The 54,486-nt window shown below is 71.1% G+C and carries 56 protein-coding genes and 2 pseudogenes (1 of these 58 only partly in view); 29 read left to right on the top strand and 29 right to left on the bottom strand.

Annotation, left to right across the window (positions count from 1 at the left end):
- The 5 genes from ACFYXB_RS17090 to ACFYXB_RS17070 all read right to left on the bottom strand — a co-directional run.
- On the bottom strand, positions 1-369 hold the 5' portion of the coding sequence (locus ACFYXB_RS17090; RefSeq protein ID WP_389582737.1) for an FAD-dependent oxidoreductase. It extends 1,404 nt beyond the left edge of the window; 369 of the gene's 1,773 nt are visible here — the first part of the coding sequence; it begins with the start codon at positions 367-369; its stop codon lies beyond the left edge, outside the window.
- Positions 366-2,315: a maleylacetate reductase and hydroxyquinol 1,2-dioxygenase domain-containing protein gene (locus ACFYXB_RS17085; RefSeq protein ID WP_351358853.1), complete on the bottom strand. Its 1,950-nt coding sequence runs from the start codon at positions 2,313-2,315 to the stop codon at positions 366-368. The genes ACFYXB_RS17090 and ACFYXB_RS17085 overlap by 4 nt, the downstream gene beginning before the upstream one ends.
- Positions 2,316-2,484: 169 nt before the next feature.
- Complete coding sequence (locus ACFYXB_RS17080) at positions 2,485-4,125, bottom strand: thiamine pyrophosphate-binding protein (protein ID WP_389582734.1); 1,641 nt, start codon at positions 4,123-4,125, stop codon at positions 2,485-2,487.
- The gene (locus tag ACFYXB_RS17075) at positions 4,122-4,907 is read right to left on the bottom strand and encodes a cyclase family protein (protein WP_389582732.1); all 786 of its coding nucleotides are present in this window, start codon (positions 4,905-4,907) and stop codon (positions 4,122-4,124) included. The genes ACFYXB_RS17080 and ACFYXB_RS17075 overlap by 4 nt, the downstream gene beginning before the upstream one ends.
- Positions 4,908-4,990: 83 nt before the next feature.
- Positions 4,991-5,491 (bottom strand): PaaI family thioesterase, encoded by a 501-nt coding sequence (locus ACFYXB_RS17070; RefSeq protein WP_389582730.1) that lies wholly within the window; start codon positions 5,489-5,491, stop codon positions 4,991-4,993.
- 112 nt (positions 5,492-5,603) lie between these two features.
- On the opposite strand from ACFYXB_RS17070, the gene ACFYXB_RS17065 reads away from it, so the two are divergent.
- The 4 genes from ACFYXB_RS17065 to ACFYXB_RS17050 all read left to right on the top strand — a co-directional run bounded on the left by ACFYXB_RS17065 (position 5,604) and on the right by ACFYXB_RS17050 (position 9,758).
- On the top strand, positions 5,604-6,071 hold the full coding sequence (locus ACFYXB_RS17065; RefSeq protein ID WP_388506850.1) for a winged helix-turn-helix transcriptional regulator: 468 nt from the start codon (positions 5,604-5,606) through the stop codon (positions 6,069-6,071).
- Between the two features lie 116 nt (positions 6,072-6,187).
- On the top strand, positions 6,188-7,354 hold the full coding sequence (locus tag ACFYXB_RS17060) for an MFS transporter (RefSeq protein WP_389582727.1): 1,167 nt from the start codon (positions 6,188-6,190) through the stop codon (positions 7,352-7,354).
- Positions 7,355-7,775: 421 nt separating this feature from the next.
- Positions 7,776-8,975, top strand: a complete 1,200-nt coding sequence (locus tag ACFYXB_RS17055) for an arginine deiminase (protein ID WP_389583173.1) — start codon at positions 7,776-7,778, stop codon at positions 8,973-8,975.
- A 36-nt stretch (positions 8,976-9,011) separates the two neighbouring features.
- Positions 9,012-9,758, top strand: coding sequence for a maleylpyruvate isomerase family mycothiol-dependent enzyme (locus tag ACFYXB_RS17050; protein ID WP_388501899.1), 747 nt, complete (start codon positions 9,012-9,014; stop codon positions 9,756-9,758).
- A gap of 10 nt (positions 9,759-9,768) precedes the next feature.
- Here the strand turns inward: ACFYXB_RS17050 and ACFYXB_RS17045 are convergent, their stop codons facing one another.
- Positions 9,769-10,161, bottom strand: coding sequence for a MarR family winged helix-turn-helix transcriptional regulator (locus ACFYXB_RS17045; protein ID WP_389582724.1), 393 nt, complete (start codon positions 10,159-10,161; stop codon positions 9,769-9,771).
- 85 nt (positions 10,162-10,246) lie between these two features.
- Here ACFYXB_RS17045 and ACFYXB_RS17040 point away from each other — a divergent pair, with 85 nt between their 5' ends.
- Positions 10,247-11,728: an MFS transporter gene (locus ACFYXB_RS17040; protein ID WP_389582722.1), complete on the top strand. Its 1,482-nt coding sequence runs from the start codon at positions 10,247-10,249 to the stop codon at positions 11,726-11,728.
- A gap of 140 nt (positions 11,729-11,868) precedes the next feature.
- On the opposite strand, the gene ACFYXB_RS17035 is transcribed toward ACFYXB_RS17040, so the two are convergent.
- From ACFYXB_RS17035 to ACFYXB_RS17025, 3 genes are all read right to left on the bottom strand, one after another.
- Positions 11,869-12,534: a response regulator gene (locus tag ACFYXB_RS17035; protein ID WP_389582719.1), complete on the bottom strand. Its 666-nt coding sequence runs from the start codon at positions 12,532-12,534 to the stop codon at positions 11,869-11,871.
- Positions 12,531-13,775, bottom strand: a complete 1,245-nt coding sequence (locus ACFYXB_RS17030) for a sensor histidine kinase (RefSeq protein WP_389582717.1) — start codon at positions 13,773-13,775, stop codon at positions 12,531-12,533. The genes ACFYXB_RS17035 and ACFYXB_RS17030 overlap by 4 nt, the downstream gene beginning before the upstream one ends.
- A 79-nt stretch (positions 13,776-13,854) precedes the next feature.
- A complete protein-coding gene (locus ACFYXB_RS17025) occupies positions 13,855-14,541 on the bottom strand; it encodes a TetR/AcrR family transcriptional regulator (RefSeq protein WP_351358814.1) in 687 nt (228 codons plus the stop codon).
- Positions 14,542-14,675: 134 nt separating this feature from the next.
- Here ACFYXB_RS17025 and ACFYXB_RS17020 point away from each other — a divergent pair, with 134 nt between their 5' ends.
- A complete protein-coding gene (locus ACFYXB_RS17020) occupies positions 14,676-15,125 on the top strand; it encodes a nitroreductase family deazaflavin-dependent oxidoreductase (protein WP_389582714.1) in 450 nt (149 codons plus the stop codon).
- On the opposite strand, the gene ACFYXB_RS17015 is transcribed toward ACFYXB_RS17020, so the two are convergent.
- Positions 15,115-16,383 (bottom strand): geranylgeranyl reductase family protein, encoded by a 1,269-nt coding sequence (locus ACFYXB_RS17015; protein ID WP_351358809.1) that lies wholly within the window; start codon positions 16,381-16,383, stop codon positions 15,115-15,117. The two genes, ACFYXB_RS17020 and ACFYXB_RS17015, sit on opposite strands and share 11 nt — an antisense overlap.
- A 132-nt stretch (positions 16,384-16,515) precedes the next feature.
- Between ACFYXB_RS17015 and ACFYXB_RS17010 the strand changes: the two genes are divergently transcribed.
- From ACFYXB_RS17010 to ACFYXB_RS17000, 3 genes are all read left to right on the top strand, one after another.
- Entirely contained in the window at positions 16,516-17,871 is a 1,356-nt protein-coding gene (locus tag ACFYXB_RS17010) for a dipeptidase (protein ID WP_389582711.1), read from the top strand.
- A 62-nt stretch (positions 17,872-17,933) separates the two neighbouring features.
- Positions 17,934-18,650, top strand: a complete 717-nt coding sequence (locus ACFYXB_RS17005) for an MBL fold metallo-hydrolase (protein ID WP_389582708.1) — start codon at positions 17,934-17,936, stop codon at positions 18,648-18,650.
- Between the two features lie 10 nt (positions 18,651-18,660).
- Entirely contained in the window at positions 18,661-19,701 is a 1,041-nt protein-coding gene (locus tag ACFYXB_RS17000) for a protein kinase family protein (protein ID WP_389582707.1), read from the top strand.
- 8 nt (positions 19,702-19,709) lie between these two features.
- Here ACFYXB_RS17000 and ACFYXB_RS16995 read toward each other — a convergent pair whose 3' ends face one another.
- Entirely contained in the window at positions 19,710-20,750 is a 1,041-nt protein-coding gene (locus ACFYXB_RS16995) for an NUDIX domain-containing protein (RefSeq protein ID WP_389582704.1), read from the bottom strand.
- A gap of 137 nt (positions 20,751-20,887) precedes the next feature.
- Positions 20,888-21,082: a hypothetical protein gene (locus tag ACFYXB_RS16990; RefSeq protein ID WP_389582702.1), complete on the bottom strand. Its 195-nt coding sequence runs from the start codon at positions 21,080-21,082 to the stop codon at positions 20,888-20,890.
- A gap of 48 nt (positions 21,083-21,130) precedes the next feature.
- Here ACFYXB_RS16990 and ACFYXB_RS16985 point away from each other — a divergent pair.
- Together ACFYXB_RS16985 and ACFYXB_RS16980 are read left to right on the top strand one after the other, a co-directional pair.
- Positions 21,131-21,352: pseudogene (locus ACFYXB_RS16985) on the top strand (hypothetical protein); the annotation flags it as partial.
- Between the two features lie 134 nt (positions 21,353-21,486).
- Positions 21,487-23,517: an NPCBM/NEW2 domain-containing protein gene (locus ACFYXB_RS16980; RefSeq protein ID WP_389582699.1), complete on the top strand. Its 2,031-nt coding sequence runs from the start codon at positions 21,487-21,489 to the stop codon at positions 23,515-23,517.
- A 36-nt stretch (positions 23,518-23,553) separates the two neighbouring features.
- Here the strand turns inward: ACFYXB_RS16980 and ACFYXB_RS16975 are convergent, their stop codons facing one another.
- Positions 23,554-24,504 (bottom strand): ROK family protein, encoded by a 951-nt coding sequence (locus tag ACFYXB_RS16975; RefSeq protein WP_351357545.1) that lies wholly within the window; start codon positions 24,502-24,504, stop codon positions 23,554-23,556.
- A gap of 157 nt (positions 24,505-24,661) precedes the next feature.
- On the opposite strand from ACFYXB_RS16975, the gene ACFYXB_RS16970 reads away from it, so the two are divergent.
- Both ACFYXB_RS16970 and ACFYXB_RS16965 read left to right on the top strand, forming a co-directional pair.
- Complete coding sequence (locus tag ACFYXB_RS16970) at positions 24,662-25,768, top strand: LacI family DNA-binding transcriptional regulator (protein ID WP_389582696.1); 1,107 nt, start codon at positions 24,662-24,664, stop codon at positions 25,766-25,768.
- A gap of 7 nt (positions 25,769-25,775) precedes the next feature.
- Positions 25,776-26,543, top strand: a complete 768-nt coding sequence (locus ACFYXB_RS16965) for a hypothetical protein (RefSeq protein ID WP_389582693.1) — start codon at positions 25,776-25,778, stop codon at positions 26,541-26,543.
- A 4-nt stretch (positions 26,544-26,547) separates the two neighbouring features.
- Here ACFYXB_RS16965 and ACFYXB_RS16960 read toward each other — a convergent pair whose 3' ends face one another.
- Positions 26,548-27,861 (bottom strand): DUF6986 family protein, encoded by a 1,314-nt coding sequence (locus tag ACFYXB_RS16960; RefSeq protein WP_389582690.1) that lies wholly within the window; start codon positions 27,859-27,861, stop codon positions 26,548-26,550.
- Between the two features lie 188 nt (positions 27,862-28,049).
- Here ACFYXB_RS16960 and ACFYXB_RS16955 point away from each other — a divergent pair, with 188 nt between their 5' ends.
- Positions 28,050-28,943, top strand: coding sequence for an endonuclease/exonuclease/phosphatase family protein (locus ACFYXB_RS16955; protein ID WP_389582688.1), 894 nt, complete (start codon positions 28,050-28,052; stop codon positions 28,941-28,943).
- 57 nt (positions 28,944-29,000) lie between these two features.
- Here ACFYXB_RS16955 and ACFYXB_RS16950 read toward each other — a convergent pair whose 3' ends face one another.
- From ACFYXB_RS16950 to ACFYXB_RS16935, 4 genes are all read right to left on the bottom strand, one after another.
- Positions 29,001-29,963, bottom strand: coding sequence for an electron transfer flavoprotein subunit alpha/FixB family protein (locus tag ACFYXB_RS16950; RefSeq protein WP_351357531.1), 963 nt, complete (start codon positions 29,961-29,963; stop codon positions 29,001-29,003).
- A 53-nt stretch (positions 29,964-30,016) separates the two neighbouring features.
- Positions 30,017-30,802 carry an electron transfer flavoprotein subunit beta/FixA family protein gene (locus ACFYXB_RS16945; protein WP_351357528.1) on the bottom strand — a complete coding sequence of 262 codons (786 nt, stop codon included), beginning with the start codon at positions 30,800-30,802 and terminating at the stop codon, positions 30,017-30,019.
- A 219-nt stretch (positions 30,803-31,021) separates the two neighbouring features.
- The gene (locus ACFYXB_RS16940; RefSeq protein ID WP_389582686.1) at positions 31,022-31,531 is read right to left on the bottom strand and encodes a flavin reductase family protein; all 510 of its coding nucleotides are present in this window, start codon (positions 31,529-31,531) and stop codon (positions 31,022-31,024) included.
- 208 nt (positions 31,532-31,739) lie between these two features.
- Positions 31,740-32,153, bottom strand: coding sequence for a thioredoxin family protein (locus ACFYXB_RS16935; RefSeq protein WP_351357553.1), 414 nt, complete (start codon positions 32,151-32,153; stop codon positions 31,740-31,742).
- 75 nt (positions 32,154-32,228) lie between these two features.
- Here ACFYXB_RS16935 and ACFYXB_RS16930 point away from each other — a divergent pair, with 75 nt between their 5' ends.
- Complete coding sequence (locus ACFYXB_RS16930; protein ID WP_389582683.1) at positions 32,229-32,645, top strand: DUF4395 domain-containing protein; 417 nt, start codon at positions 32,229-32,231, stop codon at positions 32,643-32,645.
- A gap of 187 nt (positions 32,646-32,832) precedes the next feature.
- Positions 32,833-33,561 (top strand): lysophospholipid acyltransferase family protein, encoded by a 729-nt coding sequence (locus tag ACFYXB_RS16925; protein WP_351357519.1) that lies wholly within the window; start codon positions 32,833-32,835, stop codon positions 33,559-33,561.
- A gap of 7 nt (positions 33,562-33,568) precedes the next feature.
- Here ACFYXB_RS16925 and ACFYXB_RS16920 read toward each other — a convergent pair whose 3' ends face one another.
- From ACFYXB_RS16920 to ACFYXB_RS16900, 5 genes are all read right to left on the bottom strand, one after another.
- Positions 33,569-34,285, bottom strand: a complete 717-nt coding sequence (locus ACFYXB_RS16920; protein ID WP_389582680.1) for a B3/4 domain-containing protein — start codon at positions 34,283-34,285, stop codon at positions 33,569-33,571.
- A 10-nt stretch (positions 34,286-34,295) separates the two neighbouring features.
- Positions 34,296-34,889, bottom strand: coding sequence for a transglutaminase domain-containing protein (locus ACFYXB_RS16915; RefSeq protein ID WP_389582677.1), 594 nt, complete (start codon positions 34,887-34,889; stop codon positions 34,296-34,298).
- Positions 34,890-34,962: 73 nt separating this feature from the next.
- Positions 34,963-36,033 (bottom strand): threonine aldolase family protein, encoded by a 1,071-nt coding sequence (locus tag ACFYXB_RS16910; protein ID WP_389582675.1) that lies wholly within the window; start codon positions 36,031-36,033, stop codon positions 34,963-34,965.
- A complete protein-coding gene (locus ACFYXB_RS16905; RefSeq protein WP_389582673.1) occupies positions 36,030-36,785 on the bottom strand; it encodes an SDR family NAD(P)-dependent oxidoreductase in 756 nt (251 codons plus the stop codon). Before ACFYXB_RS16905 ends, ACFYXB_RS16910 begins: the two co-directional genes overlap by 4 nt.
- A 38-nt stretch (positions 36,786-36,823) precedes the next feature.
- Complete coding sequence (locus tag ACFYXB_RS16900) at positions 36,824-38,221, bottom strand: DUF6421 family protein (protein WP_389582671.1); 1,398 nt, start codon at positions 38,219-38,221, stop codon at positions 36,824-36,826.
- Between the two features lie 405 nt (positions 38,222-38,626).
- On the opposite strand from ACFYXB_RS16900, the gene ACFYXB_RS16895 reads away from it, so the two are divergent.
- On the top strand, positions 38,627-39,310 hold the full coding sequence (locus ACFYXB_RS16895) for a glycerophosphodiester phosphodiesterase family protein (RefSeq protein ID WP_351357501.1): 684 nt from the start codon (positions 38,627-38,629) through the stop codon (positions 39,308-39,310).
- Between the two features lie 3 nt (positions 39,311-39,313).
- On the opposite strand, the gene ACFYXB_RS16890 is transcribed toward ACFYXB_RS16895, so the two are convergent.
- Positions 39,314-39,853 (bottom strand): GNAT family N-acetyltransferase, encoded by a 540-nt coding sequence (locus ACFYXB_RS16890; RefSeq protein ID WP_351357498.1) that lies wholly within the window; start codon positions 39,851-39,853, stop codon positions 39,314-39,316.
- 197 nt (positions 39,854-40,050) lie between these two features.
- On the opposite strand from ACFYXB_RS16890, the gene ACFYXB_RS16885 reads away from it, so the two are divergent.
- Positions 40,051-40,443, top strand: coding sequence for a VOC family protein (locus tag ACFYXB_RS16885; RefSeq protein ID WP_351357495.1), 393 nt, complete (start codon positions 40,051-40,053; stop codon positions 40,441-40,443).
- 17 nt (positions 40,444-40,460) lie between these two features.
- On the opposite strand, the gene ACFYXB_RS16880 is transcribed toward ACFYXB_RS16885, so the two are convergent.
- Together ACFYXB_RS16880 and ACFYXB_RS16875 are read right to left on the bottom strand one after the other, a co-directional pair.
- Positions 40,461-41,009 (bottom strand): MarR family winged helix-turn-helix transcriptional regulator, encoded by a 549-nt coding sequence (locus tag ACFYXB_RS16880; RefSeq protein ID WP_389582667.1) that lies wholly within the window; start codon positions 41,007-41,009, stop codon positions 40,461-40,463.
- Positions 41,006-42,676 (bottom strand): FUSC family protein, encoded by a 1,671-nt coding sequence (locus tag ACFYXB_RS16875; protein WP_389582665.1) that lies wholly within the window; start codon positions 42,674-42,676, stop codon positions 41,006-41,008. The genes ACFYXB_RS16880 and ACFYXB_RS16875 overlap by 4 nt, the downstream gene beginning before the upstream one ends.
- Before the next feature lie 181 nt (positions 42,677-42,857).
- Between ACFYXB_RS16875 and ACFYXB_RS16870 the strand changes: the two genes are divergently transcribed.
- From ACFYXB_RS16870 to ACFYXB_RS16855, 4 genes are all read left to right on the top strand, one after another.
- On the top strand, positions 42,858-43,406 hold the full coding sequence (locus tag ACFYXB_RS16870) for a DUF5134 domain-containing protein (protein ID WP_389582662.1): 549 nt from the start codon (positions 42,858-42,860) through the stop codon (positions 43,404-43,406).
- Between the two features lie 108 nt (positions 43,407-43,514).
- The gene (locus tag ACFYXB_RS16865) at positions 43,515-44,450 is read left to right on the top strand and encodes a M56 family metallopeptidase (protein WP_389582660.1); all 936 of its coding nucleotides are present in this window, start codon (positions 43,515-43,517) and stop codon (positions 44,448-44,450) included.
- A gap of 49 nt (positions 44,451-44,499) precedes the next feature.
- The gene (locus ACFYXB_RS16860) at positions 44,500-45,210 is read left to right on the top strand and encodes a phosphatase PAP2 family protein (protein ID WP_389582657.1); all 711 of its coding nucleotides are present in this window, start codon (positions 44,500-44,502) and stop codon (positions 45,208-45,210) included.
- A 41-nt stretch (positions 45,211-45,251) separates the two neighbouring features.
- Positions 45,252-45,941, top strand: coding sequence for an HAD family hydrolase (locus ACFYXB_RS16855; RefSeq protein WP_389582655.1), 690 nt, complete (start codon positions 45,252-45,254; stop codon positions 45,939-45,941).
- Between the two features lie 12 nt (positions 45,942-45,953).
- Here the strand turns inward: ACFYXB_RS16855 and ACFYXB_RS16850 are convergent, their stop codons facing one another.
- The gene (locus tag ACFYXB_RS16850) at positions 45,954-46,202 is read right to left on the bottom strand and encodes a DUF2630 family protein (protein WP_389582653.1); all 249 of its coding nucleotides are present in this window, start codon (positions 46,200-46,202) and stop codon (positions 45,954-45,956) included.
- A 217-nt stretch (positions 46,203-46,419) separates the two neighbouring features.
- On the opposite strand from ACFYXB_RS16850, the gene ACFYXB_RS16845 reads away from it, so the two are divergent.
- Positions 46,420-47,082 (top strand): TetR/AcrR family transcriptional regulator, encoded by a 663-nt coding sequence (locus ACFYXB_RS16845; RefSeq protein WP_389582650.1) that lies wholly within the window; start codon positions 46,420-46,422, stop codon positions 47,080-47,082.
- Between the two features lie 31 nt (positions 47,083-47,113).
- Here the strand turns inward: ACFYXB_RS16845 and ACFYXB_RS16840 are convergent, their stop codons facing one another.
- Positions 47,114-47,743 (bottom strand): DUF6214 family protein, encoded by a 630-nt coding sequence (locus tag ACFYXB_RS16840; protein ID WP_389582647.1) that lies wholly within the window; start codon positions 47,741-47,743, stop codon positions 47,114-47,116.
- Positions 47,744-47,889: 146 nt separating this feature from the next.
- Here ACFYXB_RS16840 and ACFYXB_RS16835 point away from each other — a divergent pair, with 146 nt between their 5' ends.
- Both ACFYXB_RS16835 and ACFYXB_RS16830 read left to right on the top strand, forming a co-directional pair.
- Complete coding sequence (locus ACFYXB_RS16835; protein WP_389582644.1) at positions 47,890-49,236, top strand: FAD-dependent oxidoreductase; 1,347 nt, start codon at positions 47,890-47,892, stop codon at positions 49,234-49,236.
- Positions 49,237-49,362: 126 nt separating this feature from the next.
- Positions 49,363-50,138, top strand: a pseudogene (locus ACFYXB_RS16830) (IS5 family transposase).
- An 8-nt stretch (positions 50,139-50,146) separates the two neighbouring features.
- On the opposite strand, the gene ACFYXB_RS16825 reads toward ACFYXB_RS16830, so the two are convergent.
- Entirely contained in the window at positions 50,147-50,614 is a 468-nt protein-coding gene (locus ACFYXB_RS16825; RefSeq protein ID WP_389582642.1) for a MarR family winged helix-turn-helix transcriptional regulator, read from the bottom strand.
- Between the two features lie 310 nt (positions 50,615-50,924).
- Between ACFYXB_RS16825 and ACFYXB_RS16820 the strand changes: the two genes are divergently transcribed.
- From ACFYXB_RS16820 to ACFYXB_RS16805, 4 genes are all read left to right on the top strand, one after another.
- The gene (locus ACFYXB_RS16820) at positions 50,925-51,992 is read left to right on the top strand and encodes an alkene reductase (protein ID WP_389582640.1); all 1,068 of its coding nucleotides are present in this window, start codon (positions 50,925-50,927) and stop codon (positions 51,990-51,992) included.
- Positions 51,993-52,135: 143 nt separating this feature from the next.
- Positions 52,136-52,384 (top strand): zinc-binding dehydrogenase, encoded by a 249-nt coding sequence (locus ACFYXB_RS16815; RefSeq protein WP_389582637.1) that lies wholly within the window; start codon positions 52,136-52,138, stop codon positions 52,382-52,384.
- Positions 52,385-52,397: 13 nt separating this feature from the next.
- Positions 52,398-53,870 (top strand): MFS transporter, encoded by a 1,473-nt coding sequence (locus ACFYXB_RS16810; RefSeq protein WP_389582635.1) that lies wholly within the window; start codon positions 52,398-52,400, stop codon positions 53,868-53,870.
- Positions 53,871-53,889: 19 nt separating this feature from the next.
- Entirely contained in the window at positions 53,890-54,327 is a 438-nt protein-coding gene (locus ACFYXB_RS16805; protein WP_389582632.1) for a hypothetical protein, read from the top strand.
- The last annotated feature ends 159 nt before the right edge of the window (positions 54,328-54,486 follow it).

The raw sequence follows: 54,486 nt of genomic DNA, 5'->3' as shown, positions 1-54,486 counted from the left end.
CAGGTCGATCATCTGGCTGGGACTCTTCGACGCGTACTCGGTGGCGGACCCGGGACCCGTGCCCCAGCTGCGGATACGGCCGATCTCCTGCCCGGTCAGCGCGGTGCACAGCACGGTGTCGCCCATCAGGTGGGAGGGGCTGCCGTGGGCCAGTGCCTCGGACTCGACGCCGAGGTCGCGCAGGACCTCCATGGTGCGCTGGTTGGTGATGTGGGCGCGCGGGGTGTTGGCCAGCCAGCCGTACTTGGTCACCAGCAGGGTGCGGATGCCGTAGGTGGCCAGGGCGAGAGCGGCCGAGCCGCCGGCGGGGCCGCTGCCGACGACGAGAACGTCGGTGTCGTACGCGGCGGATGCCTGGGGGGTGGTCATGAGCGGGCGCTCCTCGGTCGGTCGGCCAGGGGGGCGATACGGAAGGTGTAGTCGAGCCGGCGCCACTCCCCGTCGAGGGGACGGCCGTCGGGGGTGGGGCCGGTGTGCGGCGTGAAGTCGACGACGAGTTCGTCCTTGACGCCGAAGACGGTGTCGCTGTCCAGGTAGTCGCCGCCCGACACGAACAGCTGGGTGACGAGCTTGCGGTGGCCGGGCGCGTCGATCATGAAGTGGAGGTGGGGTGCCCGATAGGGATGGCGGCCGACCGCGGAGAGCATGTGCCCGACCGGTCCGTCCTCGGGGATCGGGTAGGCCGCGGGCAGGATCGACCAGAAGGTGAGCCGTCCCCCGGAGTCGGTACGCAGCCTGGCGCGCAGCACCGGGCCGTCCAGATCGGGGAGTTGGACGTCGTAGAAGCCGTCCTCGTTGGACTGCCAGACGTCGACGACCGCGTCCTTGAGCGGTTCGCCGTCGGTGTCCGTGATCCGTACGTCCACCCACAGCGGGGTGCCGTGCAGTCCACCGGAGATGTCGCTGCCGTGCTCGGCCTCGGGCGGGCCCGGCGTGTAGAAGGGGCCGAGCACGGCGGACGGAGTGGTGGTGGGCGTACGGGAGTTGGTGAGCAGGTCCACGGCGCTGGAGACGCCGAGGGTGTCGGAGAGGAGCACGAACTCCTGGCGGGTCGGTCCGCAGGTCTGGCCGGTGCTGGTGAGGTAGTCGATGGCGTACTGCCATTCGGCGTCGGTGACGTCGTTGTCGGCCACGAAGGTGTGCAGATGCCGGACGAGGTCGCTCAGCAGGGTGCGGACGCGGGTGTCCGGGGCCCCGGCGAAGCTGGCCACCACCTGTTCGGTGAGGCGGGCCAGCTTGGCCTCCGTGGACGGCGGGCCCTCGGGGCGACGCCCGTGCCAGGCGTCGGTCAGCAGCTCGGTGATGCCCTCGGCGGTCACCGGGCGCGGGTTGGGGTACGGCGTCGAGGCGGCCAGTTCCGCGGCGCGGGCGAGGCCGGACTCCGGCATGCCGAGGTCGCGCAGCGAGGTCGGTCCACCCAGGGAGGCGACCAGGTCGTACACGCCGGAGGGGGCGTCCGGGACGCCGAGGGCGTCGGCGATGCGGCGCATCACGCCGGGCGCCGCCTGCGCGTTGTAGGCCATGGCGTGCGGCAGGACGACGGTGTGGGTCGGGGCGTGCGGCAGGTCGAAGCTGCCGCCGAGGGTGTGGCACAGCTTGTGGTGCAGGCCCATGCCGACCGTGGCGAGGCAGATCCCGGCGAGCCAGGCGGCGTGCAGCAGGTCGGCGCGCGCGTCCTCGTCGGCGGGGTCCGCGGCGAGGCGGGGCAGCGACCGTGCGACGAGGGAGATCGCGTCGAGCGCCTGCCGGTCGGTGACCGGGTTGGCGTCGGCGGAGTACAGGGCCTCGACGGCGTGCGCGAGGGCATTGATGCCGCTCGTGACCGTCAGAGGCAGCGGCAGGGTGAGCGTGAAGTCGACGTCGTAGACGACGGTTTCGGGGAGGATGTCCGGCGACGACTGCGTCACCTTGCGCCCGTCACGGGTCTCGCCGAGCACAGGTGTGACCTCGGAACCGGCGTAGGTGGTCGGCAGGATCACCTGGGGGAGGCCGGTGCGCAGGGCCAGGGCCTTCGACAGTCCCGTGGTCGAACCGCCGCCGACGGCCACGATGCCGTCGGCGCCGGACTCGCGGAGCACGTCGAGGGCGCGCTCGGTCACCTCCACCGGGGTGTGCATGGCCGCGCCGTCGAACTCCGCCGCCAGCCGGTCGCCGAGTGCCTGCCTGACCTGGGCGGAGGCCACCGGGAGAGAGGGGCCGGACAGCAGCAGCACCTTGGCGCAGCCAAGCCGTTCCACCTCCGCGCGGAGCCGGCCGACCGCTCCGGCGCCGAAGACCACCCGCGAGGGGTGGGATGTGTATACGAACGTCCTCATCGAGGTCCGCCTCCGCATGTGATCCGGGTGCGTCGGTCGCTTGAGCCACCGAGTATGCGAATGACGGCCGTGTGAACTCCTGCACGTTCCGCGCGTCCGGCTGCACGAAACGCGCGTACCGAGGCGCGGCGAGGCGCAGTGGGCGTTTGTCAGCGCCCCCTGATCGTGTTCAGTGCCCCCGGAATGCCTCCTCGAGCCACCACGCCCCGCGATCCGCGGTCACCTTGGCGTCGACCAGCAGGGGTGCGGAGCGCGGGCCGGCGAGCCAGTCCGCCACGCCCTTGAGGTCGGCGCTCGTGCGCACGGTGACCGCCTCGAAGCCGTGGCCGCGCGCCACGGAGGCGATGTCCGTCGACGGGAACTCGACCGTGCCCAGCGGATACCCGTCCGGCCCGAAGTGGTGCACCTCCGCCCCGTACGCGTCGTCGTTGTAGACCACGACCACCATCGGCAGGCCGAGCCGCCGTACGGTGTCGAGTTCCGCCGCGCCCATCAGCGCGCCGCCGTCCCCGAGCGCCGCCACCGGAAGCCGGTCCGGCCGTGCCAGCGCCGCGCCGATCGTGGTCGCGAGGCCCAGGCCGATGGACTGGAACGCCTGGGTGAAGCAGAAGCCGTTCTCGTCCGGCACCGCCAGGTACATGCTCGGGTAGCCCATGAAGTTGCCGGAGTCCACGCCGATCACCCGCTCCGCGGGGAGGAGGTCGTCGAGTGCGACGCTGAGCGTGCGCGGGTCGATCCGGCCGTGGCCGCTCCTGTCGTCGTACGGCACGTCGCGCCAGCGCACGCGGGCGGCGATGGCGGCGTTGAAGTCGGGCGTCCGGTAGCCCTGCCGCCCCGGCCCGCTCGCCTCCCATACCCGCCGTGCCGTGCGTTCCACGTCTCCGGTGACCCCCAGGTGCACCTCGCGGTGCGCACCGAGGGCGGACGCGTCGTCGTCGACCTGGACCACGGTGGTGTCCGCGCCGATCAGGCGGCCGTGCCGCATGGTCCACATGTTCAGCGCGCAGCCCCAGCCCACGATCACGTCCGCGCCCTGCACCAGTTCGGCCGTGAGCGGGGAGGAGAAGCCTCCGGCCACGTCCAGCGACCAGGGGTTGCCGTGGAAGAGGCCGCGTGCCACGGCCGACGTCGCCAGCAGCGCGCCGTGGTGTGCGGCGAGCGCTTCGAGGGCGTCGCGGGCACCGGGTGTGCGGGATCCCCGGCCCGCCACGAATACAGGCTTGCGGGAGCTTTCGAGCACCCCGACCAGTGCGGCCACGTCGGCATCGGCCGGTTCGACCGGCACTCGTGCGGGCGGCGGCGCGGCCTGGGCCAGGGCGTCGTCGGGCACGTCCAGGGCTTGCACGTCCAGGGGCAGGTTGAGCAGTACGGTGCGCCGGTCGTGCAGGGCGCGGCGCACCGCGGCGCAGGCCTGCACGACCGCGTCCTCGGCCGACGTGACCCGCATCGCGACGGCGCCCACCGCGTGGGCCAGGGCCTCCTGGTCGATGTGGAAGTTGGAGCGCGGTTCGGTCGCCTCGGCCGCGAGTACGAGGAGCGACGTACGGCTCTTGGCCGCCTCGGTGACACCGGTGAGGGCGTTCGTCAGGCCCGGTCCCTGGTGGACGCTGACGGCGGCGACCGTGCCGCTCACACGCGCGTAGGCGTCGGCCATCGTCGCCGCGCCGCCCTCGTGGCGTGCGGCGACGAAGCGTGAACCGGCCGCGATCATGGCGTTGGTGAGGTGGAAGTTGCCTGATCCGACCACGCCGAAGACCTGGTCGACACCGGCCGCGGACAGCGCCCGCCCGACGGCCTCCGCGACCTTCATCGGCGCTCCACCAGTGCGAGCACGCGCGCGGGTGCCCCGGATCCCGCGACGATGGGCAGCGGTCCGGCGACGACGACCGAGCCGGTCGCGGGCAGGGCGGCCAGGTTCTGCAGCTGGGTCAGCCCGTACTTGTCGCTGCCCATGAGGTAGGAGTGGCACGGGAAGGGCGGGTCGAAGGAGTGGCCGCGTCCGGCGTCGGTTCCCACGGTCTCGACTCCGAGGCCGATCACCGGCGACTCCTGGGCCACCCAGCGGGCGCACTCCGGCGAGAGGCCGGGGGTGTGCGGGCCGTTCTCGTCCGCGTTGAGGAAGGCCTCCTGGGAGTGCGAGCGGGCGTCCCAGCCGGTGCGCAGCAGCAGCCAGCCGCCGTCGGGCAGCGGTCCGTGCTCCGCCTCCCAGGCCTTGATGTGGTCCACCTCGACGAGGAAGTCCGGGTCACGCTCCGCCTCGGCGGTGAAGTCCAGGACGGCGGCCGGTGCGATCAGCCGGCCCGCCGGGACGGACGCCACGTCGGCGAGGTCCTTTCCGCTCACCCAGTGGTTGGGGGCGTCGAAGTGGGTGCCGGTGTGCTCACCGCTGCGGAAGTTGTTCCAGTACCAGGCAGGACCCCGGTCGTCGTACCGGCTGATCTCCTCCAGTTCGAACATCGCCGTCTGGCCGAACTCGGGCGGCAGTTGGATCACCGGCGTCGACGAGGAGAGCGGCGAGGTGAGGTCGACGACCCGGATCGACCCGCCCCGCAACCCGGACACCAGTGAGGCGAGGACGGACGGCTCGGACATGGGGCCTCCTGCGGTCGGTGCGGAACTGACAGCATGGCAGGCCGGTATGAGGTTGGTCAGACGTGGGAGCCGATGTCGGTGGATCAGGTACCGGAGGCGGGCACCGGGAACAGCAGGCAGCTGCTGGTGGCGTGGGCGAGCAGGCGGTCCGTCGCGTCGACCAGCGTGGCCTGTGCGAGTGCGGTCGTACGGCCACTGTTCACGACCGTGCCGATGGCGCGCACCGGGCCGGTGTCCACGGTGATCCGGCGTAGGAACTTCACGGTCAGGTCGAGCGAGGTGTAGCCCACGCCGGCGGGCAGGATGGACTGCACCGCGCAGCCCGCCGCCGAGTCGAGCAGCGTCGCGTAGACACCGCCGTGCACGCTGCCGATCGGGTTGTAGTGGTCCTCGCCCGGGGTCAGCGAGAACACCACCCGGCCCTCGGCCACCTCTGCGAGCTGGAAGTCCAGGGTGGCGAGGACGGGCGGTCCGGGCAGCCGCCCCTCCAGCATGTCGCGCAGGAAGTCCAGGCCGGAGGCCCGTCCGACGGCCGCCGCCGTGACCGCGGGGTCCTCCCACTCGTACGTTCGTGTCCGTCCCACGGTGCCCTGCCTCCTCGTCTGACTTCGTTGATCGAAGCTAGCCGTGCGCGCCACTGACTGTCAATGTCGAAGCCAGCTCCCTACCATGGGTGCCATGGAGACCATGGACGCCATGGAGTGGCTCGATACGAGCACGGAGAACTGCACGGTCCAGCGCACGCTCGACGTGGTCGGCGAGAAGTGGACGCTGCTGATCGTGCGGGACGCGGCGAACGGGGTCCGCCGTTTCGACGACTTCCGCCGCCATATCGGCCTGTCCGAAGCGGTGTTGAGCGACCGGCTCCGCAAGCTGACCTCAGCCGGCATCCTCAGGACCGTGCCGTACCAGGAGCCGGGCAGCCGCTCCCGCAACGAGTACCGGCTGACCCGCAAGGGCTGGGACCTGTGGCCGGTTCTCATCGCACTGAGGCAGTGGGGCGAGACGTACGCCGGCGATCCCGAGGGGCCCATGCTGGACATCCACCACTCGGAGTGCGGGGCCCCGGTACGGGCCGTCGTCGAGTGTGCCGAGGACCACACCACCCTGGCCCCGAGGGACGTCACGGCGCGACCGGGTCCGGGGGCACGGCGCAGGTCCTGACCCGGTCGGCCTTCGGGTACGGCGGCGGCCGGCGGGCCACCACCCTTGTCCCGCTCCTGGGACACCCCTAGCCTGAGTTTGTGCCGCAAATAAACAAAACCCGGACGCACAGCGTCGTGCCCGACAGCGCGCTCACCCGTCTCCGTATCGCGATCACCGCCTTCTTCGCTCTCGACGGCTTCGTCTTCGCCGGCTGGGTCGTCCGCATCCCCGCCATCAAGGAGCAGACCCACGCCTCCGCGGGCGCCCTCGGCCTCGCGCTCCTCGGCGTCTCGGCCGGGGCGGTCGTCACCATGACGCTCACCGGACGCCTGTGCCGCCGGTACGGCAGTCACCCGGTCACCGTCGTGTGCGCCGTCCTGCTCTCCCTCAGCGTCGCCCTGCCTCCGCTCACCCACTCGGTGGCCGCGCTGGGTGCGGTCCTGCTGGTGTTCGGGGCGGCGTACGGCGGGATCAACGTGGCCTTCAACAGCGCCGCCGTCGATCTCGTCGCCGCGCTCCGGCGACCGGTCATGCCGAGTTTCCACGCGGCCTTCAGCCTCGGCGGCATGATCGGCGCGGGGCTCGGCGGTCTGGTCGCCGAGCTCCTCTCCCCGACCGAGCATCTGCTCGGCCTGACCGTGGTCGGACTGCTCGTGACCGCTGCCGCGAGCCCCACCCTCCTGCGGCACGCACCGCCCCGACCGCCGGACCGCCCGAGCGACACGGCCGGTGCGCGTCCGCGGCGCCTCGACGGCCGCACGCGCGCGTTGGTCGTCGTCTTCGGGCTGATCGCGCTGTGCACGGCGTACGGCGAGGGAGCCATGGCGGACTGGGGCGCCCTGCACCTCGAACAGGACCTGGACAGCTCGCCGGGGCTCGCGGCGGCGGGGTACTCGGCCTTCGCGCTCGCCATGACCGTCGGACGGCTGACCGGGTCTTCCCTGCTGGAACGGCTCGGCCGCACCCGTACCGTGGTCGCGGGCGGCGTCACCGCGGCCGTCGGCATGCTGCTCGGTTCCCTCGCTCCCTCCGCGTGGGCGGCACTGGTCGGCTTCGCCGTCACCGGACTCGGGCTCGCCAATCTCTTCCCGGTCGCCATCGAACGCGCGGGCAGGCTCGCGGGGTCCAGCGGCGTGGCGACCGCGTCCACGCTCGGCTATGGCGGCATGCTTCTCGGACCGCCCGCCATCGGCTTCATGGCCGACGCGTTCTCGCTGTCCGCCGCCCTCACGAGCGTCGCCGTACTCGCGGGCGTCGCCGCGCTCATCGGCTTCCTCACCCGGCACGCGGCGGCGGGCTGACGCGATACGTATGCGTACGGCATGCATCCCGTACGCATACGTAGTACTGCACACCATTCCCCGGAGGGGTGGCTCGGACAGAGATTCGAGTGGTCGTTGGCTGGTGTGTGTGGGCATGTGTCGGCGGTTCCGACGTTCCGCCTGTGTCCAGGGGCGGGAAGAGCGCGTCCTGGTCGGCAGGGCGCGGGAGACGTGACCGTCACCGGCTGCTCGGGCATGGGCAAGAGCCGGCCACGTATCCGCATGGCGTCCAGGGCCACCACCCGGATGGAACAAAAGGTGCACACGGTGCGGGGCTGTCCCATCGTGTGAACCATGGCGCAGGCACAGTCGACGCAGAGTCTCAATTCCTCACCGCCTGCGGCCAAGCTCACGCTGCCCATGATGACCGCGATGGTCGTGGGGTCCATGGGTCGGCCGGCTGCGCAAGGTGCTCGCGTGCGAGCCCGGTCTCGCCCATCGCAGGCTCACCCCGACCAACGCCGACGACCTGCTGTTCGACGACGCGATGTGGGTGGAGAACGCGCAGCGCGACCACGCGGACTTCGTCAACAAGCTGCGTGAACGGGACGTCGACGTCGTCGAGTTGCACGATCTGCTCGCGCACACCATGGCGGACCCGATGGCGCGGGAGTGGCTCCTGGACCGGAAGATCGTCGCCAACGAGGTCGGTCTCGGCCTGATGGAGACCACCCGCGCCTATCTGGAGACCCTCGAACCGACCCAGCTGGCCAAGTACCTGATCGGTGGTCTGGCCACCGCCGACCTCCCGGACGAGTACCGCTCCGACTACATCGCGCTGGCCCGCGAGTCCACCGGCGTCGGCGAGTATCTGATGCCGCCGCTGCCCAACACGCTCTACACCCGTGACACGACGTGCTGGCTGTACGGCGGGCTCACCCTCAACCCGCTGTACTGGCCCGCCCGGCACGACGAGACGCTGCTGATGAAGGCGATCTACACCTTCCACCCAGACTACTCGGGCTCCACGGTGTGGTGGGGCGACCCCGAACTCGACTGGGGGCAAGCGACGTTCGAGGGCGGCGACATCATGCCGGTCGGCAACGGGGTCGTGCTGATGGGGATGAGCGAGCGGACCTCGCGGCAGGCCGTCACCCAGGTCGCCAAGGCGTTGTTCGAGCAGGGCGCCGCCGAGCGCGTCATCGTGGCCGGGATGCCCAAGCTGCGCTCCGCGATGCACCTCGACACGGTGTTCACGTTCGCCGACCGCGACGTGGTGACGCTGTATCCGAGGATCATGGACGGGGTCCACGCCTTCTCGCTGCGCCCCGGGGACAGGGCGCCGGGCGTCGAGATCACCGACGAGGGTTCGACGCCGTTCGTCGAGGTGGTCGCCGAGGCGCTCGGACTGCCCCGGCTGCGGGTCGTGGAGACCGGCGGTGACGTGAACGCGTCCGAGCGGCAGCAGTGGGACAGCGGCAACAACGCGGTCTCCCTGGAACCGGGGGTGGTGGTCACGTACGACCGCAACACTCAGACCAACGCCCTGCTGCGCAAGGCCGGCATCGAGGTCATCACGATCGTCGGCGCCGAACTGGGCCGGGGCAGGGGCGGCCACTGCGTGACCTGTCCTATCGTGCGGGATCCGGTCGACTTCTGAAGACGCCCACCCCGTCGCGTCCGGCACACTCACCTCATGGAGACTGCCGACTTCCTTCAGACCCTGGACCGGGAGGGGCGGCTGCTGGCCGCAGCCGCCGAACGGGCCGGCACCGAGGCCAAGGTGCCGTCCTGCCCGCAGTGGCAGGTGCGTGACCTGCTGCGGCACACGGGCGCCGTGCACGAGTGGGCCACCGGTTACGCGGCCGAGGGGCACACCGCTCACCGGCCCATCGGCGACGGCCCGGACCTCGACGGCGACGAGCTGGTGGCCTGGTACCGGGACAGCCACCACCGCCTGGTCGACGCCCTGGCCGCCGCGCCGCCCGACCTGGAGTGCTGGACCTTCCACCCCGCACCCAACCCCTCACCCCTGCATTTCTGGACCCGGCGACAGGCCCACGAGACGACCGTGCACCGCCACGACGCGGAGTCGGCACGCGGCGGCACCCCGTCGCCGGTCGGCACGGACTTCGCGGTGGACGGTATCGACGAACTGCTGCGCGGCTTCCACGCCCGCAAAAGGAGCCGGGTCCGCAGCGAGGCGCCGCGCGTGCTGCGGGTGCGGGCCGTGGGCGCGGACGATGGCGCGGACGCGGTGTGGACCGTACGGCTGTCGGACGGGCCGCCCGTGACCATGTGCGACGCGTCCGGTGAGGCGGCGGCCGAACTGGCCGGTCCCGCCGATCAGTTGTACCTGGCGCTGTGGAACCGCGTGCCGGTGCCCAGCGTGACGGGTGACGCCTCGCTGGCCACGCTGTGGCGGGAGACGTCCGGGATCTGACCGGGCCTGGTCAGCCGGCCAGCATCCGGGTCAGCACCGCGCGCTGCACCGGGAGCACCTCGCCGTGCAGCGCGCGCCCCTTCGCCGTGAGCGCCACCCGCACGCCCCGCCGGTCCTCCGTGCACATGGCGCGCTCGACGAGTCCGTCCTTCTCCAGGCGGGCGATCAGGCGTGACAGCGCGCTCTGGCTGAGATGGACACGGTCGGAGATCCCCTGTATTCGGTATGCGCAGCCGCCGTCCCCCGCGGTGCCCTGCGAGAGCAGGTCGAGGACCTCGAAGTCGCTGGCGCACAGGCCGTGCCCGTGCAGGACGCGGTCGAGTTCGCACTGCGTGCGGGCGTGCAGCGCGAGGATGTCCCGCCACTGCTGCACGAGCGCCTGCTCGGCCTTGTTCGCCGCCATGGCCGCACCGTAGCAGAGAAGTGAAATTGTTGCACCAGAATTAAATGCGCTTGCATCCGATGCATACGCATGTAGTGTCGTCGCCATGACCTCTCCGCTCACCACGCCCGCGTCCGACGGACGCTGGACGCCCCGGCTGTGGGGCACGCTGCTCGTGCTCTGCGCCGCGATGTTCCTCGACGCGCTCGACGTGTCGATGGTCGGCGTCGCCCTGCCGTCCATCGGCTCCGATCTCCACCTGTCCACGTCGACACTGCAATGGATCGTCAGCGGCTACATCCTGGGATACGGCGGACTGCTGCTCCTCGGCGGCCGCACCGCCGACCTGCTCGGCCGGCGCCAGGTGTTCCTGGTGGCCCTGGGCGTCTTCGCCCTCGCATCGCTGCTCGGCGGGCTCGTCGACTCCGGTCCGCTGCTGATCGCCAGCCGTTTCATCAAGGGCCTGAGCGCGGCGTTCACCGCGCCCGCGGGTCTGTCGATCATCACGACGACCTTCGCGGAGGGCCCGCTGCGCAACCGCGCCCTCTCCATCTACACCACGTGCGCGGCCACCGGTTTCTCCATGGGTCTGGTGCTGTCCGGGCTGCTCACGGAGGCCAGTTGGCGCCTGACCATGCTGCTGCCGGCCCCCATCGCCGTGATCGCGCTGCTCGCGGGACTGCGTCTGCTGCCGCGCAGCGAACGCGAGAAGGACCACAACGGGTACGACATCCCCGGCGCCGTGCTCGGCACCGCGTCGATGCTGCTGCTGGTCTTCACCGTCGTCCAGGCACCCCAGGCCGGCTGGGCCTCCGCCCGCACGCTGCTGTCGTTCCTCGCCGTCGCCGTGCTCCTCACGGTCTTCGTCCAGGTGGAACGGCGCTCGCCGGGCCCGCTGATCCGGCTCGGTGTGCTGCGGTCGGGCAGCCAGATCCGCGCCCAGCTCGGCGCGGTGGCCTTCTTCGGGTCGTACGTCGGCTTCCAGTTCCTGACGACGCTGTACATGCAGTCGCTGCTCGGCTGGTCGGCGCTGCACACCGCGCTGGCCTTCCTGCCCGCGGGCGCCCTGGTCGCGGTGTCCTCGACGAAGGTCGGCTCGATCGTCGACCGGTTCGGCACCCCTCGGCTGATCGCGACGGGCTTCGCGCTGATGGCCGTCGGGTACGCGCTGTTCCTGCGCGTCGACCTCGACCCCGTGTACGCGGCGGTCATCCTGCCGTCGATGCTGCTGATCGGTGCGGCCTGCGCGCTGGTCTTCCCCTCGCTCAACATCCAGGCCACCAACGGCGTCGAGGACCACGAGCAGGGCATGGTCTCCGGACTGCTCAACACCTCGGTACAAGTGGGCGGCGCGATCTTCCTCGCGATCGTGACCGCGGTGGTCACGGCGGGCGCCCCGTCCGACGCGACCCCACAAGCCGTCCTGGACAGCTACCGCCCCGGCTTCATGGTCGTCACGGGCGTCGCCCTGACCGGCCTGCTCCTCACACTCACGGGGCTGCGAAGCCGTCGCACGCAGCCGTCGGTCGTGGTCGCCAGGTCCACGGTGAAGGAGGCGCAAGCGGAGCGCGTGACGGTCCGCGACTGAGCGCTTCGCTGGAAGTGCCGCGATATGCCGTCGATCGTCTGCGGCACGATCGTGGCTTGTCCTGGGGGGAACGCCCCCGAACGTGCGCCCGGCGGGGGCTGGTTGCCCCGCCGGGCGTACGTCCATGACAGACGCCGGACTCAGCCCAGCCAGCCCGGCCGCACCAGCCCCGACTCGTAGGCCAGTACGACGAGTTGGGCGCGGTCTCGGGCGCCCAGCTTCACCATCGTGCGGCTCACGTGGGTCTTCGCGGTGAGGGGGCTGACGACCAGGCGGCGGGCGATCTCCTCGTTGGACAGGCCGATGCCGACCAGGGCCATCACCTCCCGTTCCCGCTCGGTGAGTTGACCGAGGGCGTCGGCGGCCGTGGGTTCCTTGGAGCGGGCCGCGAACTCGGCGATCAGACGGCGGGTCACCCCGGGTGACAGCAGCGCGTCCCCCTCGACCACCGCCCTTACGGCGCGCACGAGTTCGTCCGGCTCGGTGTCCTTGACCAGGAAGCCGGAGGCGCCCGAGCGGATCGCCTCGAAGACGTACTCGTCGAGCTCGAAGGTGGTCAGCATGACCACCCTGACGTCCTTCAGGTCCGCCGGCCCCGTGATCCGGCGGGTCGCGGCCAGGCCGTCGAGGAGCGGCATGCGGATGTCCATCAGGACGACGTCGGGGCGCAGTTCGCAGACCCTGCGCACGGCCTCCTCGCCGTCGGCCGCCTCACCGGCCACCTCGATGTCCGGCTGCGCGTCGAGCAGTGCCCTGAACCCGGCCCGCACCAGCGACTGGTCGTCGGCGAGCAGTACTCGGATCACCGGTCGTCCTCCTTGACCTTGATCTGCAACGGCAGTACGGCGAGCACCCGGAAGCCGCCGTCGGGACGCGGGCCCGCCTCGATCGTGCCACCGAGGGCGGCGGCACGCTCCCGCATTCCGGCCAGCCCGTTGCCGCTGCCGCCCGCGTCGGCGCCGGTCGCGGGACCGTCGTCGTCGATGCGCAGCCGCAGCGCGTCCGCGTCGTGTTCCAGCCGCACGCGCGCGTGCCGTGAACCCGAATGCCGGACGACGTTGGTGAGGGCCTCCTGGACGATGCGGAAGGCGGCCAGGTCGGCGCCCGGCGGGAGATGCGGGGCCGTGCCGTCGACCTCGACGGTGAGGCCCGCGCCGGCCGCCTGTTCCACCAGTTCGGGCAGCCGGTCGAGGCCGGGCGCCGGGGCGCGCGGGGCGGCACCGGGGGCGCGCAGGGTGTCCAGCACCTGACGGACCTCGCCTAGCGCCTCCTTACTCGCGGCCTTGATGGTGGTGAGCGCCTCGCGGGCCTGCTCGGGGTCGGTGTCCAGGAGCGCGAGGCCCACGCCCGCCTGGACGTTGATGACGGAGATGCTGTGGGCAAGGACGTCGTGCAGTTCGCGTGCGATCCGCAGCCGTTCCTCGTCGGCGCGCCGCCGGGCCGCCAGGGCGCGGTCGGCCCGCTCCCGGGCCCACTGTTCGCGCCGTACCCGGGCCAGCTCGGACACGGCGACGATGGCCACCACCCAGGTGGCGATCACGATCTCCTGGTTGACGTTCGCGCCCCGGTCGCCCGGCGGCGGCAGCCAGCGGTAGAGCCACAGCGAGACGAGGGCGTGCCCGACCCAGAGCATCCCCATCGCCGCCCAGGCGGCCCACCGGCGGCCGGCGACGATCGCGCTGAAGCAGCTCACGGCGACGGTCAGGAAGACCGGTCCGTAGGGGTATCCGGCGCCGAGGTAGACCAGGGTGGCCGCGGCCGTGCCGAACGCCACGAACGCCGGGTACCGCTGCCGCCACAACAGCAACCCCGAGGCCACCAGGAGCAGCACGCGCGCGTAGCCGTCGAGCGGGACGCGGTGGAACTGCTCCCGTGCGGCGAAGTTCGAGCCGACCAGCACGAAGGCGGTGAGCAGCACGGTGGAGCGCCACGGCCAGTGGGCGGCCGGCGGCTCGACGTCGTCCGGGCGGTTCCACCACGGGGGCCCGTACCGCCACCACTGCGACGGCCCGTGCCCACGCACGCGCTGCTCTTCCATGACGGCCACGCTAGACGTCGGCGCGCCGCGGGGGCGTCAGCCGGACGTGGTGATCACACGTACTTCCCGGGGAGTACGCCGACGGCGGCTACCGCAGCCCCACCCCGTGCGCGAGCCCGGTCACCGCGTGCCGGAAGAACCTCTCCCGGTCTTCCACCACCCGGTTGAACTGGCCGAACAGTTCGAACCCCACCAGTCCGAAGAGCTGCGCCCAGGCCGCCACCATCGCGGCCACCACCTCGGGCGGCAGGTCGGCGACGAGGTCGGCGGCCATCCGCTCGGCCTCGGGCCGCAGCTCTTCGGGGAGGGCGAGGCCGGCCAGGCCCGGGCCCTCGTGGGCGTCACGGACGATGCCGATGAGAACGAGGGCGACGCGGGAGGCCGGCGGGACGGTCGTCTCGGGGGCCGAGTAGCCCGGCACGGGAGAGCCGTAGATCAGCGCGTACTCGTGCGGATGCGCGAGCCCCCAGCCGCGCACCGCCTCGCACACGGCCGTCCAGTGCTCCACGGGAGCGGCGCCCGCGGCCGCGTCGCGCGCCGTCTCCGCGGCCTGGCCGAGGGAGTCGTACGCGTCGATGATGAGGGCGGTCAACAGGTCGTCACGGCTGGGGAAGTAGCGGTAGAGCGCAGAGGAGACCATGCCGAGTTCGCGTGCCACGGCCCGCAGCGAGAGCTTGGCGGCACCGTCCTCGGCGAGCTGTCGGCGCGCCGCGTCCTTGATGGCCACCGTGATTTCGATTCTGGCCCGCGCACGGGCGCCCTGTGCGGTCCTCATACCCAGCAGTGTGCCACGAAGAGAGAGCACTGCACATAAAAAAGAGCACTGCTCTTGCTCTGGAGCACCGATCTGCTCCACACTCTTGTCAACCGAGAGCATCGCTCTCAAACAGCTTCCTGGAGGAAGTAGCCATGTCCACGCATGTGCAGAAGCCCGACTGGTTCACCGTCAATGTCTTCAACCGCGCGGTGGCGTGGATCACCCGCCGGGGCATCAGCGTGTGGGGCTCCCGGGTCCTCGCGGTCCGCGGCCGCAAGAGCGGCGAGTGGCGGACCACCCCGGTGAACCTGCTGACCGTGGACGGGCAGCAGTACCTGGTCGCCCCGCGCGGACACGTCCAGTGGACGCACAACATGCGCGCGGCCGGCGGCGGCGAGCTGCACCTGGGCAAGCACGTCGACGTGTTCACCGCGACCGAGGTCGGCGACGACGACAAGGTCCCGCTGCTGCGCGCCTACCTCAAGCGCTGGAAGGCCGAGGTCGGGGTGTTCTTCAAGGGAGTCGGCCCCGACTCCCCCGACACCGAACTGCGCCGCATCGCCCCCGACCACCCGGTCTTCCGGATCACCGTCACGAAGTGACCGCGTCCTCCGCGCTCTCCCCCGTCTCCCGGGGCTCCTCGGCCGCCGCGGGCCGCCGGTCCAGCGCGGTCAGGGCGCGGTGGGCCATCGGGTGGGTACGCACCAGCTCGCCCAGGGACGTGGCGCCCCGCGTGATGTCCTTGAAGGCCTTCCAGGCGGGGCGGAAGCCTGTGAGCACCGCGTGAAAGAGCCCGGGCCGGCGCTCGAACACCGCGAGCATGCTCTTGCCGACGCTCATCTCGACGCCGAGTCCCGCCTTGATGGCGAAGGCGTAGTTGAGGGCCTGGCGCCGGGTGTCCACGGCGTCGTGCGCCTCGGCGATCCGCACCGCCCACTCACCGGCGAGCCGCCCCGAACGCAGCGCGAACGAGATGCCCTCACGGGTCCACGGTTCGAGGAGCCCGGCCGCGTCGCCGCAGACGAGGACCCGCCCACGGGAGAGCGGGGAGTCGTCCGCGCGGCACCGGGTCAAGTGCCCGGAGGAGATGCTCGGTTCGAAGCCGGCGAGGCCGAGCCGGGCGATGAAGTCCTCCAAGTACCGCTTGGTCGCGGCGCCTTCGCCGCGCGCCGAGATCACGCCGACGGTCAGCGTGTCGCCCTTCGGGAAGACCCAGCCGTAGCTGCCGGGCAACGGGCCCCAGTCGATGAGGACCCGTCCCTTCCAGTCCTCGGCGACCGTCTCCGGCACCGGGATCTCCGCCTCCAGACCGAGATCGACCTGGTCCAGCTTCACCCCGACGTGCGCACCTATGCGGCTGGCGCTGCCGTCGGCGCCGACCACAGCGCGGGCCAGGATCGTCTCACCGCCCTGCAGGACGACGGCGACCGTGCGCCGGTCCGGCACCGCCGAGCCGTGCTGCTCGACCCGCTGGACCGTGACGCCCGTACGCAGCTCGGCGCCCGCCTTCTGCGCGTGCTCGACCAGTTGCTGGTCGAACTCGGGCCGGTTGATCAGCCCGAACAGCATCTGCTTGGAGCGGCGCGTACGCGTGAAGCGCCCGTTGTTCGAGAACGTGACCGCGTGCACCCGGTCCCGGAAGGGCAGCTCGAAGCCGGGCGGCAGCGCGTCGCGGGAAGGGCCGATGATGCCGCCGCCGCACGTCTTGTAGCGGGGCAGCTCCGCCTTCTCCAGCAGCAGGACGCGTCGTCCCGCGACCGCCGCCGCATAGGCGGCCGAGGCCCCCGCGGGTCCCGCGCCCACCACGACGACGTCCCACACCCGCTGCACGTCGTCCGCCGAAGAGTTCTCGCCGCTCACGATGGTCCGCTGCTCCGATCAAGCCGTCTGTGCACCTGTCCCCCGCATCCTACGGCGGCCGTCGCCGCAGGCCACTGTGGGAGTATCGGTGGTACTTACCGCAACAACGTCGCACCCACGAGGAGCGTGCCCATGTCGTCGAATCCGGTCGCCGAGACCGTCGCCTCGCTGCTGCCCAGAGCGAAGGCGGAGCTCACCGAGCTGGTGGCCTTCAAGTCGGTGGCGGACTTCGACCAGTTCCCCAGGAGCGAGAGCGAGGGCGCCGCGAACTGGGTCGCCGACGCCCTGCGCGCCGAGGGCTTCGAGGACGTCGCCCTGCTCGACACCCCGGACGGAACACAGTCGGTGTACGGCTACCTGTCTGGTCCCGAGGGCGCCAAAACGGTCCTGCTGTACGCCCACTACGACGTGCAGCCGCCCCTGCACGAGGCCGCCTGGACCACCCCGCCGTTCGAACTGACCGAGCGGAACGGCCGCTGGTACGGCCGCGGTGCCGCCGACTGCAAGGGCGGCGTGATCATGCATCTGCTCGCCCTGCGCGCCCTCAAGGCCAACGGCGGTGTCCCGGTGCACGTCAAGGTGATCGCCGAGGGCTCGGAGGAGCAGGGCACGGGCGGTCTGGAGCGGTACGCCGAGCAGCACCCCGAACTGCTGGCCGCGGACACGATCGTGATCGGCGACGCGGGCAACTTCCGCGTCGGTCTGCCGACCGTGACGACGACCTTGCGCGGGATGACCCTGGTCCGGGTGAAGATCGACACCCTGGAGGGCAATCTGCACTCCGGGCAGTTCGGCGGTGCCGCCCCGGACGCCCTGGGCGCGCTGATCCGGGTCCTGGACTCGCTGCGCGCCGAGGACGGTTCGACCACCGTCGACGGGCTCGCCCCCGAGACGCACTGGGAGGGCCTGGAGTACACGGAGGAGCAGTTCCGTTCGGACGCCAAGGTGCTGGACGGCGTCGGGCTGATCGGCAAGGGCACGGTCGCCGACCGCATCTGGGCCCGCCCCGCGGTCACGGTCCTCGGCATCGACGCCCCGCCGGTCGTCGGCGCCACCCCGTCCGTGCAGGCGAGCGCCCGCGCCCTGATCAGCCTGCGGGTGCCGCCGGGCGTCGACGCGGCCGAGGCCACCAAGCTGCTCCAGGCCCACCTGGAGGCGCACACGCCGTGGGGCGCGCGGGTGAGCACCGAGCAGATCGGCCAGGGCCAGGCCTTCCGCGCCGACCCGAGCAGCCCGGCCTACCAGGCGATGGCCGATGCGATGACGGTGGCCTACCCGGGCGAGACGATGCAGTACGCCGGTCAGGGCGGCTCCATCCCGCTGTGCAACACCCTCGCCGGTCTCTACCCGCAGGCGGAGATCCTGCTCATCGGCCTGAGCGAGCCGGAGGCGCAGATCCACGCCGTGAACGAGAGCGTGTCCCCGGAAGAGCTGGAGCGCCTTTCGGTGACGGAGGCGCTGTTCCTGCGGAACTACGCGGCGGGCTGAACCGATCTGCCCACGGCAGAGGGTCCTCGCCTTCGGGCGGGGGCCCTCCCTACGGTCGGCGCATGGACGTCATCGAGATCCTGCCCCGCCTCCACCTCCTGCGCTTCCCGGTCGGCCAGGCCTACCTCTGGGCCGACGGCGACGAGCTGACGCTGGTCGACGCCGGCCCGATCGGCGCCGGCCGGACGATCGCCGACGCGCTCACAGGTCTCGGGCGGGCCCCGGCGGACGTACTGCGGATCGTCCTGACCCATTTCCACGAGGACCATGTGGGCGGGGCCGGCGAGCTGGCCGCGCTGACCGGAGCCGAGGTACTCGCGCACCGGCTGGACGCCCCGGTCGTCCGGGGCGAACTCCCGGGCCCGCCCCCGGTGTTCGAGGACTGGGAGCTGCCGATCCACGCCGAGGCCGCGAAGCAGTTGCCACCGGGGGACCCGGTGCCGCCGGAGCGGGTCACCGACCTGTCCGACGGTGACGTCCTCGACTTCGGCGGCGGCGCCCGCGTCGTCCACGCCCCCGGCCACACCCACGGCAGCATCGCACTCCATCTCCCGGCGCACGGCGTGCTGTTCACGGGGGACGCGGTGGCCGCGGCGCCGGTGACCGGGTCGGTGATGCTCGGTGTGTTCAACCTCGACCGCGCCCGGGCGATCGCTTCCTTCCACCGGCTGGCCGGTCTCGACGCGGACGTGGTCTGTTTCGGCCACGGTGATCCGGTGACCGGTCAAGCTTCGGCAGTACTTCGGAAAGCGGCGGACACGTACGAGGTGCCGCGCTGAGCATCGGAGGATGTCCGTCCCCGCGCGTCTGACCGCCCACAGCGACATCGCCACCGCCCTGGCCCTGTTCAGCGACCACGAACTCACCGACCTGGTCGCGGCAGGGGTCCCGCTCGACAGCGGGAACGGTGGCAGAGCCGTGCGGATCTCGGTCGAGGGCCGGGACGTCTTCGTGAAGCGCGTGCCGCTCACCGACCTCGAGCGGCTGCCCGAGAACGCGCGGTCCACGGCGAACCTCTTCGGGCTGCCGTCGTTCTGCCACTACGGCATCGGCGCCGTCGGCAGCCCCGGCTTCGGCGCCTGGCGGGAGCTGGCCGCGCACACGATGACGACGAACTGGGTGCTGGCCCGGCACTGTCCCGCCTTCCCACTGCTGCACCACTGGCGGGTGCTGCCCGGCCCGCCCGCTCCCCCGACCGGCGAACCGGCCGACGTGGATGGGGCCGTCGCCTACTGGGGCGGCACCGACCAACTGCGCGAGCGCATCGAGGCCCTGCGGACGGCGACCGCGAGCCTGACACTGTTCCTGGAGTGGATCCCGTACACCCTCCACGACTGGCTCGACGCCCGGCTGCGCACGGACGCGACCGGTGCCGCCTGTGCCTTCGCGGCCCAGGGTCTCGACACCCTCGTGGACTTCCTCGACAGACATGGACTCCTGCACCTGGACGCCCATTTCGGCAGCATCCTCACCGACGGCCGACAGCTTTACCTGTCCGGCTACGACCTCGCACTCAGCTCCCGCTTCCAACTGGCCCGGGACGAGCACGACTTCTTCGAGCGGCATCGGCGCTACGACCGCGACCACACCACCTACCACCTGGTGAACTGGCTGGTCACCGCGCTGTACAGGTATGGCCCCGAGGAGCGCGAGACCTTCGTCCGGGCCTGCGCGGATGGCGCGCGACCCGAGGGAATCCCGCAGGGTGCGGCCGAGCTGCTGATGCGGCACGCGCAGCTCGCCGTGACGATGGGCGAGTTCAGCCGGCGCTTCGAGAAGGAGAGCAGGCTGACGCCGTACCCGTACGCCTACAGCGGCGCCGCCCGATGAGCCCGACGTCACCCCACCGGTACGCCCGCCTCCAGGTACAGCGCCGCGCCACGTTCACGCGCTCTCAGTGCCCAGCGCAGTCGCTCGTGGCGGACGGGCGGGAGCAGGTCGGCGGCTTCCTGCTCGGTGACGAAGCGCCAGCCGCGCAGCTCGGGCCCCGGCAGCACCAGTGAGCGGGCCTCGGCGGAGTCGAGCCGACCACCGTCGAAGAGGAGGCGCAGTCCGCCGTATCCGGGGGGCGCGGGCGATTCCCAGTCCACGACGAGCAGCCGCGGCACGTCGGCCAGCCGTATCCCGGTCTCCTCGGCGACCTCGCGCATACCCGCGCGGGCGGGGGCCTCGCCGGGCTCGACGACACCGCCAGGGAACTCCCAGCCGGGCTTGTAGGTGGGATCGACGAGCAGTACACGGTCTTCCTCGTCGAAGAGGAGCACACCGGCGGCGAGGGTCTCGGCGGTGGGTTCGGGGGTCTGCACGATGTCGCAGACGGGCGCGGCACCGCTGCCGACGGCCTCGGCGATGCGGACGGCCGTCTCGTACGGGGTGAGGTCGCTGGTGTCCACGAGATGGGCGTCGGCGGTGAGCCAGGCGGCGAGGGCGCTGCGGTACGGCTCGATGTGGTCGTACGACCTCTGCCGCACCCGTATCTCGCCGTCGGGCAGGTCGGGCGGGGCCTCCCGCCCGGCTATACGCTCGCGCAGGATCGTTTCCGCCGGGGCGAGGCACAGATGCCGGACGCCGATGCGGCGGGCGGCGAGGCCGCCGAAGATCTCGTCGCGGTACTCCTGGCGCAGCAGCGTCATCGGGACCACGAGGGTTCCGCCGAGCTCGGCCAGCATCGCGGCCGCCGTGTCGATCACGAGGCGGCGCCAGATCGGCAGGTCCTGGAAGTCGCCGACCTCGGCGAGGTGTTTGGCGGGCAGCAGTTGGGTGAGCGTGCCGCCCATGACCTCGGGGTCGAAGAGCGTGCTGTTCGGGATCAGTTCGATCAGTTCCCGTGCGGTGGTGGACTTCCCCGCACCGAACGCACCGTTGATCCAGACGATCACGGTTCCCCCTCTTCTGGTGGCCCCCTGTGGCTTGCCCGCTCCACACTGCCACGGAAACCGGCTCCCGTTGAGGGCACACAACACGGTGCCGGTGCCCCGGGAGCGGGGACACCGGCACCGGAACACATCCCTCCGCCCTACTCCTGGGCCGGAGCACCGTCCTCGGCGGCGGCGAAGCTGTCCTGGCTGATGGTGTGGTCCACCGTGCCGAGCGTGTCCGAGACGTTCAAGTCGCCGAGCGCGTCCCTGTCCGCACCGTGGGACGGGGTGATGGCGGCCGCGACGAAGCCGGCGGCGAGGGAAGCGATGGCGAGCATGCTGCGCTTCTTCATGCTCGGATCAACCACGGAAGCGGTACGGGGGTCACGGAGGTACCCGCGAGCGAGGACTACGCGATCAGGATCGCCCGGGACTGGAACGTCAAGCACGACGGTGCCGGCTTCGTCACGCACTTCGAGGTGGACTCGGAGTTCCTCAGCCGCTACCCCGTCCGTCAGGCGGGCGGCAAGTCGATCCTGGAACTGTGGGTGCCCGCACAGGAACTCGACGCGTTCAACGCACACATCGTCGGCCCGATCCGGGTGGTCCACGCATTCCGCTGAGCGGTCACTCAATTCAACACAACCAAACCGCTGTTGGGCCCCTTCCAACAGACTCCGACACGTCCTACCGTAAGCGCGCACCGATGACGCGTACATGGCGCCATCCCGTTCTCGGGAGTCGGAGGAACGTAACGATGCGTCACCCTCACACCCGTACAACACCCACAACGCGCACCGCCCGTCGAAGAGTTGCCGGGGCGCTCGCGGCGGGTCTACTGTGCGCGGCCGGTCTCGCCGCGCCCGCCGTCGCCGCCCCCGGCCGGGCCCCCGCCGCGGCCGACGGCCTCGCCCTGACCCCGCCCATGGGCTTCAACAACTGGAACTCCACGCACTGCCGCGCCGACTTCAACCAGGCCATGGTCAAGGGGATCGCGGACCTCTTCGTCGAGAAGGGCCTGAAGGACGCCGGCTACCAGTACGTCAACCTCGACGACTGCTGGGCCCTGCCGTCCCGCGACGCGAACGGCAAGCTGGTCCCCGACCCGGTCCGGTTCCCCGACGGGATCAAGGCGGTCGCCGACTACGTCCACTCCAAGGGCCTCAAGCTCGGCATCTACACCAGCGCGGGCACGAAGACGTGCAACAGCGCGGGCTTCCCGGGCGCGCTTGGCCACGAGTACAGCGACGCCCAGCAGTTCGCCGACTGGGGCGTGGACTATCTCAAGTACGACAACTGCAACAACCAGGGCGTCGACGCCAGGCAGCGCTACACCACGATGCGCGACGCGTTGAGGGCCACCGGCCGGCCCATCGTCTACAGCATCTGCGAGTGGGGCGAGAACAGGCCGTGGGAGTGGGCGGCGGACGTCGGCCAACTGTGGCGGACGACCGGCGACATCAGCGACAACTGGGGTTCGATGCTGTCGATCCTCAAGCAGAACCTGCCGCTCGCGCCGTACGCCGGTCCCGGCCACTGGAACGACCCCGACATGCTGGAGGTCGGCAACGGCGGCATGACCGACACCGAGTACCGCTCGCACTTCTCGATGTGGTCGGTCATGGCGGCCCCGCTCCTCATCGGCACCGATCTGCGCAAGGCCTCGCAGACGACCTTCGACATCCTGGACAACAAGGAGGTCATCGCGGTCGACCAGGATCCGCTGGGCAAGCAGGGCACCGTCGTCTCGTCCGAGGCCGGCCGCTGGGTCGTCGCCAAGGAGATGAGCGACGGCAGCCGCGCGGTGGCCCTGTTCAACGAGTCCGGCAGCGCGCAGCGCATCGCGACGACCGCCCGCGCCGTGGGCCTGCCGGACGCCGACGCCTACACCCTGCGCGACCTGTGGCAGCACCGGAGTTACAACACCGCCGGCACCATCTCGGCCACCGTCCCGGCCCACGGCACGGTCCTCGTACGGGTCTTCGCCGACCCCCGCTGGGCCACGCACCCGCCCGCCGTCGAACTCGGCCTGGACAGCGCCCCGTACGTCGAGTCGGGCACACCGGCCACGCTGACGACGTCGGTCACCGACCTGGGCCGCACGCCCGCCCGGCGGGTGTCCGTGTCGCTCACCGGCCCCGAGGGCTGGACCGTCACCCCTGCGTCGCCCACGGGCCAGGACTCCCTGCCGACGGACCGGTACCTGCGCACCGACTGGACGGTGACCGCGCCACCGGGCACGCCGACCGGTTCGTACGACCTGACGCTCAGCGCCGGTTACCGCTCGCCGTCCGGCGAACGCGTCGCCGCCGCCCTGCCGTTGACGGCACATGTCGTGGTGCCGCCGCCGTCCGGGACGTCGTACCTCTCGGATCTGCCGTGGCTGTCGGCCACCAGCGGCTGGGGTCCCGTGGAACGCGACACCAGCAACGGTGAGAGCGCCGCGGGCGACGGCCACCCGATCACCCTGGGCGGGGTCATGTACGCCAAGGGCCTCGGGGTCCACGCGGCGAGCGACGTCGCCTACTACACCGGCAAGGCGTGCGAGAGGGTCACCGCGGACGTCGGGGTCGACGACGAGAAGGGCGCGAAAGGCACCGTCGCCTTCGAGGTCTGGGCCGACGACACCCTGGTCGCCTCGACCGGCGTCCTGACCAACGCGATGCCGGCCCAGTCGCTCACCGCCGACGTCACCGGCGCCGAGGTGGTCCGGCTCGTCGTCACCGACGGGGGCGACGGCATCGACTCGGACCACGCGGACTGGGCGGACGCGCGCATCAGTTGCTGAGGCGCGCCCGCCCTTCGCGTGAACGACCCAGCGGGTTCAGACCCCCGCGGTCGCGTCCGGCTTCCGGGCCAGCGCGGCCGCGGCGGCGCCCACCAGGCCGGCGTCCGTGCCCATCTGGGCGGGGACGACGGTCAGGCGCTGCACGAACGACAGGGTCGCGTAGTCGGCGAGGGACTTGCGGAGCGGCGTGAACAGGACATCGCCCGCCTTGCCCACTCCCCCGCCGATCACCGCGATGTCGATCTCCACGAGAGTCGCGGTCGCCGCGATCCCGGCGGCCAGCGCCTGTGCGGCCCGCTCGAAGGAGGCCACCGCGACCGGGTCCCCGGCGCGGGCGGCCTCCGCGACCGCCGCCGCGGACATGTCACCGTCGGGGCCGGGCGTCCAGCCCGCCTCCAGCGCCCGCCGGGCGATGTTCGGGCCGCTGGCGAGCCGCTCCACACAGCCGCGCGAGCCGCACGGGCACGGGTCGCCGTCCAGATCGACGCTGATGTGGCCGATGTGGCCCGCGTTGCCCGTCGGCCCCGGGTGCAGCCGGCCGCCCAGGACCAGACCGCCACCGACCCCCGTCGACACCACCATGCACAGCGCGTTGTCGTGGCCGCGGGCGGCGCCCTGCCAGTGCTCGGCGGCCGTGATCGCCACACCGTCGCCGATCAGCTCGACCGGCAGACCACCGGTGGCCGCGCGCACCCGCTCGACGAGCGGGAACTCGCGCCAGCCGGGCACGTTCACCGGACTCACGGTGCCCGCGGACGCGTCCACAGGGCCCGCGCTGCCGATGCCGATGGAGTCCGCGCGCCCCCACAGGGGCGACCCGGCGAGTTCGCCGAGCACCTCCGCCACCGCTCGCATGACGGACTCGCCGTCCTCCTGCGCGGGCGTCGGGCGCTGCGCGCGCACCTGGATCCGTCCGTGGCCGTCAACCAGCGCGCCGGCGATCTTCGTACCGCCGATGTCGAGCGCAGCCACGAGGTCGGTGTGCATCAGAGTCGAATCTCCCCGTCAACCATGAGAAAACCAAGGAAAGGCGCAGGCCGGTCCAACGGTGAGGCGTGAGCCGGTGATTGCGGTGGACAGTGTCTCCCGCTTCTGACAACGTTGTCCAGGCCCTATGCTCGACACCACATCCTCATACAAACCCATGGACCGACGCACAACCCCCGTGGACCAGACGGACGACAGGACAGGACGCCGCATCGTGCCCGACACCACCCGCCGCGCAGACCGCATTCCCGGAAACCGCTACGGCAACCGTCCGACGATGAAGGACGTGGCGGCGCGCGCCGGTGTGGGCCTCAAGACGGTCTCCCGCGTCGTCAACGGAGAACCAGGGGTCACCCCGGACACCGAACGCCGCGTCCAGGAGGCCATCGAGGCGCTCGGCTTCCGCCGCAACGACAGCGCGCGGGTGCTGCGCAAGGGCCGCACCGCGAGCATCGGCCTGGTCCTGGAGGACCTCGCCGACCCGTTCTACGGCCCGCTCAGCCGCGCGGTCGAGGAGGTGGCCCGGGCCCACGGCGCCCTGCTGATCAACGGCTCCAGCGCGGAGGACCCGGAACGTGAGCAGGAGCTGGCGCTGGCGCTGTGCGCCCGGCGTGTGGACGGTCTCGTGATCATCCCGGCCGGGGACGACCATCGTTATCTGGAACCGGAGATCAAGGCCGGGGTCGCGACGGTGTTCGTGGACCGCCCAGCCGGGAAGATCGACGCGGACGTCGTCCTTTCCGACAACTTCGGCGGCGCCCGTGACGGGGTCGCCCATCTGATCGCCCAGGGCCACCGGCGCATCGGGTTCATCGGTGACATGCCCCGCATCCACACGGCGGCCGAGCGCCTGCGCGGCTACCGGGCGGCGATGGAGGGCGCGGGGATAACGGTCGAGGACGCGTGGATGTCCCTGGGGGCCACCGACCCGGAGCGGGTGCGCCGGGCGGCGGTGGAGATGCTCAGCGACCCCTCCCCCGTCACCGCCGTCTTCACGGGCAACAACCGGGTCACCGTCACCGTGATCCGCGTCCTCGCAGAGCACCCGCGCCCCGTCGCCCTCGTCGGTTTCGACGACATCGAGCTCGCCGACCTGCTCGACCCGGGTGTCACCGTGATCGCCCAGGACGCGGCGGCGCTCGGCCGTACCGCCGCCGACCGGCTCTTCCGGCAGCTGGACGGCACCCACATCACCCCGGAGCGGATCGAACTGCCGACCCGGCTGATCACCCGCGGCTCCGGCGAACGGCCCCCGGCGGACTGACCGGCACATGGACGACCGGACTCTGGAGGCGCTGGGGCTGCACCGGGCGCCCCGGGACCATCCGCTGCTCTATCCGGGCGCCTGGCCCGCGCGGTCCGGACTCCTCGACGGAGACCGCCTGTTGCCCCTCGGCGACTTCGACCACGCCGGACGCACTCCCGTCCTCGCCGTCGGCTCCAACGCCTGCCCCGGCCAACTGCGCCACAAAATGGCCGAGTCCGGGATCACCTCGCCCGTCCCGATGGTGCGGTCCGGCGTCACGGGCCTCGACATCGGTGTCTCGGCGCACGTCAGCGTCATGGGCTACGTCTCGGCGTCGCCCTTCCTCGCGCCGGGCGCCGTACGGGAGTTGTTCGTCACCTGGTTCGACGCGAGGCAACTTGCCGTGATCGACGCGAGCGAGCGGGCGTACGACCGCGCCTGGCTGCCCGGCTCGGACATCCCGATCGAGACGGACTCGGGCGAGCGGCTGCCTGGCGCGTTCGTGTACGTCAACCGGCACGGGGTGCTGCACGACGGCAGCGACGCGCCGTACAGGCATCCGGGGCAGCGCGCGCTGCTCGGTGAGCTCCTCGGGGAATCGACGCGGTTGAGGGAACTGTTCGGCACCACGCCCGAGGAGTTCGTGGCGCGGGCGCGGGCCGACCGGCTGCTGTGCGCGCGGGGCACGCGGGTGTTCACGGAGGAGGGGCGGGTGACGGCGTCGGGACTTGAGCGGTACGTCGCTCGTCCCCGGGTCCGCGATCGCCGACCGGGGCGCCGGCGTCAGCCGTGACGGCTCAGGGACCGCTGTGCTCCTTGCCGGACACCGTCAGGTCGCCCCGTCGCGGCGCCGTGAACCCCTCCAGGCCGGCCCGGGTCAGCCCGGTCGCCTCGGTGACCTCCGCCAGGTCGAGGGCACCGCAGTCCAGGCCGCGCAGCAGATACCCGCTGAGGGCCTTGGCGGTGGCGGGCTCGTCCATGACGTCGCCGCCGACGCGGCCCGCGTACCGGGCGAGGCGGACCGCCGCCTGCTGGTAGCCCTCGCGGTAGAAGGCGAAGACGGCGGCGTAACGGGTGGGGAGGTGGCCGGGGTGCATGTCCCAGCCCTGGTAGTAGGCGCGGGCCAAGGCGCGGCGGGTGAGGCCGTAGTGGAGGCGCCAGGCGTCGTGAACCTTCTCGGTTGGGCCGATCGGCAGCACGTTGGTGGAGCCGTCCGAGAGGCGTACGCCCGTGCCCGCCGCCGCGACCTGCATGACCGCCTTGGCGTGGTCGGCCGCCGGGTGGTCGCTGGCCTGGTAGGCGGCGGAGACGCCAAGACAGGCGCTGTAGTCGAAGGTGCCGTAGTGCAGTCCCGTGGCCCTGCCCTCGGCGGCCTGGATCATGCGGGCGACGGTGGCGGTGCCGTCCGTGGCAAGGATGGACTGGCTGGTCTCGATCTGGATCTCGAAACCGATCCGGCCGGGTTCGAGCCCGCGCGCCTTCTCGAAGGCCTCCAGGAGCCGGACCATGGCGGTGACCTGCTCAGGGTATGTCACCTTCGGCAGGGTCAGCACCAGCCCATCTGGCAGCCCGCCCGCCTCGACGAGGCCGGTGAGGAAGATGTCGAGGGTGCGGATGCCCCGCTCGCGCACCGCGGCCTCCATGCACTTCATGCGGATGCCCATGTACGGCGCCGCCGTGCCCTTGGCGTAGGCCTCGGCGATCAGCCGGGCCACGTGGGCGGCCGCCTCGTCCTCCTCGGCGTCGGGGCGGGGGCCGTAGCCGTCCTCGAAGTCGACGCGCAGATCTTCCACGGGCTCGCGCTCCAGTTTGGCGCGGACGCGGGAGTGGACGGGTTCGGCGAGTTCGTCGGTCAGTCCGAGGACGGCGGCGAAGGAGGTGGCGTCCGGGGCGTGTTCGTCGAGGGCGGCGAGGGCCTGGTCGCCCCAGGAGCGGATGGTGTCGGCGGCGAAGACGTCTCCGGGGACGTACACGGTGTGGACGGGCTGGCGGGTGCCGGGGTCTCCGGGGTAGGCGCGCTCCAGCTCGGCGTCCACCGGGGCGAGGGAGGCGCTGATCTCCTCGCCGACGGTGCTCGCGAGGCTCGTCGTCACCTTCTCCTGCTGACCCATCCCACGACCTCCATTTTCCGCTCTGCGGAATCAACAATCCGTAGAATGAAGTTATCTGTGCGGCTTCTCGCTGGTCAACACCCCGTCCACAGCTGATCGGCCGCGTTCACTCGCGCTGCCAAATACCCCTGCGCACCCTTTCGCACGTCGGCCCGCACCCTCATCCTGACCCGTCGGGAGGGAATCACATGCCGGACACCCACAGAATGACGCGGCGCACGGGGCTGAGAACGGCGCTGGCCGCCGCCATCGTCACTCCGCTGCTCGGCACCGTACCGGCGGCCTCCGCCGCCAGACCTGCCGACCGCCGTCTGGACGTCATGACATTCAACCTGCGCTTCGCGAGTACCAGCGAGCCCAACAGCTGGGCGGTCCGCCGTCCCGTGATGCGCGAGCTGTTACGCCGTGAGGACCCGGCCGTCATCGGCACCCAGGAAGGCCTGTACCAGCAACTGCTCGACATCGACTCGGACCTCGGACCGCACTACGACTGGATCGGCACCGGCCGCGAGGGCGGCAGCCGCGACGAGTCCGTGGCCCTCTTCTACGACACCCGCCGCCTGGCTCCGGTCGAGCACGACACCTTCTGGCTCTCCGACACTCCCAGGGTGATCGGCTCGAACACCTGGGGCGCCGCCCTTCCCCGCATCGCCACCTGGGTCCGCTTCCGTGATCTGCGCGGCAGTGGGCGGCAGTTCTACGTCCTGAACACCCACCTCGACCACGCGAGCCAGTACGCACGCGAGCGTGCCGCCTCGCTCATCGCCCAGCGGATCACGGCGTTCGGCTCCCTGCCGCTCGTCATGACCGGCGACTTCAATGCGGCGGCCCACAAGAACGCCGCTTACGACAGGCTGCTGGCCGCCGGACTCGTCGACACCTGGGACACGGCCGCCGAAAGCGGTCCGCTGTACGGGACCTTCCACGGCTACAGACCGCTGAGGCCGGACGGCGACCGCATCGACTGGATCCTGGCCACGCCCGGTGTCACCGTTCACCGGGCGTCGGTCAACACCTTCTCGCAGGGCGGCCAGTTCCCCAGCGACCACCTGCCCGTGCAGGCCTCGGTGACCCTGGGATGAGACGAGGCCCCCGTGACCGGCGCGCGGTCACGGGGGCCTCGGACAGCCCGGTGGTGATCAGCCCTTGCGGGTGTTGATCTCCTCGGTGAGCTGCGGGACGACGTCGAAGAGGTCGCCGACCACGCCGTAGTCCACGAGGTCGAAGATCGGGGCCTCGGCGTCCTTGTTGATCGCCACGATCGTCTTCGAGGTCTGCATACCGGCACGGTGCTGGATCGCGCCGGAGATGCCGGAGGCGATGTACAGCTGCGGGGACACGCTCTTGCCGGTCTGGCCGACCTGGTTGGTGTGCGGGTACCAGCCCGCGTCCACCGCGGCACGCGAGGCGCCGACGGCCGCACCGAGGGAGTCCGCCAGCGCCTCGATGATCGCGAAGTTCTCGGCGCCGTTCACACCGCGGCCACCGGAGACCACGATCGCGGCCTCGGTCAGCTCCGGACGGCCCGTCGACTCACGCGGCGTACGGCCCGTCACCTTGGTGCCGGTCGCCTTCTCCGAGAAGGACACCGCCAGCGCCTCCACCGCACCGGCGGCCGGAGCGGCCTCCACGGCCGCGCTGTTCGGCTTGACCGTGATGACCGGAGTGCCCTTGACGACACGGGACTTGGTGGTGAACGAGGCGGCGAACACCGACTGGGTGGCCACCGGGCCCTCATCGCCGGCCTCCAGGTCGACGGCGTCGGTGATGACGCCGGAGCCGGTCCGCAGCGCCAGCCGGGCCGCGATCTCCTTGCCCTCCGCGGAGGACGGAACCAGCACCGCGGCCGGGGACACGGCCTCGTAGGCGGCCTGCAGCGCGTCCACCTTCGGCACGACCAGGTAGTCGGCGTACTCGGCGGCGTCGTGGGTCAGCACCTTCACCGCGCCGTGCTCGGCGAGCGTGGCCGCGGTGTCGGCGGCGCCGTTGCCGAGGGCGACGGCGACGGGCTCGCCGATGCGGCGGGCGAGGGTCAGCAGCTCCAGGGTGGGCTTGCGGACGGCACCGTCCACGTGGTCGACGTAGACGAGGACTTCAGCCATGGGAATGCTCTCCTGCTTGGAAAAGTTGACGGGCGGTCAGCGGGTACGAGCCCTTAGATGAACTTCTGGCTCGCGAGGAACTCAGCGAGCTGCTTGCCGCCCTCGCCCTCGTCCTTGACGATCGTGCCGGCCGTGCGGGCCGGACGCTCGGCCGCGGTCTCCACCTTGGTGAAGGCGCCGTCGAGACCGACTTCCTCGGCGTCGATGTCCAGGTCGGACAGGTCCCAGGACTCCACCGGCTTCTTCTTGGCCGCCATGATGCCCTTGAAGGACGGGTAACGCGCCTCACCCGACTGGTCGGTGACCGACACGACGGCCGGCAGGGAGGCCTCGAGCTGCTCGGAGGCGGCGTCGCCGTCGCGGCGGCCCTTGACGGTGCCGTCCTCGACCGAGACCTCGGACAGCAGGGTGACCTGCGGGACGCCCAGACGCTCCGCGACCAGGGCCGGGACCACACCGGCGGTGCCGTCCGTGGAGGCCATGCCGGAGATCACCAGGTCGTACCCGGCCTTCTCGATCGCCTTGGCCAGCACCAGCGAGGTGCCGATGATGTCCGTGCCGTGCAGGTCGTCGTCCTCGACGTGGATCGCCTTGTCGGCACCCATCGAAAGGGCCTTGCGCAGCGCGTCCTTGGCGTCCTCGGGACCGACGGTCAGGACGGTGACCTCGGCGTCGTCCGCGTCGTCGGCGATCTGGAGGGCCTGCTCGACCGCGTACTCGTCCAGCTCGGAGAGCAGACCGTCCACGTCATCACGGTCGACGGTCAGGTCATCGGCGAAGTGCCGGTCGCCAGTGGCGTCGGGCACGTACTTCACAGTGACAACGATCCTCAAGCTCACGCCGGCTCTCCTACTGCATCGTCTCTATCTGGGCTGCCTCTTGCAGGCAGCATAGGCGCCTGAAGCGGCCGATCCCGGTCGGGGCGTCCGCGCGCTCCGAACGAAATATTACTCGTCAGTACACCCAGTTCATTCCCGCTAAGCAAGCGCTTTGAACTGTGACCTTCGCAACGCAGCGTAACCGGAACTCGACGGCTCCGCAGAAGAGCCGTGGGGTGATCAATCCCGCAGAGCGGTGAAGCGGCCCTGGTGGTAAAGGAGGGGCCGTCCGCTGCCGGTGGGGTCGCCGAGGACCACCTCGGCCAGCACGATCCGGTGGTCACCGGCCGGAACACGCCCGACGACACGGCACACGAGCCAGGCGAGCACGTCGTCGAGGACGGGTACGCCTTCCGGGCCCTCGCGCCAGGCGGTCGGGGCGCCGAAACGGTCGGCACCGCTGCGGGCGAACGTGGCGGCCAGGTCCCGCTGGTGCTCGCCGAGTATGTGGACGCCGACATGGTCGGCCTCGGACATCGCGGGCCAACTGGACGCGCCGGTGCCGATACCGAAGGAGAGCATCGGCGGCTCGGCGGAGACCGAGGTGAGGGAGGTGGCGGTGAAACCGACCGGACCCGTGGCGCCTCGTGCGGTGATCACCGCGACACCGGCCGCGTGCCGCCGGAAGGTCGAGCGCAGCAGGTCGGGAGTGGCGAGCTGGGGACTGCCGAGGTCGGGCATGGCCGTCATGGAGTTGTCCTTCTGCGGGAGTGGGCGAGCGGGACCGTTGCTGTTCAGCGACCCGGACAGCGCGCGCTCGCGGTTCGGGCGAGGTCGACGTGGACCCGCCCGAAGAGAAGGAGTTCCGTAGGCATGGGGTCAGGCTGACGATAGGTGGTGCGCGCAGTCAAGTACGTCCCGGCATATGGGAGATGCCTCACCGTCATCCGCATACCCGTCAGACCGCCTCCCCCAGGGCCGCGATCACGTCGGCCTTGCGCGGCAGCCCGGTCGCCCGCCGCACCACTCGGCCGTCCGCGTCGAGCACCAACACGGTGGGGGTCTTGAGGATGTCGAGTTCGCGTACGAGGTCGAGGTGGGCCTCCGCGTCGATCTCGACGTGTGTGACGCCGGGGACCATCCCGGCCACCTCGCCGAGGACGCGCCGGGTCGCCCGGCACGGTGCGCAGAAGGCGCTGGAGAACTGGACGAGCGTGGCGCGCTCGCCGAGGTCGCCGCCCAACTCGGCCGCGCCGAGCCGCTTCCCGTCGTCCCGCCCGCGCACCCGTACTCTCCCGCTCCGCCGCTTGTGCAGCACTCCATAGGCGCTCGCCACCGCGAGCACCGCCACGCACACCACCAGTCCGGTCATCACCCGCACCAGCATTCACGAGACTGCAAAGATTCCCGACTTCCGGAAGAGTTTCCCTTGCGGAATGCTTGATTCATGGACATCGATGTGAGGGGGCCGCGCTTCGGGGCGGCCGTGACGACGGTCGTACTGGCGGTGGTGCTGCTCACCGGGAGCGTCTGGCTGCTGGCCTGGCAGACGTTGGCGTTCGCGCTGGGCGCGGTCGGAGGAGTGGGCAAGTCACCCTACGGCTGGCTGTTCCGGAAGGCCGTACGGCCGCGGATCGGTCCGCCGACGGAGTTCGAGGCACCGGAACCGCCGCGGTTCGCGCAGGCAGTGGGGCTCGTGTTCGCGGGGATCGGGCTGGTCGGCTACGCGTTGGGACTCACTTGGCTGGGGCTCGCGGCGACCGGGGCCGCGCTCGCCGCCGCATTCCTCAACGCGGCGTTCGGGTACTGCCTGGGCTGCGAGTTGTTCCTGCTGATCCGGCGGGCGACGGTCCGCACGGAGTAAAGGCAAAGGAAAAGACCGAGGTGGCCGCTAGGCCGACGTGACGAGTATCTCGCCGAACCGCGGCACCAGGACTGGCTCCCCGTTCGTTCTTCGGGCACGATCTGCGAGACGCCGTAAACCTACGGCTGCGTAGCTTTCCCGCCGGGAGCCCCTTTCCCAGGCAGAGCAGAAAGGGTCCGTCCCGCCCATGGCAGAGCTGGTCTACCGTCCCGTCATCGGATTCGCCAAGACGTTGTTCAGGGTCTGGGACCTGAAGATCGACTGCAAGGGGTCGGAGAACATTCCGAGTTCGGGCGGCGCCGTGCTGGTGAGCAATCACATCAGCTATCTGGACTTCGTATTCAACGGCCTGGCGGCGCTTCCGCAGAAGCGACTGGTGCGCTTCATGGCGAAGGAGTCCGTCTTCCGTCACAAGGTGTCCGGTCCGCTGATGCGCGGGATGAAGCACATCCCAGTGGACCGCAAACAGGGCGAGGCGGCGTTCGCGCACGCGCTGGACTCGCTGCGCTCCGGCGAGGTCATCGGGGTGTTCCCGGAAGCCACGATCTCGCAGTCCTTCACCCTGAAGAGCTTCAAGTCGGGTGCGGCGCGGCTCGCTCAGGAGGCGGGGGTCCCGCTGGTGCCGATGGCGGTGTGGGGCACACAGCGACTGTGGACGAAGGGCCAGCCGCGCAACTTCAAGCGCAGCCACCTCCCGGTCACCATCCGGGTCGGCGAGGCGGTCGAGGCCTCCCTCGACCAGTACGCGGGCGCCATCACGCGCAAGCTGCGCGAAGGCGTCCAGGATCTCCTCGACGCCGCCCAGCGAGCCTACCCGGGCCGCCCCAAGGGCACCGAGGACACATGGTGGCTCCCGGCACACCTGGGCGGCACGGCCCCGACGCTGGAGCAGGTCCGCGCGGCCGAGGCGCTCTGACCTCTCCTCAGTCCTGTGCCGAGACGAATGCCGACACCGGTTCGCCGGCGTTGATCCGTGCTCCGGGGCTGAACTTCTCCAGCAGTTCGGCGAGTTCGAAGCCGGCCTGCGCGACCTCGGGGACGGGCATGGGGGCGAGGCTCTCCAGCAGGAAGATGCCGGAGGTCGTCTCCTCGGTGAGCCGGGTGCGCGGGCCCTGGCGCCAGTTCCATCGGCGGCAGGTCACACCTGCCTCGTCGCGCCACACCACCTCGCCCGCGTCCGGATGCTCGACGACCTCCTCACCGCCGGCGACGGTCACGAAGTCCTCGTCGCCGGTGGCCCGCACGAGGCGCATGCCGCCCCGGATGTGGTCGAGGTCCTCGCCGCCGACAGGGATCAGATGGGCGACGCTGATGGCGTTGTAGAGGTCGACGAGCAGATTGATCCTGGGCAGTCCGGCGTCGGACAGCGCCCTCTTGGCCAGCGCTTCGGCCGAGTTGCGGGTGCGCGACGGCTTGGAGCCGAACGCCGTGTATGTCTCGCGCCATGCGGCCATGTGCGGGTCCTCGTGCGGCGCGCGCCCGTCGAGTCGTACGGCGAGGCGGCGGGCCGCGTCGTCGAGCAGTGCCGAACTCGCCTCGCTGCTGGGCCCGTTGACGAGGCCGTGCGCCTCGATCGCGAGGTGGGTGAAGCCGGGCGCGAGGGTGTGCACCTCGTCGGACACGGTGAGCGTGAGGGTCATCTGTCTCGCCTCAGAGTGCGGTGGGGAGCGTCTTCCACAGGTACGGCCGGTCGGGCGCGGCCTTCAGCGCGCCCAGGACAGCCGGGTGAGGTTCAGTATACAGGACCGGATAGTCCATCTCGCTGGACTTCGGATCGGGCACCCAGGCCAGCCGCTCCCCGTCGAGGGAGAACTGTGCGTCAACGCCGGGTTTGTTGCCCCGAGGATCCTGCCGGTGCCAGGCCCCGTTGAACCGCACGGCGACCAGCCCGTGCACGGCGTGACCGGAACCGTCGTCGTGCGCGAGCCGCTGGTAGCACAGCGCGGTGGGGATGTCCTCGGCCCGCAGCAGCGCGGCGAGCGCGTGCGCCTTGGCGTAGCAGATGCCGGTGCGCCGCTCCAGGACGTCGGAGGCGCGCCACGTGACACGCAGGTCCCCGCTGTCGTCGGAGTGCGGGATGGTGTCACGCACGAATTCATACGCGGATCGCGCATAGTCATACGAATCTGCCGCCCCCTCGGCCAGTCGGGCAGCGGTCTCCCTGACCAGCGGATGGTCGTGGTCGATGACGTCGTCCGCAGCCAGATAGGCGGACAGGTCCGGGGTTTCCTGGATCGGCTCCATGTCCGCAGAGCATAGGAATGCGCTCACCCGAGCGTCAATGTATTTCCGGCTGACCGCATATCTATGCAGATGGCTAGCGCGCCATCTCCTCCTTGAGCGCCGCGACGAACGCGTCCACGTCGTCCTCGGTCGTATCGAAGGCGCACATCCAGCGCACGACGCCCTCGGCCTCGTCCCAGAAGTAGAAGCGGAACCGCTTCTGCAGGCGCTCGCTCACGTCGTGCGGGAGCTTGGCGAAGACTCCGTTGGCCTGCACCGGGTAGAGGATCTCGACCCCGTGCACGGCGCGGACGCCCTCGGCCAGGCGCTGGGCCATCTCGTTGGCGTGGCGGGCGTTGCGCAGCCACAGGTCCTTGGCGAGCAGCGCCTCCAACTGCACCGACACGAAGCGCATCTTGGAGGCGAGCTGCATGGACATCTTGCGCACGTGCTTCATCCGGCGGACCGCGTCCTGGTTGAGGACCACGACCGCCTCGCCGAACAGGGCGCCGTTCTTGGTGCCGCCCAGGGAGAGGATGTCGACGCCGACGGCGTTGGTGAACGTCCGCATCGGGACGTTCAGGGACGCCGCCGCGTTGCCCAGCCGGGAACCGTCCAGGTGCACCGTCATACCGTGGGCGTGGGCGTGCTCGCAGATCACGCGGATCTCGTCGGGCGTGTAGACGGTGCCCAGCTCCGTGCTCTGGGTGATCGAGACGACCTGCGGCATGGCACGGTGCTCGTCCTCCCAGCCGTACGCCTGCCGGTCGATCAGCTCGGGCGTGAGCTTGCCGTCCGGCGTGGGCACGGTGAGCAGCTTGAGACCGGCCATACGCTCGGGGGCGCCGCCCTCGTCGACGTTGATGTGCGCGCTCTCGGCGCAGATCACCGCGCCCCAGCGGTCGGTGACCGCCTGGAGCGCGACGACGTTCGCACCGGTGCCGTTGAACACCGGGAAGGCCTCGGCCGTGGCCCCGAAGTGGCTGCGGATGATCCGCTGGAGGTTCTCCGTGTAGTCGTCCTCGCCGTACGCGACCTGATGGCCGCCGTTGGCCAGGGCTAGGGCGGCCAGCACCTCCGGGTGCGCCCCGGCGTAGTTGTCACTGGCGAAACCGCGGACCTGCGGGTCGTGGTGGCGACGCGCGTCGGTCTTGGGAGGGTTCACGGCTTCTCGGTCAGCCACAGACGGTTTCCGTTCACTTCCGCGGCGGGCTTGTCCCAGACGTCGACGATGGCCTCGGCGAGGTCCTTGACGTCCGTGAAGCCCGCGAACTTCGCGTTGGGGCGCTCGGCGCGCATCGCGTCGTGCACCAACGCCTTCACCACCAGGATCGCAGCCGCCGACGTGGGCCCGTCGGCGCCCTCGGCGATGCCCGCCTTGCGGAAGAAGTCGGCCATCGCCAGCGTCCAGGCCTCGGCGGCGGCCTTGGCCGCGGAGTACGCCGCGTTGCCCGCGGTCGGCTTGCTGGCGCCGGCGGCGCTGATCAGCACGTACCGGCCGCGCTCGCTGAGCTGCAGCGCCTCGTGGAAGGCGAGGGAGGTGTGCTGCACGGTCTTGACCAGCAGCAGCTCCAGGAAGTCCCAGTCGTCCAGGCTGGTCTTGGTGAAGGTCTCGCTGCCGCGCCAGCCGCCCACGAGGTGCACGAGTCCGTCGACCCGGCCGAAGTCCTTCTCGATGTGGGCGGCCCAGTCGTGGGTGGACTGCAGGTCGAGCAGGTCCACCGTGTCCCCGGTGACCGTGGCGCCGCCGGACGCGTAGCGCGCGGCGTCCACGGCCTCGAAGAGCCGCTCGGGGTCGTTGTCGGCGCCGACGACGGTCGCGCCCGCCTCGGCCAGCCTGAGCAGCGCCGCCCGGCCCGCGGGACCACCCGCGCCGGCCACCGCGATCACCGCACCGCTGAGAGCCCCGTTCCGCATGATCCTCGCCTCCTGAGCAGTGTTCCGGACACGGTCGCTCACGCGGCGACCCGCTCGGCGCCGTCCGCGGTGATGCCCCTGGTGGAGGCAATCACGTTCTTGAGCTTCTTGGACAGTGCCTCATAGAACATGCTCAGCGGAAACTCGTCGGGAAGCACGTCATCCACGAGTTTGCGCGGCGGCTGGGTCAGGTCCAGGGCCTCGGGACCCTTGGCCCACTTGGAGCCCGGGTGCGGGGCGAGATAGGTGGAGACCAGCTCGTACCCGGCGAACCAGTGCACGAGCTTCGGGCGGTCGATGCCGTCCCGGTAGAGCTTCTCGATCTCGGCGCACAGCTGGTTGGTGACCTGCGGGGCCCGGTCCCAGTCGATGTGCAGCTTGTTGTCGGTCCAGCGCACGACGTCGTGCTTGTGCAGGTAGGCGAAGAGCAGCTGGCCGCCGAGGCCGTCGTAGTTGCGCACCCGCTCACCGGTGACCGGGAAGCGGAACATGCGGTCGAAGAGCACCGCGTACTGCACGTCACGGGCCTGCGGGACACCGTCCGTCTGGAGCTTCACGGCCTCCCTGAAGGCGGTGAGGTCGCAGCGCAGCTCCTCCAGGCCGTACATCCAGAACGGCTGGCGCTGCTTGATCATGAACGGATCGAACGGCAGGTCGCCGTGGCTGTGGGTGCGGTCGTGGACCATGTCCCACAGGACGAAGGCCTCTTCGCAGCGCTTCTGGTCGTGGACCATCGCAGCGATGTCCTCGGGCAGTTCGAGGCCCAGGATGTCGACGGCGGCGTCGGTGACGCGGCGGAAGCGGGCGGCCTCGCGGTCGCAGAAGATACCGCCCCAGGTGAAACGTTCCGGCGCCTCGCGCACGGCAATCGTCTCGGGGAAGAGGACGGCGGAGTTGGTGTCGTAGCCGGCCGTGAAGTCCTCGAATTTGATGCCGCAGAAGAGCGGGTTGTCGTAGCGGGTGCGCTCCAGCTCGGCCAGCCAGTCCGGCCAGACCATGCGCAGCACGACCGCCTCGAGGTTGCGGTCCGGGTTGCCGTTCTGCGTGTACATCGGGAAGACGACCAGGTGCTGCAGTCCGTCCGCGCGGCCCGCGGCGGGCTGGAAGGCCAGCAGCGAGTCGAGGAAGTCGGGCACCTGGAAGCCGCCGTCGGCCCAGCGGTACAGGTCCTTGACCAGGGCCTCGAGGTAGGCGGCGTCGTGCGGGAGCAGCGGGGAGAGCCGCTCGACCGCGTCGGCGGCGCGGCGTACGGCCAGCTCGGCGTCGGCCGGGCCGGGCGCGCCCTCGGCCTCGAAGTCGATCGACCCGTCCTTGGACTGCCATGGCCGGATCTGCTCCACCGCATCCTTGAGCACGGGCCACGCCGGGTGCTCGATCACCCTGGTCGCGGGAGAAACCTGCTCCTCCGGACCCACCTGCACAAGAATTTCCGTCATGCCCCATCCTCCACGGGAGAACCTCGCGTAAGGACACCGTATGCGTACGAGGTTTCTCCCAGCAAGAGGGGCCTCGGGAAACTATCCTGCGGCGCCCGCATGTCACCGCGCTTTTTCCTGCGGGACACCGTGACGGCACTCCTTCCCGCACGGCCGGAGGGGCCTCGCGGCGCGGCGAGCGGGCCGGGATCCGGACGGTCAATCGCCACGCCGACTCGCCCACGCCAGGGTGACGGTCACGGGGGTGCGGGCCAGAGCCCGCCCCGCACGTCACCCCAATCCCCCGTGTACGCGCGGGTTCATCGGGAGAGACGGCCATTAGGCTGCGATTCTGCCGCGTGGACAGCGAGGTCCCGGCCCGTCCGCGCGCATGCCGAGCCGCCGTCGACGGAAGCGAGTTGAACCTTGAACTTCCTTACCATCGGTCACCGCGGAGTCATGGGCGTCGAGCCCGAGAACACCCTCCGTTCCTTCGTCGCCGCCCAGCAGGCCGGCCTCGACCTCATCGAACTCGATCTCCACCTGAGCAAGGACGGCGCCCTGGTCGTCATGCACGACGCGGAGGTGGACCGCACGACCGACGGAACCGGCCCGATCGCCGAGAAGACCCTCGCCGAGCTGCGCACCCTGGACGCGGGGCGCGGAGAGCGTGTCCCGGTCTTCGAGGAGGTCCTGGACGCCGTACGCTCGCCGCTGCAGGCCGAGATCAAGGACGTGGCGGCGGCCCGGGCGCTGGCCGAGGTGATGCACAAGCGGGACCTGGTGTCCCGGGTGGAGGTGTCCTCGTTCCACGACGAGGCGGTCGCCGAGATCACCCGCCTGGTGCCCGGGGTGCGCACGGCGCTGATCGCGAGCCGGTACGGGCCCGACGTGGTGGAGCGGGCCACCGAGGTCGGTGCCGCGACCGTCTGCCTCAACATCCGGCGGCTCACCCTGGAGGTCGTCGAGGAGGCCCGCAAGGCGGACCTGAAGATCATCGGCTGGGTGGTGAACACGCAGGACCATCTGCGCCTGGTGCGCGCCCTGGGGCTGGACGGCGCGACGACCGACTACCCGGAGATCAAGCGCACGGGCCGCTTCACCGCGTGAACGTCACACCAGGGCCTTGACCAGCAGCTCGAACCGCAGGTCGTCCTGCTGCGGAATACCGAAGCGCTCGTCGCCGTACGGGAACGGCGTCATCCGTCCCGTACGGCGGTAGCCGCGGCGCTCGTACCAGGCGATGAGGTCCTCGCGCACCGAGATCACCGTCATGTGCATCTCGGTGACGCCCCAGGTCTCCTGGGCCTGCCGCTCCGCCTCCGCGATGACCACCTTGCCCAGGCCCGCGCCCTGCAGCGCGGGACTGACCGCGAACATCCCGAAGTAGGCGTGGTCACCACGGTGTTCGAGCTGGCAGCAAGCGACGACCCGCCCCTCACTCTCCACCGTCAGAAGCCTGCTGTCGGGCGACTTGATGACCTCGAGCACGCCCTCCGGGTCGGTCCGCTGCCCTTCGAGGATGTCCGCCTCGGTGGTCCAGCCGGCCCTGCTGGAGTCTCCCCGGTACGCCGACTGGATCAGCGAGACCAGCGTGTCCACGTCGCTGTCGGCGGCGTCGCGGAAGACGAGTCCGTTGGCGGGGGTGTCCATGGGCGGAAGGCTCCGATCTGTGGCGCGGCACGGCATGGTCGAGGTTAACCCCGCCGCTGAGCGCTTCGCTCGAAGGGCCGCAATATGCCGTCGCTCGTCTGCGGCACGATCGTGGCTGGCCGCGCAGTTCCCCGCGCCCCTTCGGGGTACTGCCGAACCGCAGCGGACTTTGCCCGACGCGCTTAAGGTGCGGACGCATGGTGCACGTACTCAGCAGCCGGACACTCCTGCGTCCCATCGATCCCGAGCGCTCCCGCGCCTTCTACGGCGGACAGCTGGGCCTCGCTGTCCACCGTGAGTTCGGTACGGGCCCCGAGCGCGGCACCGTCTACTTTCTCGGCGGCGGGTTCCTGGAGGTGTCCGGCCGCTCGGAGACCCCTCCGTCGCCGGCCCTCCAGCTGTGGCTCCAGGTCGAGGATGTGGCGGCGGCGCACGAGGAACTCCTCGCGAAAGGCGTCGAGATCGTGCGGCCGCCGGTGCAGGAGCCATGGGGTCTGATCGAGATGTGGATCCGGGATCCGGACGGGACGCGGATCGTGCTGGTGGAGGTCCCGGCCGACCATCCGCTGCGGTACCGGCCGGGGATCTAGGAAACCGGGGGCTCGGGTCAGGCCCGCAGCGTGCCCGTTCGGCCCTCCAGACGGCTCAGCAACTCCGCGAGGAGTCCGGCCAGTTGACCCTGGCCTTCCGGGGCGAGGACGGACAGGACGGCCGTCTCGTAGGCGAGTTGTTCGGGGAGGATGCCGTCGACCAGGGCACGACCGGCGTCGGTGAGGCGGACGTGGGCGACCCGGCGGTCCCGGCTGTCGCCCCGGCGCTCGACCAGGCCGCGCTCGGTGAGCTGCTTGAGGCGCTTGGTGACGGCGGCGCCCGAGGAGAAGGTCTCGCGGGCCAGCTCGCTCGGAGTCAGTTCATGGCCCGTGCGGCGCAGCGCGCCGAGCAGGTCGAACTCGGGGCGGCTGAGGCCCGCGCGGCGCAGGGGCGCGTCCTCGGCCTGCTGGAGGAGCGCGGCACAGCGGTTGATGCGGCCGATGACCTCCATGGGACCGGTGTCCAGCTGGGGGTGGACGGCGTGCCACTGCCGGACCACCGCGGCGACGGTGTCGCCCCCCGCCGTGTCGTTCCCGGCCGCGGGTGATCCGCTCCTCGGCGTCATGGCCGTACGTCCTCCGTCGTCGCTGTCGTCTGCGCGGTCCCCTGACCGGCCCAGAAGTGCAGCCCCTGGCGCCGTGCCGTCGCGGCGAGCGTACGGTGTCCGGACCGTTCGGCGAGCACGACCCGCTCCTGGGGCAGGGCACGCTGCCACCACTCGCCGGACGCGGCGTCCGTGGTGGCGCGCAGGTCGGCCAGCGCGGCGGCGAGCGCACGGCGGGTGGACTCCAGGGCGCGGGGCGCCGGCTGCGGCTCGGCGAGGAGACGCGCGGCGCGATCACGGGCCTTCTCCACGGCGCCCAGGGCGTGCTCGATGCGGTCGCCGGCCCGCCGGTTGGTGACGGCCATGGCGGCGACGAAGCCGACCAGCGCGCCCACCAAGGTGTCCGCGACCCGGTCGGTGATGAGCTCGCCGGCGTCCTGTGTGCGGGCGAACTCGGTGATGAGCAGGGCCATCGGGGTGACGCAGATGCTGCCGAGCCAGTAGTTGCGGCCGATGAGCGCCTCGGCGCCGAAGTTGAAGACGAGGCAGCACAGCACGAGGGCGGCCGGGTGGAGGTGGGCGAGCGGCGCGATCACGGCGAAGACGAGGACGCCGACGAGGTTGCCGACGACGCGCTGGACGCCCCGGCTCCAGGTGAGGGTGAGGTTGGCCTGGTAGAGGGAGGCCGCGGTGACGAGCGCCCAGTAGGGGCGGCCGACGCCGAGGGCGAGGGAGGCGTATCCGGCGAGGGCGCAGCCGAGGGCGGTGCGGGCGGCGATCGGGGAGAGGGGGCCGAGCCCGCGCCACAACGGGCGGTGCGGGAGGGCGAGTTCGGCGTCCACGCCGAGGAGTTCGGCGTCGGCCTCCACCGGCAGGTCGGCACGGGGGACGCGTCCGGTGCCGCGCAGGGCGCGGGCCCAGGTGCGCAGGGCGCCGGGGTCGGTGTCGGCGGGGGCGGCGAGGGCCACCTCGGCACGGACGACGAGCCGTTCGAGCGAGCGGCGGGTGGGGTCCACTCGGGCGGACAGCAGCGACTGCCAGGCGGCCTGTACGGCGGCGGCCGCGGCGGCACGTGCCCTGGCGCGGCCCTCCCCCGTGCCGCGAGTGGCGGCGTAAGCGGCGGCGGCGTTCAGGGCCTGGGCGGTGGCGCGGCGCTCGGGGCCGTACGGGCGCAGCAGCCCGGGCGCCATGCCGACCAGCCAGGCCCAGGCGCCCGCCGCCAGCGCGAGACCCGTATGGGCCGGGACCTGGCCGAGGGTCTGCGGCGCGAACAGCGCGGCAGACGTGACGAAGGTCGGGATCACATGGGCGGGCGGGCCGATGCGGGTGGCGTCGCAGAGCACCTTCTGTACCGCGGCCATCAGGGCGCCGACGGTGACCAGGACCACGGCATTGGTGGTGAGCGACGCGGCGACCAGGGAGAGGGCGAGTCCGCCGACCATGCCGAGCACCACCCAGGCCAGGGCGCGAGCCCTGGCGGCGTACGGCCGGCTGTGGCCGTACAGGGCGCACAGGGAACCGGCCATCGTGTACATGGCCAGGTCGAGGCGGCCGAGCGCCAGCAGGGTCAGGTTGGGCGGGCCGGCCGCGGCGACCACGCTCAGCGCGGGCTTGAACCAGATGCCGGATGGCCGGCCGAGGCGGAGCACCCCGGCGAGGGGAAGGCGGTGGGGGGTCGCACTGCTCATACCCATCAATTTAGCATATGTTTTACTAGTAAAGCATCTTCGCGATCGCCAGCTCACGGACTCGTGACCTGCTGTGCTGCGTGACACGCTCCCCGCGTACACCCTTGCGCTCGCGTGCGCGCCGCGTGTCCAGGGCATCACTCTCATCGACCGAACAGGAAGCGGGGACGGGGAGACACACGTGCACGGACCGGCTTCGCCCGGCTGGCTCCTGGTCGCGCTGTGCGCGGCGACCGGCGCCTACTGCCTGCTGCGCATGCGCAGCAGCGTCGAGGAACAGCGGCGCGCCGCGGGCGGCGAGGCGCTGATGGGCTTCGGCATGGCCGCGATGGCCGTGCCCGCCACGGTGTTCACCCCGCCGTCGTGGACGTGGCCGCTGTACGCGGCCGTCTTCGGCGCGGCCGCGCTGCGCGCCCTGTGGGCCGCGCGCAGCAGCCCGCACCATGTGCACCACCTGGTCGGTACCGCGGCGATGGTCTACATGGCGGTCGTGATGGCCGGCTCCCCCGGCTCCCCGCACCACGTGCACGGCGGTGCCGGAGTTCCGCTGCTGACCGGGGCGCTGCTGCTCTACTTCATCAGCTATGTGCTCCACTCGGGCGCCCGGCTCGTCCCCGTGGCCACGGCGGGCGGCGGCGCGGGCGTGGGCTGGGGCGACCGTCCCGAGCTGGCGCGGGCCTGCCGGCTGTCCATGGGGATCGGCATGGTGACCATGCTGCTGACGCTCTGACGGACGTGTACGGGAGGGTTCTCGTGCGGTGTACGGAAGCGTTGACTGCGTCACTTTGGACCGTTCGGCCGTATCCGCGGGCCGTCGGACGCTCATAGGGTGCTGCGCATGATGGTCTCCGCGGCACTGCTGCTGCTCGGCGCCCTGACCGCCGTCGTCGCTCCCCGGCTGTTCGCGCGGGCCGACTGGGTGGACCGGGAACCGGTGGTCGCGCTGTGGGTGTGGCAGTGCGTGGTGGCGGCTGTGCTGGTGTGCTGCGCGCTGTCGATGACCCTGAGCGCGGCGGCCGCCTGGCAGGCGGTGCGCGGGCACGTCTTCGCCTCGGCTCCGCGTGGTGTCGTGGACGCCTACGGCCTCGGTGCAGCCGGGCCCTGGGCGGCGACGACGGCGGTGACCCTGGCGTGCGCCGGGCTGTGGAGCGCGGCGATGCTCGTCCGGGAGGTCGCACGGGCCAGGGCGCGACGGCGTGCGCGGCGGTCCGAACTCCTCGTGCGTGCACCGCTGTTGCCCGGCGAGGAGCCGGTGGGCGGCCGGCTCGTCGTGCTGGAGGGCGAACGGCCTGACGCCTGGTGGCTGCCCGGCGCGGCGCCCCAACTCGTCATCAACACGGCCGCGTTGCGCCGGCTCAAGGGACGGCAGCTGGACGCCGTACTCGCCCATGAGCAGGGGCACGCGCGGGCCCGGCACGACTGGTTGCTGCACTGCTCGGCGGCGCTGGCGGGCGGGTTCCCGCAGGTGCCGGTGTTCGCCGCGTTCCGGGACGAGATGCACCGGCTGGTCGAGCTGTCGGCGGACGACATGGCGTCCCGCCGATTCGGCCGGCTGACGACCGCGCTTGCGCTGGTCGAACTCAACGAGGACCGGGGCGTGTTCGGCCCCTGTCCCACCCCGCAGGCCAACGTCCCGCAACGCGTCCACCGACTGCTCACTCCCCCGGACCGCCTCACGGCACTGCGCCGTCTCCGCCTCACGGCGGCGGCCGCCCTGGTCCCGGTGATTCCGGTGCTGGTGGCGTTGGTTCCGGCGCTGCGGGCACTCGGCTAGGCCGCCCCGGGTGCCGGCCGTGTGCCCCGCCGTCGGAGAAGATCGCGGCATGCCCCGGCCGCCCGGCACCTCACCGCCCCGTGACGCGGCGCGGCGGACCGCCGTGCCCGTCGTCGGCGTGCTCGCCGTGTGCGCGGCGCTGCTCACCGCGCTGGTCATGGCCGAGTGGCGCCCCCTGATGTCGCTGGACGGGGACATCGCCCGCTCCACTCATCGCTGGGCGGTCGACGAGCCCGGACTCACCCGTGCCGTCAGTATCCTGACCGACTGGGTCTGGGACCCCCTCACGATGCGCCTGGTGTGCGCGGTGGCCGCTGTGTGGCTGGTGTGGCGACGCGCTGCCTGGTGGACGGCGGTGTGGCTCGCGGCGTTCTGTGCGCTCGGCACGGTGGCGCAGCAGTCGCTGAAGGCCGCCGTCGGCCGCCCCCGCCCGGTCTGGCCGGATCCCGTCGACTCCGCGCATTACGCGGCCTTCCCCTCGGGGCATGCCATGACCGCCACCGTGGTGTGCGGCCTCCTGCTGTGGCTGCTGCACCACTTCGGCGCCGGCCGCGTCCTGTGGCGTACGGCCGTCGTCCTGTCCGTGGTCTCCGTGGCGGGAGTCGGTCTCACCCGGGTGTGGCTCGGGGTGCACTGGCCCTCGGACGTGGTGGGCGGCTGGCTGCTCGGCGCGCTCGTGGTGGCGTCGGCCGTGGTGGTGTACGAGCGGGGGTCGAAGGGGCGGGCCCTGCGACCGGTGACCGACGGCCGTCACGGCTGATTGCGACGTGGTCGGTCCGTGCGTTGGCTACAGTCGGGATCATGACTGCCGTGCTCTTCGACTTCTCCGGGACCCTCTTCCGTGTCGAGTCCACCGAGTCCTGGCTGCGGGCCGTCCTGGCCGACGCGGCTCTCACGCTCCCCGAGCCGGAACTGGCCGAGGCGGCACGGGCCCTGGAGGAGGCCGGGGCGCTCCCGGGCGGCGCGATCCCGGCCGAGCTGCCCTCGGAACTCGCCGACGTGTGGGTGGTCCGCGACGAGAGCGCCGAGCTGCACCGGGCCGCCTACACCGGCCTGACCCGCCGTGTGCCGCTGCCCGACCCGGGCCTGTACGACGCGCTGTACGACCGGCACATGACCCCCGAGGCCTGGTCCCCGTACCCCGACACCGCCAAGGTCCTGCGGACGCTGCGCGAGCGGGGCATCGGCGTCGGCGTGGTCAGCAACATCGGCTGGGACCTGCGCCCGGTCTTCCGGGAGCACGGCCTCGACGGCTGTGTGGACACGTACGTCCTGTCGTACGAGCACGGGATCCAGAAGCCGGACGCGCGACTGTTCTCCGCCGCCTGCGAGGCGCTCGGCGCCGATCCCCGGGACGTGCTGATGGTGGGCGACAGCCGGCCGGCCGACGGCGGTGCGGCCGCTCTGGGCTGCCAGGTCCACTTCGTGGACCATCTGCCGGTGAGCGAGCGGCCGGACGCGCTGCTGCCCGTGCTGGACCTGGTGGGCTGACCGGGCTCAGGGTCAGCTCTGGTAGCCCTCGACCTCGGACGACGACCGTACCCGCGCGTCGTCCGGGTTCTCCCCGAACTCGGTCTTGGCGCGACGCTGACGCAGAAGGTCCCAGCACTGGTCGAGCTCACGCTCCAGCTCGCCGAGCTGCTGGTGCTCCGTCGTCCCGTCGATCTCGCCGGACGCGAGTGCGTCCCGGAGCTTGCGCTCGTCGTCGACCATCTTCGTGATCCTGGCCAGGATCCGCTGGTCCTGTTCCATGCTCCGCATGCCTCCTCGGCTCGACACCGGTGCCAACTCTAATGGGCACGGACGAGCTCTTGCGCAGCGGAGAGGACCACGCCATGTGTGCCGCCCGTCTGAGACGATCCCCCGTGTCGCCCCAGACGGACGGCAGCCCTGAAGAGGCCCGGGCGCACGCCGGGCCTGCCGCGCTGAGTATAGTTGGCTGGTAGCCAGTCAACGCAGGAGTTACAGGATGTCCCCGCGTAGCCCCGAGGTCAATGAAGAGTTGCGGCGGCGTTCCCGCGAGCGGCTCCTGCAGGCCGCGGTCGAGCTGGTCGGCGAGCACGGATTCGAGGCCACGACCCTGGGCGCGATCGCGGACCGGGCGGGGTCGGCGCGCGGACTGGTGTCGTACTACTTCCCGGGGAAACGCCAGCTCGTGCAGTCCGCCGTGCACCGGCTGATGCACCGCACGCTGGAGGAGGCGCTGGAGCGCGAGCCGCACACCGAGGACGGCCGGGAACGGCTGGCCCGCGCCATCGACGCGATCCTGGGCCTGGCGCGCGACCGTCCCGTGCTGATGCGGCAGCACATGGCGGGACTCCTCCAGGCCGAGGGCTTCGTGCAGTGCCCGGAGCAGCGGCGCCTGTCCGAGCTGCTGAGCGACACGGTCGCCCGGTACGGCTCGCACAATGTGACGGTCGACTACCCGATGCTGCGCTCTCTGCTCATGGGGGCGGTGTACGCGGCGCTGGTGCCGGGAGTCCCGATGCCGGTCCCGGCGCTACGGGCGGAACTGTTCGAGCGGTACCGGCTGGACTGGGAGATGGGGATTCCGCCCGAGACGGAGTCGGGCGGCGAGCAGCACGAGAAGGATCTGTCACGGTTCTTCGCCACGGACGAGCGACCGCGGTAGCGGGGCCGGCGAGCGTACCGGATCGACGGGCTCAGCGGCGTGCATGGCGGGGTGTCAGAAAGCCCGCGTCGCGTGCCCTGGCGATGAGTCTCAGGCAGCGGCGGCGGCTGCGGCCGGTCGCCCGCATCACCGCGAGGACGGGGTCGCGACCCTCTCCCTGTGCGGCCCGGTACTCCTGGGCGGCGAGCCGCCGCCCCTCCATGCCGCGTGGCCATCCCCGGCGGGCGCGGCGCAGTACGCGGTACTCGGCCTCGTCGTCGCACGCCTCGACCCCCTCGAACTCCTCGGATTCCTGAGATTCCTCGGATTCCTCGAACTTCTCCGGCTCTTCTGCTCCTTGGGCTTCCTGGGCCGCGTCGATGTCCTCGGCCGCGCCGGTGCTCGCCCCGCACGCCTCCGACAGCGGCCCCTCGATCCAGCCGGCCAGGGCGGTCAAGTCGGCCAGGGAGAAGGCGGGTTGGGCCCTGACGTCCTCGATGGAGACGCGTCCGCCGAACTCCACGGCGAGCGCGTCGACCCGGGCGCCGTCGGTGAACACAAGGCAGACCTGGTACCAGGACGTGGCGTTCCCCTGCTCGTGCACCTTCCACGCACGCCGGACGGCCACCGTGCCGTCCTCCGCGCGGCGGTCGGAGAGATTGAGAAAGGATGCCTCGAGCACACACGGAACGTAACCGCCCGATGACGCGGCATCCGGGCGGACACGCGCCCCCATAACGGCGCTGCACCCTGTCAGCTCAGCCCTTGCGGTGCGATGCTGGAGCCACCAGCGACCTTCCCAGTGACGCCGGGGTGAGGAGTTCCGCCGTGCTGCGTGTCGCCGTCGTCGGCTCCGGGCCGAGCGGATGCTACACCGCCCAGAATCTGGTCCAGCAGGACTCCGAGGTGCTCGTGGACGTCCTGGACAGGCTGCCGTGCCCGTACGGCCTGGTGCGCTACGGTGTGGCCCCGGACCACGAGAAGATCAAGTCCCTCCAGGGGAATCTGCGCTCGGTCCTGGAACACGACCGGGTGCGGTTCCTCGGCGGGGTCCAGGTCGGCGGCCCCGGCGGACTGGCCGTCGACAGGCTGCGGGAGCTGTACCACGCGGTGGTGTACTGCGTGGGGGCCGCCACCGACCGGCACCTCGGAATCCCCGGCGAGGACCTGCCGGGCAGCTGGTCGGCGACCGAGTTCGTGTCCTGGTACAGCGCGCATCCCGACGCCGGCGAAGACGGCTTCGTACGAGGCGCCCGCTCGGCGGTCGTCATCGGCGTGGGCAACGTGGCGGTGGACGTGACGCGGATGCTCATGCGCGGCGCCGAGGAGCTGAGGCCCACCGACATGCCTCAGGACGCACTGACCGCTCTGGCGCACAGCGGCGTGACCGAGGTCCACATGGTGGGCCGGCGGGGCCCCTCGCAGGCCCGCTTCACCACCAAGGAACTGCGCGAGCTGGGCGGCCTGCCCGACACCGAAGTGGTGGTGGATCCGGCCGAGTTGGCGCTGGATCCGGCGTACACCGACCCGTCCGGGCTGCCCGCGGCGCAGCGCCGGAACGTGGACGTGCTGCGCGGCTGGGCGGGAGCGCCGACCGGGGAAGCGGCGCGCCTGATCCGGCTGCGCTTCTTCCTGCGCCCCGTCGAACTGCTCGCCGACGGTGGCCGGGTGGGCGCGGTGCGTTTCGAGCGGACGGTGCCGGACGGGCGTGGCGGGGTGACGGGGACCGGTGAATTCGAGGACGTGGCGGCCCAGTTGGTGCTGCGTTCGGTGGGCTATCGCGGAGTGCCCCCGGCGGGGCTGCCGTTCGACGCGGCGAGCGGCACCGTGCCGAACATGGCCGGCCGGGTCCTGCGCGACGGTGTCGCGTCGCCTGGCGAGTACGTGTCCGGCTGGATCAAGCGCGGCCCGACCGGCGTCATCGGCACCAACCGTCCGTGCGCGAAGGAGACGGTGACGTCCCTGCTCGAGGACGCGCCCGCTCTCGTACGCGCGGATGTGCCGGAGGATCCGGTCGCGGCGCTGCGGGCCGAGGGGATCGAGCCAGTCGAGTGGGCGGGCTGGCAGGCCATCGAGCGGGCGGAGGCCGAGCTCGGGGCCCGGCTCGAGCGGCGCGTGGTCAAGCTGGCGGACTGGGAGTCACTGCTGGCGGCGGCACGCACGGCCGCCCCTTAGGACTGCGATCAAAATGAGGGGAATGACGGTTGGTCAGTTGCCGTTGTCTTTGGCAGGTTCAAGACAAAGGAGCATGCGACGGCAACAGGCAATACGAAGCGCAAGCCGTGGGAGGTCGAGGACGGGTTGTGGGAGCGGATCGAACCGCTCCTGCCGAAGGTCGAGCGCCGCTACCGGTACCCCGGGCGCAAACGGCTGGATGACCGCAAGGTCCTGTGCGGGATCCTGTTCGTGCTGTACACCGGGATCCGGTGGGAGTTCCTGCCCCAGGAGTTGGGCTACGGCTCGGGCAGCACCTGCTGGCGCCGACTGCGGGATTGGAACGACGCGGGCGTGTGGCAGAAGCTGCACGAACTGCTCCTCGCCGAGTTACGCGCCGCTGACCAGCTCGATCTGTCCCGAGCAGCGGTCGACGGCTCGCACCTGCGGGCCATGAAAGGGGGAGCGGCCACCGGCCGCTCCCCGGTGGACCGCGGGAAGGCCGGCAGCAAGCACCACATCATCGTCGACACCCACGGCATCCCCCTGGCCGCCACCCTCACCGGCGGCAACCGCAACGACGTCACCCAACTCCTGCCCTTGATCCACGCTGTCCCGCCGATCCGCGGGAAGCGCGGACGTCCGCGCCGGCGCCCCGGCGCTGTGTACGCCGATCGCGGCTACGACCACGACATCTACGCCAGGTCCGTGACCTGGGCATCCGCCCCGTGATCGCCCGCCGCGGCACCGAGCACGGCAGCGGCCTGGGCAAGGACCGCTGGGTGGTCGAAGCAGCCTTCGCTCTCCTGCACTGGTTCCGACGCCTGCGCATCCGCTGGGAAATCCGCGCCGACATCCACCAAGCCTTCCTCACCCTCGGATGCGCAATCATCTGCTGGCGACGCCTGAAGACCTCATTTTGATCTGAGTCCTAACACTCCGTTTCTGCGCCTGCGGGATCGGCGGTGGCCTGTGCGAGGTTCTGCTCCAGGCGTTCCAGGGTGAGCAGGGCTGCGGTCCGCTCGTCGGGGGACAGACCCGCGGTCACGAGGTCCTCGAGCTCGCTCCAGATCTGCTCGACCTCACGGCGCAAGGCATGGCTGGCCGCCGTGGGTTCGATGAGTGCCGCGCGCTTGTCGGTGGGCGAGGGGCGGCGGCGGACGAAGCCGGCCTGCTCCAGGCGCTGGACAGTGCGGGTCATGGTGGCGGCGTCGGAGTTCAACAGTCGCACCAGGTCGGTCTGCCGCTGAGGGCCGAGTTCCCACAGGTGCATCATGACCAGTTCCTGGCCCGGATGAAGGCCGATGCGGCGCAGCAGTTGTCCCGCGAACATGCGGTGCAGGCGGGCCAGGCGGAAGATCGCGTGGCTGACCGGCCCGCCGCTGGCCTCGGCCGGCACCGGGACGGTGGCCTCCTGCCCCCGTCCCCACGGGACCCTTCCCGGCCTCCGGTGTGGACTGCGCCGTCTCTTCCTCACTTTGCTGCCTGAACAACTTAATCCTACCTCCTGGTCGGCGGCCCCCAGGGCCATCCAGGCTTGGGCAGGAACATGACCAGGTGGGAGTGCGTGATGCGCTTCACGCCTGACCCGGTAATGGCGCACTAGATTTACCTGTTCGGACAATGATTTACTTGTTCGGACAGGCATTCGCTGGTGCGGCAACGGAGTGCTCGGGCCGCTGAGCATCACTTATCCCGAGGAAGAGACCATGACCACTGCTTTCGACCCGATCGCCCTGGGCGGCAAGCACCCGGCAAACCGCGTGGTGATGGCACCGATGACCCGCAGCCGTGCCTTCGGGCCCGGCGCCGAGCCGACGGAGCTGATGGCGACGTACTACGCGCAGCGCGCCAGCGCCGGGCTGATCGTCACGGAGGGCATCCAGCCCTCGCCGGCCGGCCAGGGCTACCCCGACACCCCCGGCCTGCACACGCCCGGGCAGGTGCAGGCATGGCGGACGGTGACCGACGCCGTGCACCGCGAGGGCGGTGTGATCTTCGCCCAGCTGATGCACACCGGGCGGATCGGCCACCCGAGCCTGCTGCCCGACGGCCTGGTACCGGTGGGGCCGTCGGCGGTGGCCGCCAAGGGCCGGGTCTACACCCACGAGGGGCCGAAGGACTTCGTGACGCCGAGGGAGCTGAGCGAGGCGGAGATCCGGCAGACGATCGACGACTTCGCCGCCGCGGCACGCAACGCGATCGAGGCCGGGTTCGACGGCGTGGAGATCCACGGCGGCAACGGCTACCTGATCCACCAGTTCCTCGCGCCCAACGCCAACCGGCGCACCGACGCCTGGGGCGGCGACACCGAGGGCCGGATCCGCTTCGCCGTCGAGGTCGTCACGGCCGTGGCGGAGGCGATCGGCAGCCACCGGGTCGGCCTGCGGATCTCGCCCGGAAACCTGTACAACGACATTTCCGAGGACAACCTGGGCGAGGTCTACCCCACCCTGCTGGACCGGTTCGCCGGCCTGAAGCTGGCCTATCTGCACCTGATAGCAGGGCCGGACCGCACCCTGACCGCGTGGCTGCGCAAGGCCTGGCCCGGCCCGTTCGTCCTCAACCCGTTCACGTACCCCGACGCCACCGGCGCCGGCGCGCTGAAGCTGATCGAGGACGGCAGCGCGGACATGGTGGCCTACGGGGCGCTGTTCCTGGCCAACCCCGACTTGCCGCGCCGCCTCGCCGCCGGCGGTCCGTTCAACACCCCGGACCCGGCCACCTTCTACGGCGGCGACCACCGCGGCTACACCGACTACCCCGCCCTCGACTGACCGGCGACCCCGCCGACGTGGCCCGTCCAGGCCCCGGCCGGTGCCTCGAAGCATGCCATCACACGTGCTGAGTGATTCAGGGCGTGTGCGGTTCCCTTCTCAATCTGTGAGTTCCTGATGTCCATTTCAGCGGGAAGGACCGCTTGCCAGAGGCCCTGCCGCAGCTGGCCGACCTGATCGCCGCCGGCAAGTTCGGCGTGCCCGTATGGCGCGCCTACCCGCTCGACCGGGCCGCCAAGCCCCACGCCGACATCGAGGTCCGCCGCGACCAGGGCAAGGTCGTCCTCTGGCAACCCCCGGCCGGCGTCCGCCGCGAGTATTCATTGCGTTCGGTTGAAAGTGCCCCACAAATCCGATCGTCACTTCTTTTTGCATTCAAGGAAATTGCTTAGCGTGGAGATTTGAATGAAGCGGTCCGGTTCTCCTTCGGCCATGGTTGCCGTCCTCTCCCTCACCAGCCTGCTGCCAACGCTGCTGCAGACGCTGGCCATCCCGCTCATCCCGAACTTTCCGGTACTCCTGAACGCCTCACCCACGGACGCGTCGTGGGTCGTCACCATCACACCCCTGACCGGCGCGATCGTCACGCCGGTGAGCGGGCGCCTTGGTGACCTCTTCGGCAAGCGGCGCGTCTTGCTGCTGACACTCGCCGCGGTGATCACCGGCACGGTCATCTCCGCCCTGACCAGCTCGCTGTGGCCGATGGTGATCGGCCGCGGTCTGCAGGGCCTGGGGATGGGGGTGATCCCGCTCGCCTTCGGCCTCCTCCGGGACCAGCTTCCGCCCAGCCGGATCGGAGGGGCGATTACGCTCCTGAGCGCGACGCTCGGCCTCGGTGGTGCAATGGGGATGCCACTGGCCGGCCTGACCGCCGAGCACTTCAACTGGCACGTGTTGTTCTGGGGATCGGCCGGACTGGGCCTGCTCTGCGCTCTCCTGACCGCGTTGGTGGTGCCGGAGTCGCCGCAACACGCCGAGGGACGCTTCGACGTCGTCGGTACCATCGGGCTCACCGTGGGACTGATCGTCCTGCTCCTGCCGATCGTCAACGGCGGGCAGTGGGGCTGGGGCAGCACCCGCACACTCGGCTTTGGCGCGGCGGCAATCGTTGTGCTGCTCGCCTGGGCCCGCTACCAGTTGCGTGTCGGCTCCCCTCTTGTCGACCTGCGAGTCTCTGCCCGTCGCCCAGTGCTCATGGCGAACCTCGCCACGGTCGCCATGGGGTTCGCGATCTTCGCCATGCTCTTCGCATTTCCCCAGATCCTGCAGGCGCCGACCGCCACCGGCTACGGATTCGGTCAGAGCCTGGTGCGTTCGGGGCTGGTCGTCGCCACGAACGGGGTGGTGGCGCTGCTTCTGACTCCGGTCGCGGCCCGACTGATCGCCCGGTACGGAGCTCGGCTGGCCATGATGCTGGGGGCAATCCTCATTGCCGCCGGCTATGTCTTCGTCATGTTGTGGACGGACAGCGTCATCGACATCGTCGTCGCCTCGAGCCTCATAGGGGCCGGCGCCGGCATCTCGGTTGCGGCCACGTCAAACCTGATCACCGATGCGGTTCCCGTGACCGACACGGCCTCGGCCAACGGAGTGAACGCCCTGATGCGCTCGGTTGGAAGTGCCACCTCCACGGCGGTCCTGACCGTGGTCCTGGCACACGCCACGATCAGTCTCGGCTCGGCGACGCTGCCCGCGGCGGAGGGATTTCGGACCACGTTCATCGTCGGGGCTGCGGCGGCAATCGTGGGTCTGCTCTTCTCAGCGCTCATCCCGACCCGTACGCCGATGTCAGGCGGCCCGGCTCAGCGCCCGCCTGCGCGCCGTCGAGTTGTACGGAACCAAGGTGATCCCGATGTCCGCGACATCCTCGCAGGCTGACGCCATGAACGGAGAAGACATGGACACCACCGCCGTGCGCACCGTCGGCATCCTGGGTGCGACGAACGCAATCGCGTACACGATCGTGCCCTTGGGGCTGATCACCGCCCTCGCCATCGGCGCGAACGTCCTCCGGAGACGCCATACCGGGACAAGACCGGGTCGGTTGGACAGGCACGGCTGGATCGCTCTGGGCTGGCGATGGTTCCTGCGCCGTGAGCGCCGCCGGGCCCGAGAGCGTGAGCTTCGGCTGCTGTCCTACGCCCAGGCACAGATCAACACCACCTTGCTGGCCGGGGAGAACCCGAGCCGCTCCCCTGCGGTGCGGGACATCCTTCACACGCTGGGGAATGCCGCCTTCGACGCCGACCTGATCGGCGCATGGGACAGGTTGACGCGTCCCTACGTCTTCGAAAACCAGGGTGGCCAGTATCGGTTCGGCCTGCCGCAAAGCTGAGACAGGGCGTACCGCGGAACCGTGGTACGCCCTCGGGCGCTTCCCGTCCTCCGAACTCCATCCGCCATCCGCCATCCGCCATCCGCCGAGAGGAGGTTGTCGTGCTGATCGCCGTGTCCCTGGTCTGCGCCGTGCTTGTGGCCGCGAGCAACGCCCTGG

The sequence above is a fragment of the Streptomyces sp. NPDC002619 genome (assembly GCF_042889305.1).
GTDB lineage: Bacteria > Actinomycetota > Actinomycetes > Streptomycetales > Streptomycetaceae > Streptomyces.
The sequence above is the reverse complement of the archived record's forward strand: the minus strand, read 5'-3'. Positions and strand labels throughout refer to the sequence as shown.

Excerpts from the sequence above, each read along its gene's own strand:
- ACFYXB_RS16930 (WP_389582683.1), top strand. The coding sequence starts at position 32,229 with ATGGACATCGATGTGAGGGGGCCGCGCTTCGGGGCGGCCGTGACGACG.
- ACFYXB_RS16925 (WP_351357519.1), top strand. The coding sequence starts at position 32,833 with ATGGCAGAGCTGGTCTACCGTCCCGTCATCGGATTCGCCAAGACGTTG.
- ACFYXB_RS16950 (WP_351357531.1), bottom strand. The coding sequence starts at position 29,963 with ATGGCTGAAGTCCTCGTCTACGTCGACCACGTGGACGGTGCCGTCCGC.
- ACFYXB_RS16885 (WP_351357495.1), top strand. The coding sequence starts at position 40,051 with ATGGTGCACGTACTCAGCAGCCGGACACTCCTGCGTCCCATCGATCCC.
- ACFYXB_RS16860 (WP_389582657.1), top strand. The coding sequence starts at position 44,500 with ATGCCCCGGCCGCCCGGCACCTCACCGCCCCGTGACGCGGCGCGGCGG.
- ACFYXB_RS16845 (WP_389582650.1), top strand. The coding sequence starts at position 46,420 with ATGTCCCCGCGTAGCCCCGAGGTCAATGAAGAGTTGCGGCGGCGTTCC.
- ACFYXB_RS17075 (WP_389582732.1), bottom strand. The coding sequence starts at position 4,907 with ATGTCCGAGCCGTCCGTCCTCGCCTCACTGGTGTCCGGGTTGCGGGGC.
- ACFYXB_RS16805 (WP_389582632.1), top strand. The coding sequence starts at position 53,890 with ATGGACACCACCGCCGTGCGCACCGTCGGCATCCTGGGTGCGACGAAC.
- ACFYXB_RS17065 (WP_388506850.1), top strand. The coding sequence starts at position 5,604 with ATGGAGTGGCTCGATACGAGCACGGAGAACTGCACGGTCCAGCGCACG.
- ACFYXB_RS16880 (WP_389582667.1), bottom strand. The coding sequence starts at position 41,009 with ATGACGCCGAGGAGCGGATCACCCGCGGCCGGGAACGACACGGCGGGG.
- ACFYXB_RS16965 (WP_389582693.1), top strand. The coding sequence starts at position 25,776 with ATGGACGACCGGACTCTGGAGGCGCTGGGGCTGCACCGGGCGCCCCGG.
- ACFYXB_RS17005 (WP_389582708.1), top strand. The coding sequence starts at position 17,934 with ATGGACGTCATCGAGATCCTGCCCCGCCTCCACCTCCTGCGCTTCCCG.
- ACFYXB_RS16940 (WP_389582686.1), bottom strand. The coding sequence starts at position 31,531 with ATGACGGCCATGCCCGACCTCGGCAGTCCCCAGCTCGCCACTCCCGAC.
- ACFYXB_RS16820 (WP_389582640.1), top strand. The coding sequence starts at position 50,925 with ATGACCACTGCTTTCGACCCGATCGCCCTGGGCGGCAAGCACCCGGCA.
- ACFYXB_RS16960 (WP_389582690.1), bottom strand. The coding sequence starts at position 27,861 with ATGGGTCAGCAGGAGAAGGTGACGACGAGCCTCGCGAGCACCGTCGGC.
- ACFYXB_RS16920 (WP_389582680.1), bottom strand. The coding sequence starts at position 34,285 with ATGACCCTCACGCTCACCGTGTCCGACGAGGTGCACACCCTCGCGCCC.
- ACFYXB_RS17085 (WP_351358853.1), bottom strand. The coding sequence starts at position 2,315 with ATGAGGACGTTCGTATACACATCCCACCCCTCGCGGGTGGTCTTCGGC.
- ACFYXB_RS17020 (WP_389582714.1), top strand. The coding sequence starts at position 14,676 with ATGTCCACGCATGTGCAGAAGCCCGACTGGTTCACCGTCAATGTCTTC.
- ACFYXB_RS16955 (WP_389582688.1), top strand. The coding sequence starts at position 28,050 with ATGCCGGACACCCACAGAATGACGCGGCGCACGGGGCTGAGAACGGCG.
- ACFYXB_RS16850 (WP_389582653.1), bottom strand. The coding sequence starts at position 46,202 with ATGGAACAGGACCAGCGGATCCTGGCCAGGATCACGAAGATGGTCGAC.
- ACFYXB_RS16890 (WP_351357498.1), bottom strand. The coding sequence starts at position 39,853 with ATGGACACCCCCGCCAACGGACTCGTCTTCCGCGACGCCGCCGACAGC.
- ACFYXB_RS16975 (WP_351357545.1), bottom strand. The coding sequence starts at position 24,504 with ATGCACACCGACCTCGTGGCTGCGCTCGACATCGGCGGTACGAAGATC.
- ACFYXB_RS17010 (WP_389582711.1), top strand. The coding sequence starts at position 16,516 with ATGTCGTCGAATCCGGTCGCCGAGACCGTCGCCTCGCTGCTGCCCAGA.
- ACFYXB_RS16915 (WP_389582677.1), bottom strand. The coding sequence starts at position 34,889 with ATGGAGCCGATCCAGGAAACCCCGGACCTGTCCGCCTATCTGGCTGCG.
- ACFYXB_RS16810 (WP_389582635.1), top strand. The coding sequence starts at position 52,398 with ATGAAGCGGTCCGGTTCTCCTTCGGCCATGGTTGCCGTCCTCTCCCTC.
- ACFYXB_RS17025 (WP_351358814.1), bottom strand. The coding sequence starts at position 14,541 with ATGAGGACCGCACAGGGCGCCCGTGCGCGGGCCAGAATCGAAATCACG.
- ACFYXB_RS16980 (WP_389582699.1), top strand. The coding sequence starts at position 21,487 with ATGCGTCACCCTCACACCCGTACAACACCCACAACGCGCACCGCCCGT.
- ACFYXB_RS16970 (WP_389582696.1), top strand. The coding sequence starts at position 24,662 with ATGGACCGACGCACAACCCCCGTGGACCAGACGGACGACAGGACAGGA.
- ACFYXB_RS17040 (WP_389582722.1), top strand. The coding sequence starts at position 10,247 with ATGACCTCTCCGCTCACCACGCCCGCGTCCGACGGACGCTGGACGCCC.
- ACFYXB_RS17000 (WP_389582707.1), top strand. The coding sequence starts at position 18,661 with ATGTCCGTCCCCGCGCGTCTGACCGCCCACAGCGACATCGCCACCGCC.
- ACFYXB_RS16990 (WP_389582702.1), bottom strand. The coding sequence starts at position 21,082 with ATGAAGAAGCGCAGCATGCTCGCCATCGCTTCCCTCGCCGCCGGCTTC.
- ACFYXB_RS16865 (WP_389582660.1), top strand. The coding sequence starts at position 43,515 with ATGATGGTCTCCGCGGCACTGCTGCTGCTCGGCGCCCTGACCGCCGTC.
- ACFYXB_RS16905 (WP_389582673.1), bottom strand. The coding sequence starts at position 36,785 with ATGCGGAACGGGGCTCTCAGCGGTGCGGTGATCGCGGTGGCCGGCGCG.
- ACFYXB_RS16855 (WP_389582655.1), top strand. The coding sequence starts at position 45,252 with ATGACTGCCGTGCTCTTCGACTTCTCCGGGACCCTCTTCCGTGTCGAG.
- ACFYXB_RS17050 (WP_388501899.1), top strand. The coding sequence starts at position 9,012 with ATGGAGACTGCCGACTTCCTTCAGACCCTGGACCGGGAGGGGCGGCTG.
- ACFYXB_RS16875 (WP_389582665.1), bottom strand. The coding sequence starts at position 42,676 with ATGAGCAGTGCGACCCCCCACCGCCTTCCCCTCGCCGGGGTGCTCCGC.
- ACFYXB_RS16935 (WP_351357553.1), bottom strand. The coding sequence starts at position 32,153 with ATGACCGGACTGGTGGTGTGCGTGGCGGTGCTCGCGGTGGCGAGCGCC.
- ACFYXB_RS17080 (WP_389582734.1), bottom strand. The coding sequence starts at position 4,125 with ATGAAGGTCGCGGAGGCCGTCGGGCGGGCGCTGTCCGCGGCCGGTGTC.
- ACFYXB_RS17045 (WP_389582724.1), bottom strand. The coding sequence starts at position 10,161 with ATGGCGGCGAACAAGGCCGAGCAGGCGCTCGTGCAGCAGTGGCGGGAC.
- ACFYXB_RS16900 (WP_389582671.1), bottom strand. The coding sequence starts at position 38,221 with ATGACGGAAATTCTTGTGCAGGTGGGTCCGGAGGAGCAGGTTTCTCCC.